53 protein-coding genes (2 of these 53 cut by a window edge) are annotated in these 57671 nt (G+C 39.5%); 34 read left to right on the top strand and 19 right to left on the bottom strand.

From position 1 onward, the window contains the following. The 3 genes in view from EHQ62_RS09240 to EHQ62_RS09230 are tightly spaced (at most 24 nt apart) and all read left to right on the top strand, a layout consistent with a single transcriptional unit that may run on beyond the window. A protein-coding gene (locus EHQ62_RS09240; RefSeq protein ID WP_135642127.1) for a PIN/TRAM domain-containing protein crosses the window boundary here: on the top strand, nt 1-782 show its 3' portion. The gene continues 256 nt to the left of window position 1, outside the view; only the last 782 of its 1038 coding nucleotides appear in the window; its start codon lies beyond the left edge, outside the window; it ends in the stop codon at nt 780-782. A gap of 24 nt (nt 783-806) precedes the next feature. Then, nucleotides 807-2576, top strand: a complete 1770-nt coding sequence (locus EHQ62_RS09235; protein WP_135642125.1) for an apolipoprotein N-acyltransferase — start codon at nt 807-809, stop codon at nt 2574-2576. Continuing rightward, nucleotides 2557-4083: a hypothetical protein gene (locus EHQ62_RS09230; RefSeq protein WP_135642123.1), complete on the top strand. Its 1527-nt coding sequence runs from the start codon at nt 2557-2559 to the stop codon at nt 4081-4083. Before EHQ62_RS09235 ends, EHQ62_RS09230 begins: the two co-directional genes overlap by 20 nt. A gap of 17 nt (nt 4084-4100) precedes the next feature. On the opposite strand, the gene EHQ62_RS09225 is transcribed toward EHQ62_RS09230, so the two are convergent. Together EHQ62_RS09225 and EHQ62_RS09220 are read right to left on the bottom strand one after the other, a co-directional pair. After that, the gene (locus EHQ62_RS09225) at nt 4101-4550 is read right to left on the bottom strand and encodes a hypothetical protein (RefSeq protein ID WP_244241715.1); all 450 of its coding nucleotides are present in this window, start codon (nt 4548-4550) and stop codon (nt 4101-4103) included. 95 nt (nt 4551-4645) lie between these two features. Continuing rightward, the gene (locus tag EHQ62_RS09220) at nt 4646-5287 is read right to left on the bottom strand and encodes a flagellar assembly protein FlaA (protein ID WP_135642118.1); all 642 of its coding nucleotides are present in this window, start codon (nt 5285-5287) and stop codon (nt 4646-4648) included. Nucleotides 5288-5351: 64 nt separating this feature from the next. Between EHQ62_RS09220 and ompL47 the strand changes: the two genes are divergently transcribed. The 5 genes from ompL47 to EHQ62_RS09195 all read left to right on the top strand — a co-directional run bounded on the left by ompL47 (nt 5352) and on the right by EHQ62_RS09195 (nt 9315). Beyond that, nucleotides 5352-6434, top strand: a complete 1083-nt coding sequence (gene ompL47, locus EHQ62_RS09215) for a multi-beta-barrel domain surface protein OmpL47 (RefSeq protein ID WP_135642116.1) — start codon at nt 5352-5354, stop codon at nt 6432-6434. A gap of 154 nt (nt 6435-6588) precedes the next feature. Beyond that, nucleotides 6589-7185 carry a ComF family protein gene (locus EHQ62_RS09210; protein WP_244241714.1) on the top strand — a complete coding sequence of 199 codons (597 nt, stop codon included), beginning with the start codon at nt 6589-6591 and terminating at the stop codon, nt 7183-7185. Further along, nucleotides 7163-7513, top strand: a complete 351-nt coding sequence (locus EHQ62_RS09205) for an STAS domain-containing protein (protein ID WP_015677637.1) — start codon at nt 7163-7165, stop codon at nt 7511-7513. Before EHQ62_RS09210 ends, EHQ62_RS09205 begins: the two co-directional genes overlap by 23 nt. Beyond that, complete coding sequence (rdgB, locus tag EHQ62_RS09200) at nt 7510-8106, top strand: RdgB/HAM1 family non-canonical purine NTP pyrophosphatase (RefSeq protein ID WP_135642112.1); 597 nt, start codon at nt 7510-7512, stop codon at nt 8104-8106. The genes EHQ62_RS09205 and rdgB overlap by 4 nt, the downstream gene beginning before the upstream one ends. Nucleotides 8107-8232: 126 nt before the next feature. Further along, the gene (locus tag EHQ62_RS09195) at nt 8233-9315 is read left to right on the top strand and encodes an Lsa36 family surface (lipo)protein (RefSeq protein WP_244241712.1); all 1083 of its coding nucleotides are present in this window, start codon (nt 8233-8235) and stop codon (nt 9313-9315) included. On the opposite strand, the gene EHQ62_RS09190 is transcribed toward EHQ62_RS09195, so the two are convergent. After that, entirely contained in the window at nt 9312-10952 is a 1641-nt protein-coding gene (locus EHQ62_RS09190; protein ID WP_135642110.1) for an ATP-binding cassette domain-containing protein, read from the bottom strand. The genes EHQ62_RS09195 and EHQ62_RS09190 overlap by 4 nt on opposite strands. 50 nt (nt 10953-11002) lie before the next feature. On the opposite strand from EHQ62_RS09190, the gene EHQ62_RS09185 reads away from it, so the two are divergent. The 3 genes from EHQ62_RS09185 to EHQ62_RS09175 are packed head-to-tail and all read left to right on the top strand — an operon-like array spanning nt 11003 to nt 14605. After that, a complete protein-coding gene (locus tag EHQ62_RS09185) occupies nt 11003-12859 on the top strand; it encodes an OmpA family protein (RefSeq protein ID WP_135642108.1) in 1857 nt (618 codons plus the stop codon). A gap of 4 nt (nt 12860-12863) precedes the next feature. Beyond that, nucleotides 12864-13592 (top strand): LIC_11485 family protein, encoded by a 729-nt coding sequence (locus tag EHQ62_RS09180; RefSeq protein ID WP_135642106.1) that lies wholly within the window; start codon nt 12864-12866, stop codon nt 13590-13592. Beyond that, nucleotides 13589-14605 (top strand): tetratricopeptide repeat protein, encoded by a 1017-nt coding sequence (locus tag EHQ62_RS09175; protein ID WP_135642104.1) that lies wholly within the window; start codon nt 13589-13591, stop codon nt 14603-14605. Before EHQ62_RS09180 ends, EHQ62_RS09175 begins: the two co-directional genes overlap by 4 nt. A 13-nt stretch (nt 14606-14618) precedes the next feature. Here EHQ62_RS09175 and EHQ62_RS09170 read toward each other — a convergent pair whose 3' ends face one another. Then, nucleotides 14619-15083 carry a chemotaxis protein CheX gene (locus tag EHQ62_RS09170; protein ID WP_135642102.1) on the bottom strand — a complete coding sequence of 155 codons (465 nt, stop codon included), beginning with the start codon at nt 15081-15083 and terminating at the stop codon, nt 14619-14621. After that, nucleotides 15083-16324 carry a hypothetical protein gene (locus tag EHQ62_RS09165; protein ID WP_135642100.1) on the bottom strand — a complete coding sequence of 414 codons (1242 nt, stop codon included), beginning with the start codon at nt 16322-16324 and terminating at the stop codon, nt 15083-15085. Before EHQ62_RS09165 ends, EHQ62_RS09170 begins: the two co-directional genes overlap by 1 nt. An 85-nt stretch (nt 16325-16409) precedes the next feature. Here EHQ62_RS09165 and EHQ62_RS09160 point away from each other — a divergent pair, with 85 nt between their 5' ends. Continuing rightward, nucleotides 16410-17057 carry an LIC_11490 family protein gene (locus EHQ62_RS09160; protein WP_135642098.1) on the top strand — a complete coding sequence of 216 codons (648 nt, stop codon included), beginning with the start codon at nt 16410-16412 and terminating at the stop codon, nt 17055-17057. A 56-nt stretch (nt 17058-17113) separates the two neighbouring features. On the opposite strand, the gene EHQ62_RS09155 is transcribed toward EHQ62_RS09160, so the two are convergent. Genes EHQ62_RS09155 through EHQ62_RS09140 form a run of 4 tightly spaced genes read right to left on the bottom strand, consistent with a single transcriptional unit; the run spans nt 17114 to nt 22667 of the window. Continuing rightward, nucleotides 17114-18427, bottom strand: coding sequence for a DUF389 domain-containing protein (locus EHQ62_RS09155; RefSeq protein ID WP_135642096.1), 1314 nt, complete (start codon nt 18425-18427; stop codon nt 17114-17116). Nucleotides 18428-18470: 43 nt separating this feature from the next. Beyond that, nucleotides 18471-19916, bottom strand: coding sequence for a gamma-aminobutyraldehyde dehydrogenase (locus tag EHQ62_RS09150; RefSeq protein ID WP_135642094.1), 1446 nt, complete (start codon nt 19914-19916; stop codon nt 18471-18473). Between the two features lie 7 nt (nt 19917-19923). Beyond that, nucleotides 19924-21213 (bottom strand): 4-aminobutyrate--2-oxoglutarate transaminase, encoded by a 1290-nt coding sequence (gabT, locus tag EHQ62_RS09145; RefSeq protein ID WP_135642092.1) that lies wholly within the window; start codon nt 21211-21213, stop codon nt 19924-19926. Next, nucleotides 21210-22667 (bottom strand): NAD-dependent succinate-semialdehyde dehydrogenase, encoded by a 1458-nt coding sequence (locus EHQ62_RS09140; RefSeq protein ID WP_135642090.1) that lies wholly within the window; start codon nt 22665-22667, stop codon nt 21210-21212. Before EHQ62_RS09140 ends, gabT begins: the two co-directional genes overlap by 4 nt. A gap of 138 nt (nt 22668-22805) precedes the next feature. Here EHQ62_RS09140 and EHQ62_RS09135 point away from each other — a divergent pair, with 138 nt between their 5' ends. From EHQ62_RS09135 to EHQ62_RS09055, 17 genes are all read left to right on the top strand, one after another. Beyond that, on the top strand, nt 22806-23975 hold the full coding sequence (locus EHQ62_RS09135; protein ID WP_135642088.1) for an ABC transporter substrate-binding protein: 1170 nt from the start codon (nt 22806-22808) through the stop codon (nt 23973-23975). Nucleotides 23976-24010: 35 nt separating this feature from the next. After that, nucleotides 24011-25036, top strand: a complete 1026-nt coding sequence (locus tag EHQ62_RS09130) for an ABC transporter ATP-binding protein (protein ID WP_135642086.1) — start codon at nt 24011-24013, stop codon at nt 25034-25036. A gap of 10 nt (nt 25037-25046) precedes the next feature. After that, entirely contained in the window at nt 25047-25964 is a 918-nt protein-coding gene (locus EHQ62_RS09125) for an ABC transporter permease (protein ID WP_135642084.1), read from the top strand. Beyond that, nucleotides 25954-26757 (top strand): ABC transporter permease, encoded by an 804-nt coding sequence (locus tag EHQ62_RS09120; protein ID WP_135642082.1) that lies wholly within the window; start codon nt 25954-25956, stop codon nt 26755-26757. Before EHQ62_RS09125 ends, EHQ62_RS09120 begins: the two co-directional genes overlap by 11 nt. A gap of 154 nt (nt 26758-26911) precedes the next feature. Further along, nucleotides 26912-27343 carry a universal stress protein gene (locus tag EHQ62_RS09115; RefSeq protein ID WP_135642079.1) on the top strand — a complete coding sequence of 144 codons (432 nt, stop codon included), beginning with the start codon at nt 26912-26914 and terminating at the stop codon, nt 27341-27343. Nucleotides 27344-27446: 103 nt separating this feature from the next. Then, nucleotides 27447-28706, top strand: a complete 1260-nt coding sequence (locus EHQ62_RS09110) for an AfsA-related hotdog domain-containing protein (protein WP_135642077.1) — start codon at nt 27447-27449, stop codon at nt 28704-28706. Continuing rightward, nucleotides 28703-29467 carry an SDR family NAD(P)-dependent oxidoreductase gene (locus EHQ62_RS09105; RefSeq protein WP_135642075.1) on the top strand — a complete coding sequence of 255 codons (765 nt, stop codon included), beginning with the start codon at nt 28703-28705 and terminating at the stop codon, nt 29465-29467. The genes EHQ62_RS09110 and EHQ62_RS09105 overlap by 4 nt, the downstream gene beginning before the upstream one ends. Nucleotides 29468-29476: 9 nt before the next feature. Continuing rightward, nucleotides 29477-35191, top strand: a complete 5715-nt coding sequence (locus EHQ62_RS09100) for a protein kinase domain-containing protein (RefSeq protein ID WP_135642073.1) — start codon at nt 29477-29479, stop codon at nt 35189-35191. An 8-nt stretch (nt 35192-35199) separates the two neighbouring features. After that, nucleotides 35200-35583 (top strand): holo-ACP synthase, encoded by a 384-nt coding sequence (gene acpS / locus EHQ62_RS09095; RefSeq protein WP_015677722.1) that lies wholly within the window; start codon nt 35200-35202, stop codon nt 35581-35583. Next, on the top strand, nt 35583-35804 hold the full coding sequence (locus tag EHQ62_RS09090; RefSeq protein WP_208720654.1) for a tetratricopeptide repeat protein: 222 nt from the start codon (nt 35583-35585) through the stop codon (nt 35802-35804). Before acpS ends, EHQ62_RS09090 begins: the two co-directional genes overlap by 1 nt. A gap of 5 nt (nt 35805-35809) precedes the next feature. Continuing rightward, a complete protein-coding gene (locus EHQ62_RS09085) occupies nt 35810-36178 on the top strand; it encodes a bactofilin family protein (protein ID WP_015677744.1) in 369 nt (122 codons plus the stop codon). A 1-nt stretch (nt 36179) separates the two neighbouring features. Beyond that, nucleotides 36180-37961, top strand: coding sequence for a sensor histidine kinase (locus tag EHQ62_RS09080; RefSeq protein WP_135642069.1), 1782 nt, complete (start codon nt 36180-36182; stop codon nt 37959-37961). Beyond that, the gene (locus tag EHQ62_RS09075; protein WP_135642067.1) at nt 37958-38815 is read left to right on the top strand and encodes an SDR family NAD(P)-dependent oxidoreductase; all 858 of its coding nucleotides are present in this window, start codon (nt 37958-37960) and stop codon (nt 38813-38815) included. Before EHQ62_RS09080 ends, EHQ62_RS09075 begins: the two co-directional genes overlap by 4 nt. Nucleotide 38816: 1 nt before the next feature. Next, nucleotides 38817-39179, top strand: a complete 363-nt coding sequence (locus EHQ62_RS09070) for a cupin domain-containing protein (protein WP_135642065.1) — start codon at nt 38817-38819, stop codon at nt 39177-39179. Between the two features lie 11 nt (nt 39180-39190). Beyond that, the gene (locus tag EHQ62_RS09065) at nt 39191-40435 is read left to right on the top strand and encodes a PP2C family protein-serine/threonine phosphatase (protein WP_135642063.1); all 1245 of its coding nucleotides are present in this window, start codon (nt 39191-39193) and stop codon (nt 40433-40435) included. A 1-nt stretch (nt 40436) separates the two neighbouring features. Continuing rightward, a complete protein-coding gene (locus tag EHQ62_RS09060) occupies nt 40437-41315 on the top strand; it encodes an acetyltransferase (RefSeq protein ID WP_135642061.1) in 879 nt (292 codons plus the stop codon). Then, nucleotides 41312-42352 carry an SMP-30/gluconolactonase/LRE family protein gene (locus tag EHQ62_RS09055; protein ID WP_135642059.1) on the top strand — a complete coding sequence of 347 codons (1041 nt, stop codon included), beginning with the start codon at nt 41312-41314 and terminating at the stop codon, nt 42350-42352. Before EHQ62_RS09060 ends, EHQ62_RS09055 begins: the two co-directional genes overlap by 4 nt. An 11-nt stretch (nt 42353-42363) precedes the next feature. Here the strand turns inward: EHQ62_RS09055 and EHQ62_RS09050 are convergent, their stop codons facing one another. Continuing rightward, nucleotides 42364-45432, bottom strand: a complete 3069-nt coding sequence (locus tag EHQ62_RS09050; RefSeq protein ID WP_135642057.1) for a hypothetical protein — start codon at nt 45430-45432, stop codon at nt 42364-42366. Nucleotides 45433-45521: 89 nt separating this feature from the next. Here EHQ62_RS09050 and EHQ62_RS09045 point away from each other — a divergent pair, with 89 nt between their 5' ends. Both EHQ62_RS09045 and EHQ62_RS09040 read left to right on the top strand, forming a co-directional pair. Next, nucleotides 45522-46145 (top strand): trimeric intracellular cation channel family protein, encoded by a 624-nt coding sequence (locus EHQ62_RS09045; protein WP_135642055.1) that lies wholly within the window; start codon nt 45522-45524, stop codon nt 46143-46145. A gap of 195 nt (nt 46146-46340) precedes the next feature. Continuing rightward, nucleotides 46341-47861 carry an HDOD domain-containing protein gene (locus EHQ62_RS09040; protein ID WP_135642053.1) on the top strand — a complete coding sequence of 507 codons (1521 nt, stop codon included), beginning with the start codon at nt 46341-46343 and terminating at the stop codon, nt 47859-47861. On the opposite strand, the gene msrA is transcribed toward EHQ62_RS09040, so the two are convergent. From msrA to EHQ62_RS09020, 4 genes are all read right to left on the bottom strand, one after another. Continuing rightward, nucleotides 47858-48535 (bottom strand): peptide-methionine (S)-S-oxide reductase MsrA, encoded by a 678-nt coding sequence (gene msrA / locus EHQ62_RS09035; protein WP_244241711.1) that lies wholly within the window; start codon nt 48533-48535, stop codon nt 47858-47860. The two genes, EHQ62_RS09040 and msrA, sit on opposite strands and share 4 nt — an antisense overlap. Before the next feature lie 54 nt (nt 48536-48589). Then, entirely contained in the window at nt 48590-49090 is a 501-nt protein-coding gene (locus tag EHQ62_RS09030) for a hypothetical protein (RefSeq protein WP_244241710.1), read from the bottom strand. An 85-nt stretch (nt 49091-49175) separates the two neighbouring features. Further along, entirely contained in the window at nt 49176-49541 is a 366-nt protein-coding gene (locus EHQ62_RS09025; RefSeq protein WP_135642051.1) for a TSUP family transporter, read from the bottom strand. After that, nucleotides 49538-50251 (bottom strand): MBL fold metallo-hydrolase, encoded by a 714-nt coding sequence (locus tag EHQ62_RS09020; RefSeq protein WP_135642049.1) that lies wholly within the window; start codon nt 50249-50251, stop codon nt 49538-49540. Before EHQ62_RS09020 ends, EHQ62_RS09025 begins: the two co-directional genes overlap by 4 nt. Before the next feature lie 158 nt (nt 50252-50409). Here EHQ62_RS09020 and EHQ62_RS09015 point away from each other — a divergent pair, with 158 nt between their 5' ends. After that, nucleotides 50410-50760, top strand: a complete 351-nt coding sequence (locus EHQ62_RS09015) for a rhodanese-like domain-containing protein (protein ID WP_135642047.1) — start codon at nt 50410-50412, stop codon at nt 50758-50760. A gap of 9 nt (nt 50761-50769) precedes the next feature. Here EHQ62_RS09015 and EHQ62_RS09010 read toward each other — a convergent pair whose 3' ends face one another. The 5 genes from EHQ62_RS09010 to EHQ62_RS08990 all read right to left on the bottom strand — a co-directional run bounded on the left by EHQ62_RS09010 (nt 50770) and on the right by EHQ62_RS08990 (nt 55926). Next, a complete protein-coding gene (locus EHQ62_RS09010) occupies nt 50770-51963 on the bottom strand; it encodes a diguanylate cyclase (RefSeq protein WP_135642045.1) in 1194 nt (397 codons plus the stop codon). Between the two features lie 114 nt (nt 51964-52077). Then, nucleotides 52078-53658: a methyl-accepting chemotaxis protein gene (locus tag EHQ62_RS09005; RefSeq protein ID WP_135642044.1), complete on the bottom strand. Its 1581-nt coding sequence runs from the start codon at nt 53656-53658 to the stop codon at nt 52078-52080. 236 nt (nt 53659-53894) lie between these two features. Further along, complete coding sequence (locus EHQ62_RS09000) at nt 53895-54755, bottom strand: AraC family transcriptional regulator (protein ID WP_135642042.1); 861 nt, start codon at nt 54753-54755, stop codon at nt 53895-53897. Nucleotides 54756-54821: 66 nt separating this feature from the next. Then, entirely contained in the window at nt 54822-55214 is a 393-nt protein-coding gene (locus EHQ62_RS08995) for a VOC family protein (protein ID WP_135642040.1), read from the bottom strand. 67 nt (nt 55215-55281) lie between these two features. Further along, nucleotides 55282-55926, bottom strand: a complete 645-nt coding sequence (locus EHQ62_RS08990; protein ID WP_135642038.1) for a TetR/AcrR family transcriptional regulator — start codon at nt 55924-55926, stop codon at nt 55282-55284. A gap of 111 nt (nt 55927-56037) precedes the next feature. On the opposite strand from EHQ62_RS08990, the gene EHQ62_RS08985 reads away from it, so the two are divergent. After that, nucleotides 56038-56649: an RND family efflux transporter gene (locus EHQ62_RS08985; protein ID WP_135642036.1), complete on the top strand. Its 612-nt coding sequence runs from the start codon at nt 56038-56040 to the stop codon at nt 56647-56649. Next, nucleotides 56646-57671, top strand: the 5' portion of a protein-coding gene (locus EHQ62_RS08980; RefSeq protein WP_135642034.1) for an efflux RND transporter permease subunit. Its footprint extends 3294 nt past the window's final position; the window shows 1026 of its 4320 coding nt (coding positions 1-1026); its start codon is at nt 56646-56648; the stop codon falls past the right edge of the window. Before EHQ62_RS08985 ends, EHQ62_RS08980 begins: the two co-directional genes overlap by 4 nt.

Raw genomic sequence — 57671 nt, 5'->3', positions numbered from 1 at the left:
GATACAAATCAATATCCATCTTTGTTGCGGTTCTCTTTTTTCTCACAGGGATCAAAGCAGGGTTGGCGTTTTCCAAAAAACCTGGTTTATCCATTTTTGGTGGTGGCAGTGCAGCTCCTGGATCTAGTTTTTCCATTCCTGGTTTAGAAGCAGGGAACACACAAATCAAAGACAAAATTTTGGACACTTCGGTTGTGATCGATGGTCGTATTTTAGACATTGCGGATACACACTTCCTTGATGGTCCCCTCATCCTTCCTAACTTCGTGTTACGCGAAATCCAATTGATCTCCGATTCTTCTGACCCTATCAAACGGGCACGTGGGCGTCGGGGCCTTGAGATGTTGAACAAATTGCAAAGAAAAGGATCCATTGAAGTCAAAATCACTTATACTGATTATTCAGACACAAGAGAAGTGGATGCAAAACTAGTCAAACTTGCCCGTGATACAGGTGGAGCCGTTGTAACCAATGACTTCAACCTAAACAAAGTGGCTGAGTTACAAGGTGTTCGTGTTCTCAATTTAAATAATCTTGCCAATGCATTAAAACCAGTGGTTTTACCTGGTGAAGAATTTCAAATTTCCGTCATCAAAGAAGGAAAGGACGAAAACCAAGGGATTGGTTACCTCGAAGATGGAACAATGGTGGTAATCGAAAACGGTGGGCATTTGGTTGGAAAAGATGTCCGAGTGGTTGTTACAAGTATCATCCAAACTGCCGCAGGAAAGATGATCTTCACAAAAGTACAAAACGGTAACAATAACTACAACAAATCGTAATTCAATTTTAGTAGTCTAACGGATATGAAACTGGCTCGTTTTTTAATTTCACGTGAAGGGTTCATATCCGTTCTTTGTTATACGGTCACGGCTGTATTTTCTTTTCTCTCTTTTGCTCCCCTTAACCTACCACTTTTTGTTTGGTTTGCGCCATTTGGACTTTTTATCATTGAAAAGAGAAACCGAGGCGAATGGAAAAAGCTAATCTACCATGGATTTGGGTTTGCGATTCTATTTTACATCGTTTCTTTCCATTGGATTTACCATATGACAACTGTTTTTGGTGGATTTGATTGGTATTTGGCTGTTCCAATATTTATAGGCTCTGCAATATTACTGAATTTTAAGTTTCCAGTTTATTTACTACTTTTCTCTTTTTTGTCGATCAAGGTAAAAAGATTTTTTCCACTCATCGCTTCATTTTCGATTCTCTTTGCTGAATTTTTCACTCCACAAGTATTCCCTTGGTACTTTGGAAACGTAGTCGCAGAAAATCATATTTTAGCACAAAACGCCGAGTATGCGAGCGCTTACGGGCTTTCTGCATTTTTATTTTTTGTATCCTATTTTCTTTTTTATCTAAGAAAACCGAAACAAATCTCTCAATTTTTGCCTTATATTTTATCAAAACATAATAATACCGCCAAACGAATCTATGGTGGTGTATTCCTTGTGGCTTCTGTAAATCTCGTGTTTTTTGGGAATGGTTATTACCTCTACGAGAAATGGGAAAATGTAAAACCAATCGCAGAAAGAGAAGTTCTCATAGTCCAACCAGATGCTCCTCTGGAGTTCCGTGATGGTCGGAATCCTTTGGAAGAAATTCGAAAATTAATGACTCGTATCGACCAAATGGTAGAACGAGAGTTAAACGAAAATCCGGTAGACCTAGTGGTACTACCAGAATCAGGAATCCCGTTTTTTACCACACACGATTCTGAAATCACTCGGGCCTTACGAATTTATTGGCACCAATTTGAAACCCTTATGGCCATCATCAGTTTACGACATGGGGCCAATTTGTATTTTAATGAATTGGATGCCGATATCCCAGCGGACAAACTGTCCAATCATGTCTCAAGGAGTGATATCCGGACTTATAATTCATCTGTGTTAATGAGTCCGAATGGGGAACGAAAAAATAGTTACCAAAAGGTATTTTTACTTATTTTTGGAGAGTACATGCCATTTGAATGGATGTATGCTCTATCGGGCCAAACAGGTCAGTTTGCACCTGGAACCAAATTGGATTTAATCCCTTATTATGAAGCAAGAAAATCTCCTGTACAAGAGGTAGTGAAGAAAGACTTACATTGGGAAGACACCTTTGTTATGAGTCCAAATTCTGTTCGTGAACATTACAAAGGAAACAGAATCGAAGAAAAAGTAATCGGTAGTTTTTTGCCTTTGATTTGTTATGAAGTGATCATTTCCGAATTTGTAAGAAAATTCGAAGGTGATCCCGATTTTATTGTCAATGTAACAAACGATAAATGGTATGGGAATTCAGTAGAATCATACCAACACCATACACTTGGTCGATTGCGTGCCATCGAATTCCGCAAGTGGATTGTGCGTTCCACAAATTCTGGAACTTCTGTTTTTACAGACCATCTGGGAAGAAATATTGATAATGAATTCACACCCATTGAGACTACAGCCACCATTCGTAAAAAAGTATCGGTAATCCCGGGAGAAATGACTTTCTATCGATTGTATGGAAATTTATTATCTTATTTATTTATGGGGATTGTAGGAATTTCATTTTTTGTTTATGTTAAAAGGAATCAGTAACATATTATTTGAGAATCGTTTTTACATTGCATTTTATTTTTCTGTCGTATCCCACATAACAATTATTATATATTCTTTTAACAATTCGGATTCTGTTTACCAAAGGGTTCTTTGTGGCCCTTCTTGGATTTATGCATTAGAAGATGAAAAACAACTTTCCTTTGAAATGAGTTTGGGCAAAAATAATGGAGAATCCGGTGCCGAATCATCTACAGAAGATCCAAATGAAGGTGAAGAGGAAGGAGAAGGTGAGGGAAAAGAAGGTTTTTCGAAGGGGAAATACAAAGGTAGCCAATGGGAGGAACTTGTCCAAAATTTGGAAGGTACTTCCAATTTAAGAAAACAATTCCGTAATGATTACGACCAAATCAATGAAAACTCTGGAGTCGCAGACTCCTACATCAAACGGCATAGAGATTTTGAAGATATCATCATCAAAGATGTGCTTCCTACGTTAAAAAATATTAGAGATCCATTTAAGGTGGATATTGAATCTGCAGAAGACAATTTGTTCCTTCACAAAGAACGGAATCGTATCATCGAAGAATTTAGAAAAGGGGAGGAGTCTACCCAACCCATCACGATGAAACTATCGAAAGAAGGAGATTTGCCACCACGATCTCCACTTTCGATGCCAAAAGAAGACCGAACAAAATACCTTGATCGCACCTTAAAACAAAAAAAAGAAAAACAATTGGATGAATTCATTTCAAAGTTTATGGGTTATGATCCAAATAAAGGGGATCTCAATTTATTTGTAAGGGATTTGTATTACGAAAACTTACAACGATTGGCTTATCCATTTAGTAACGACATGAGTTACTTTGCGATTGATTACTTCCAAGAGAACTTAAACAAGGAAGATTTTTTACGCCAAATGATGGCGGCACTTTCCTCTCAACTAGGAACCAATACAGGAACAGAAATTTTATTTACGATAGAGAATATCTATTATATCCAAGGGAAAGCTCTCGAACAATACTTTCGTGTCCGAGAGTATCTGAAACACAGCACACCAGAACAAAAACAAACCTTACGTTATGAGACCCTTCGCCAAGTAGAAGCTAAATACAAAAAACTTTTATTAGAAAAAAAGATCACAAACGTGATCGAGGCTGAAGAAGCCTATGCAAAAAAACGACTCGATATCCTAGACACACTGATCAAAAATACACCCAACCATTACCGAGAAAGAGATGGCCTTTTTGAAAAAGCAAAACTGCTTTGGGAATTTGGACAATGGAAACAAGATCCAGAATTACAATCAGATGCTCTTAAGTATTTTTATAAAATTCCAAAGGTTCCAAAAAATGGAGATTTTTTGAACCAAAACGCATTTGATTCCATTGAACTTCTGTTACGTGAAGCAGGTGACCCTATCGACGTTTCCTCTTTGTCTGAACAAACGAAAAACCAAATTGAATACATTTTACGTACGAGATTGGAAGAAGCCATGACAAAGAAAAAACAAAGAGAAGATCGTTTGCTTTGGCCAAAAAATAAGTAAGAATTGTGATTGGTGGTCTAAGTTTTTAAATTTTCCAATCCATTTTCATGGAATTCATTGGACCATTTGTCGTGAAATGGAGTTTCTTTTTCGATCCTTTCTTCGATGGCCATTTGGGAAATCGCGGTTTCGCCGAAGTGGCGTAGAAAATCACGGTGCGCCAATCGTTCGATGAGGGCCTGCCAAAACACTTCGTCTTCATAATCTTCCAAAATATCCACAAGACCACTTTCTTCCTCAAACTCGCGCGTGAGGTAGGGTTCTCCGTTGTTTTGGTCGATTTGAACGATATTGCCGAGGCCTGCATGTTCTGCTTGGGAGAAAACATGACGGACGACATCAGCATATCTGGAATCAGAATCTGGTTCGTCTTCTGACCTGTCTTTGGCTTGTAATGTGGAAATGACCCAATCTCCCATATAAACTAATTTGAGAAGGGTTTCGTATTGTTCTAAGGAGAGTTCCATTTCCATTTAGGATCAGGTTTGGCCATGAGGTTGGGAAGAAAAGAGTTTTTTTCAGAACCTTCCGAAGAGAAAACCTCGGAAAAAACCATAAAATGTCAATCCTCCAGAAGGATTTCTTTGTTTCGCAGGGGTCGATATTTGTCCCGCACAATGGCAGTTATATCATCGATTGCAATTAACACTTCTTGGTTAGGATCATTGTTTTCGTAAGGCAAATAAAAGAATCCTAAAATACGAATGGAACTCTTTTGTAAAAATACCCGATCGTTTTGGTCGAAGTTTTTTGAGATAGAAACGGTTATGGTATTCCATCCACGATAATTAAGGGAAGTAAGGTTCAGTTGTTTTACTTCTGCATCTTGCGTTTCTATGATGAGTGTTAGGTTTCCACTAGACCTTGACGAATAAATGGGAATGGAGATTTCTTTAATGAAGGCATTCACTTCAATGGGTTTTGGAAAGTATAAGGAAAATGGAAAATTTGCTTCTTTTGGAATTCGTAATACAAGTGCTTGTTTTGAACCAGGGATGGGTGCTGTGAAATTTGAAGAAAGGGAAATTTCCGGAAGTTTTGTACCTTTTTCTAATTTCGTACGCAAATTGTTTGCATCAAAATTCGAAAGTTCAAAATTTTCGAGTAAGATTTCCCTCCAAATGCCACTCTCGGCGTGGATTTCTGTCCCATTGGTCAAAAACAGAAAAAGTATCAGGATTATTGAGTTTCTGAAAGCAATCATGTTGACAATATTTCCTTAGAAAGAGGATATATATGTTTTATCTGTAAAAAGGAGACATATCATAATGCAGGCGCACAAATACCTTTTGGCCATCTTAACAATTTTTTTCGCAGGCCAAATCACAGCACAGGTTGCTGACCCTAAAGCCACTACTTCCACAAAAGACAAGGCGATTCAAAAAACGGAATCTACCTCTACACAAGCCAAAGACGGTGTCGACAAAGCAGAGACAACTGTAAAAGACCTTTTGGGTGACAAAAAAGAAGCAGGGGCTTCTACAACTGACGCACCAGCTCTTTTCATCACAAGTAAAACTTCCTTTTCATTAGACGCAAAAGATGATTCTTCTATGATCGATTTCATTGAATGGAAACCAAAAAACGGAGAATACAGAAGGTTCACACAACCAATTCGTATTTCTGAAGAAGGCCTCACTGAAATCTATTACCGATCTGTTGACAAAGCAGGAAACGCTGAAACACCAAAAATCCTTGTTGTGAATGTAGACAACACTGCACCAAGAGTGAGCCTTGTTCCACAAGAGCAACTTTTCGTGTTAGATGGTGTACCATTTGCATCTAAAAACAATACATACACAATTGTTGCGGAAGACCGCCAAACAGGTGTAGAAAAAGTACAATTTAGCATCAACCAAGAAGCTGCCAAAACCTATGCAGATCCTATCAAATTAGAAGTTGGTGGTTCAAACGTAATTAAGTATTCTGCAACTGATAAATCTGGGAACTCATCTCCTGAATCTTCGATGATCATCACTGTTGACGATGTAAAACCAACTATTGAAATCGTTCCTTCTTATCCACTTGTGGAAATCAATGGAAAAAATTTCCAAAGAAAAGGAAATGTTTTTTATGTGAATGCAACTGACAAAGAATCTGGTGTGAAAAAAATCTTAGTTAAAATTGACGAAGAAGAATTCAAACCTTATGTAGAAGCAATTGCAATCGAAACACAAGGAGATCACGTAATCAAGGCTATGGCTGTTGATAATGTTGGAAACCAATCAGATGTGGTGGAAGTAAAACTTTCTGTAGACTTAACACCTCCTACATCTACCATCCAAAAATCCACTGAAGAACCAAAAGTGGAAGCGGCACCAGCCACACAACCAACAACACCTGCTAAATAAAAAGTAAGACCAAACCCTTACGTCAAAAACCCCTTTCATCATGAGAGGGGTTTTTTTTGCCATCTTGGCCTTCCTGTTTCCGAAATACTGTATCTCTTGCGGGAGAAATGATCTGTTTTCGGAACAACTTGGTTTGTGTAAATCATGCACCCGCGTGGGGTATTCCAAACGAAGGCATGCCAATCTTCCTGATCCGATTCCAAGTCCGAATGACAGGTTTTTATTTTACGAAACCGCTTACGCTCTCTCTAGTAGGGATTTCGTTTCAAGGGACCTTTTCCTGTCTTTAAAATTTCAAAATGAAAAACTATTGGGTCGTTACTTCATATTGGGTTGGAAACGGCTTTTGCAAGTTTGGAAAACAGATCCTCCCGATTGTTTTGTTATGGTTCCTTCTCGCGCCAAAGTTGGTCCAAAACCCTATCATGCCGCCTGGGCTCTTCGTGATTGCCTGAAATATGGGCAAAATATGAGGGAAGATACGAGTTTACGTAAGATTTCAAAGGACAAACAGTCGGAGAAACGATTCGAGGATCGATTTTTTCATGCAAAAAAGGCGTTTGGATTCATAAAAAGTGATAGAATCATAGAAGGACTTCATGTTCTACTCGTAGATGATATCTTTACGACAGGTGCTTCTTTGAACGAAATTGCTCGGTTGTACAAACTGAGAGGGGTCAGGAAGGTTACTTGCGTAGTTTGTTTGTTAAGTGGGGTGATTGAATCGAATGGATGTTCAAGTCAAGGATGACATAAGAATTATCAAATTTTCGGGAGCCATTTTAAAAGTGGATTCTGATGAAATTGAAAAAGAACTATCAAAACTCACCCAAGGTTCCGTTAAAAAAATCATTTTAGACCTAACCAAAGTACATCATATTTGTTCGACTGCTTTAGGAATTTTTGTAGCCACCAAACGTAAGTTAAAGCCTATGAATGGTGATATCAAAGTGATTGTTGTGGATGAAGATTTGATCCAACTCTTTGAAATCACAATGTTAGATAAGGTATTTGAAATTTTTCCAGACCTTTCTTCTGCTATGGAAGGATTCCAATTAGATGAGGAAGATTCCCGCTGACCAAAAAAACTTTAGCATTTGCCTCTGGTAGCGAACACAAACGTAAAGAAATGCAAATGTTGCTTTCACCTTTCGGGGTTGAGGTAGTCACACCTAAAACCCTTGGGATTTCTTTCCAACCGGAAGAAACTGAATCCACCTTTCTTGGAAATTCATTTATCAAATCCAGAGAACTCTTCCGACTTACCGGTTTGCCTTCCTTTGCAGATGATTCTGGGATCTCTGTGAATGCACTTGGTGGGGAACCGGGGGTGCATTCGGCTAGGTTTGGGGGGCCTGGGCTTTCGGACCAAGAACGTGCACTGCTTTTGCTGACAAAACTCGGAGATTCTCCTAATCGAAATGCACATTACAGCTGTGTTGTGACATATGTGGATGCTAATTTTCAAAAATCCTTCGAAGGCACGGTAGAAGGACAAATTACCATGGATTATGATGGGATTGGGCCTTATGGGTTTGGTTACGATCCGATATTTTATTTTCCTGAATTTGGGAAACGATTTTCACAAGTCCCTGAGGAAGAAAAAAACAAGGTTTCCCACCGTAAAAAGGCGATGGCGGGTTTTTTGGATTGGTTCCAAACGATCCAATAACGAAAGTTACTCTTATCACAATAGATTCTGTATACAATATTCCAAAGTTGGGAATGGAAACAAAATGTTTCACATACAAACAAAAAAACGGATTTTTGTTTAGAATCTAACGAGAGATAAAACTTGATGAAACTACATTTCGCCAATTTAATATTCTTTTCCCCAAAAAAAACCATTCGGTTTTATTTAGTTTTATTTCTGTTTTATATTTTGTTCCCTATTTTTTTGCCAAAAACATTTCCGTTAGAGGCCCAAGTGTTGTGTTTGGGAGGAGAGTGTTCCAATATCCCCACCGAATACCAGTTAATCGGTAATTTTGCGGAACCTGTTTTGAATCGTATTTATACTAATGGTTTTTTACGTTCTATGGGTGAAAATGCTGTGTTACAAAATATCAATTCGAACCAATCAGGTGGGCAAAATGTGCCTACTTACCGAATGGGACTGGGATACACCGTTTCACAAGGGCAGGAAAAGGCTCGGGACTTTTATTATGAAAATTCAGAACTCAGAACCCTTCCGAAACAAGGTGCCGCCGCTTCACCTGCACTCAGTATGACAGTCAATTTGAGTGAGTGGTTTTCGAATGAATCTGCAAAGAGGTGGAACGTTACCACTCATTTTTTCCCGTATGAATTTAACGAAGCCAATATCCCTTTTGTGAAAATTCGAAATACGGAGGTTAGAGGTAAAATCGTGAATTACGGAGTTTTGTTTCGCTATTTCCCCGAATCCACTGGGTTTTCATTTGGATTTGGTGCCTTCCAAACCAATCAGGATTTGTATTTAAGTTCCTATGACAGACGTCCTACTCAGTTTCGCATCGATGGTGACAAAAGACGTTGGCTTGGAATCAATGATTTGTTTTACCAATCAAGGATCACTTCGTTATCTGCAGATATAAAATACAATTGGACATTTGGTTTTTTATCCATCACACCGGGTATTGGTATTAGCTATAATCATGGTTATACGGCGATCCAAGTGAGTCGTTATGCTTTGATCAGTAAGGAAGCAAATCCAGATGATTTTGCTTCCGAGCCAAGTGCCATTGGCATTCGGCTTGCGACTCGTTATGACCAGAGGTCTAGTTTTGGGTATGGGAGTTTGGGATTTGGAGTAGGGATTGGGAATGTAAATGTAACCACTGAACTTATGGTTGGAAGAGAAATGCAGTCCGCAAATCTCTCCCTGAACTATCAATTTTAAGTGGCGAGGATTGCTCCACCAGTAAGGCGTTTGTAAAAATCGTTTCCTTCTCGTTCCAAAAATTCTTCGTAGTTCCCTTTAAAATCTTTGATCCCTTCTGGAGTTACTTCGATGATCCTTGTACAAAGTGAGGAAATGAACTCCCTATCGTGAGAAACCAAAACCACAGTTCCATCAAACAAAGATAAGGCGTAGTTCAATGCTTCAATGGTTTCTAAGTCTAAGTGGTTTGTCGGTTCATCGAGTGCAATTACGTTGTCACAAGCAAGGATCATTTTCCCGATGATCATTCTGGATTTTTCTCCACCCGATAAAACAGTTGTGGATTTATTTGCCATATCACCTGAGAACAACATCCTTCCGAGGATGGCACGAATCTCTTGCACCTCTGTTCCTTGTGGAGAATTACGTAATAACCATTCAACAAGTGTATCGGCATCTGGTTCCATCGCTTCCCTATGGTCCTGAGGGAAAAAAGAAGTTTCGACTGAGTCTCCCCATTTCACCTGGCCAGAATCTGGTTCCAGTTTTTTCAGTAACATTTTGAGTAAAGTTGTTTTACCAACTCCATTTGTTCCAACGATACCTACTTTTTCACCTTTGGTAATAGAGATGCTAAAGTCTTTGATGACTGGTTTACCATCATAAGACTTTGAAATGTTAACTGCTTCGAATACATCTTTTCCTAAAACACGTTTTGCCTTGAAACGAATGTATGGTGCCACTCGTGAAGAAGGTTTCACTTCTACCATATCTGCTTTGATTTTTTCGATCATCTTTTGGCGAGAAGTGGCTTGTTTGGATTTACTTGCGTTTGCGGAAAATCTGGAAACAAACTCTTGTAAGTCGGCAATTTTTTCTTTGGCACGTTTGCTATCATTCACTAGTTGTTCACGAGTTTGCTCCGCAGCGATCATAAAGTCGTCGTAGTTTCCAGGGAAAACTCGAATGGTATTATAATCGAGGTCGGCAATATGAGTGGCAACTGAATTGATAAAGTGACGGTCGTGGGAGATCACGATGACCACTCCTTCGTAATTTGTGAGGAGTTCTTCTAACCAGTGGATGGTTTTGATATCCAAGTGGTTTGTTGGTTCGTCGAGGAGGAGGACATCTGGTTTCAAAAATAAAACTTGGGCAAGGAGGACCCGTAATTTGAACCCACCCGTTAAAAAATTGAGGGGTCGGTTGTGTGCTGTGGTGGGAATTCCAAGTCCCTCCAAAAGTTCCCCTGCTACGGATTCGGCTTCATAACCACCCATATCGGCAAACTGTTCTTCGATTTCGGAGATGCGGATCCCTTCTTCATCGGTCATGTCTTCTTTGGCATAAATGGCGTCACGTTCTGCCATGAGGCTCCAAAGTTCAGGATTCCCTCGTAAAACGGTGCCGAGAACGGTTTCGTTTTCGTATTCGTAGTGGTCCTGCTTCAAATAACCCACTTTGATGTCCTTGTCGAGGACCACAGAGCCCGCTGTGGGCTGTAAAATGCCCGCAAGGACCTTCATAAAGGTCGATTTGCCTGAACCATTGGCCCCAATCAGCCCATAACGGCACTCCGGTTTGAACTTGATGGAGACGTTTTCGAAAAGGGGTTTTTTCCCGAAGGAGACTGTAATGCCGCTAGCTTGGATCATAGGTCAATTTTCTAAGGGAATCGGAGGTTTCAACCGACATTTCGTATGGTATGGCACGGATTCTACTCATCATTCTCTTCCTTTTTGGGAGCGGACTCACCAGTTCGCAAAGTGTTAAAAATGGAATCCAGGTTTTGGAGGGAGACCTCATCAACACAGGCCACCTTTTCCGAACAGATAAACAAGTATTCCGCATTTCGAGTACGGTTTTACAAGAAGAACTCGCCTATTTGAGTGGAAAGAAATTACGTATGTTATGCGATGTGCAAGGAGAAGTTTGTTCTCCCATTCGCTATGAATTAGAACCGTTTGAGTCGGGAAAAACTCCAGACTGGACCTTAAAAAAAATCCCTAGGTATGTAACACAAGGATACTTTTCCTTTAACCCACAATGTACGCCGGATGGGAAAGTCCTATTTTGGACTGCCCTTGTCCGTGAAGGGGGGCGTTCCACCCAAAAGATTTGGGCTTCGAAACGTGACCAATATGGGTTTTGGATGGCAGGGGAACAATTGCCTACACCTTTAAACAATCGTTATCCGTCAGCAGTCATCTCTGCTTTACCTGGTGGGAATGAACTATTTGTTTTTGGGAATTTCGGAGAAGATGAATTACTTGACAATCTCAAACGTGAGATGACCCAAAAATCGCAAATGGCAACACGGGAAGCAGCAAACGCAAAAGAGTTCCATATTGTTCTCACAAAATTAGAAAACGAATACAAAGAACGATCTGAAAAAATCCAAAACCGTGCACCACTTTACAAAACGAGGAAAACTGAAACTGGTTGGTCTCTTCCAAGTCCAATTTCATTCCCAAGTTTTTATAACTGGTATAAAAAAGCAGACAATCCCAACCAACAAGTATTTGGTGGAAGTGCACTTTCTTCAAGTGGTCGCACATTATTGTATTCAGCCCAACAAAAGAAAAATTTTGGGAAATTGGATTTATACGTGAGTTTACAAAATGAAGTTGGAATTTTTGAAGAAGGCATCAATTTAGGATATACATTGAACACAGGAGAAGAAGAGATGGCACCTTTTCTTGCCCCTGATGACCGCACTTTGTATTTTTCTTCTTCCGGACGAAAAGAGGGAATTTCCATTTTCATTTCAAGAAGGAATGGTGATTCATGGACTTCTTGGTCAGAACCACAAGAGTTATCTCCAAACCTAAGAGGTGTTAACTTTTTTAGTATCCCAGCCGTTGGGAATTGGGCTTATGTTTCGAGGGATGGAGAACTTTATATGGCTGCCATTCCCAATCAATTCCAACCAGATCCGGTAGTGGTGATCAAAGGGAAAGTTGTGGACGAAGAAGGAAAAGCACTTTCAGCCTTTGTCCAATACGAATCCCTACATAAGAAAAAAACCATTGGTTCCACAATCAGTGATCCTACAACCGGTGAGTTTAGCATCATATTGCCATATGAAGAAAATTATGGATTTTATGGGGAAAAAGAAGGATACCTTCCTGTTTCACAAAACCTCAATTTGGTGGGAAAAGAAAAGGAAGACAAAGAAAAAACGGTTCTACTTGTGTTACCCAAATTAAAAAAAGGAAACCAAATTGTGATGAACAATTTGTTTTTTGCCTTCCGTTCTTCTGAGTTTGCCAAAGAATCAGAGCCAGAACTTGACAGATTGGCAGGAATCTTAAAGAAAACTGGGAATTTAAAGGTACTCATCGAAGGGCATACGGATAATGTTGGTACAAAGGCGGCCAATCAAAAGTTATCCTTGGAACGTGCAAATTCGGTTGCATTGTATTTGAAGTCTAAACATAAAATAGAAGATACAAGGATATCGGTGGTTGGACTTGGGCCAACGGTTCCGATTGCTGACAATGGATCGGATGAAGGCCGAGCCGTAAACCGACGGGTTGTATTTAAAATTTTGGAAGAGTAAAACTGTGGATATCAAAAATATCAATATACCCAAAGTCAATGTAGACACAGAAAAAATGATGGGGGCAGTGGATGGCCTTGTGGATAAAATCCCCCCTCAAGTCCAAGATTTACTCAAAAAAATCGCCATTGCACTTTTTGTTTTTTTTCTTATCATGGCGATTTACATTGGTTGGTCGCATGGCTGGGAAAATGCCAAACCACAAGGCCAACAATTGGCACAAGACACAAGAAGTTTGTTCATAACAGAAATTGAAAGGGATTACAATCGGAAACGGAAAGACGTGCGAATGTCAGATCCTGAAGATTTGAAATATGAATCCAACCGTCGTATGCAATTTGATTTCTTAAGTGAACGAGAATCGAATGGTTACTCACACGATACAATCCCCGAAGAACAAGAATTTTTGGGAAAAGAATATGATTTTCGTAACCGAAAATCGGAAGATACTTCTGTGCCTCCCATCTACACTCCGTCAGGTGATGGACTGATCCCTGCTCCGATTGACGTACAACCAGTTTCTCCAAAGGAAACGATTGAACCTTCTAATGCCTCTGATGACGAACTTCGGATGCAAAGGATGTTAACTCGTGTTTCAGAATTGGAAAAAAAAGTAAAAGAAAAAAACGAAGAAAAAAATTTGGAAACCTTAAAATTACCAAAACCTCCTGAGTCCAAAGAAACACTTGGAAAACCTAGAAGTTTGGAACGGATTCCAAAAGAACAAAGATGAATTTTAATTTTTTTGGATTTTCCAAATCTCGCAAACAGAACCTGACACTTAGGTTACTTGTATGTTTTTTGCTTTTGCCCTCCTTTCGGTTAGGTGCTGAATCCACAGAAATTTTTTTGCCATTCCCAGAAACTTGGGCTGAAACCCATGAAACGGATGCGCTCGAAACAAAGAGTTCCAAACCTTCCAATCCTGTTTCAAATCAAAAAAATATGGGTTCGGATACTAAAATGGATCATTCTTCCAACCCACCACTCGTAGGGAATTTAAATCCAACCTCATCCAAGGAAGGCTATGTAGCGGGGAATGAAAGCACATCCACACCAGTGAGTGTTCCCAATCCTTCCAAATCGGATTCTAAAAAGAAAAAAAAGAAAGAAGTCATCGATCCTTCCCAAGCATCCTTCCAAAAGGGAAAAGCGTATTTAGCAAGGGATCAAAAAAAGTCCGCAGAACAAGAGTTTGCTTCCTCGTATGCAAAGGAAGGAGATGCTGCCAAATTCTCTCGTGTTGAAAATACAAATTTATTTGGATTGGATGGGAAAGAAAAAGAATCGTCTGGACTTATTGAAAAACAAGAGGATCCAGATCTTAAAATCAAATCTCAGTTTGAACTCGCAAGGTCACTTGATCGGATTGGAAATCCAGAGTCGGAAGAAAAGGCTTACAAAGAGTATTTAAAATTAGTGACTGAGTTTCCAAAACACCCTGAACTTACACCTAGATCGCATTATGCGATGGCAGTACTCCTCATTCGTAAAAAAGAATACCGCTCGGCAGCACACCAACTCGTCAATATCATCAAAAATTTCAAAGAATCAGAAGAATTTTTGCCCGCACACCATTACTTAGGAAAAATTTATGAAAGCAGTTGGGACGAACGCGATTTAGAACGTTCCCTGAAATACTACCAACTGTATTTAAATGGTGTGGAAGGGAAAAATCCAAAACCAGGTCTTGACTTCCGAAAAGAAACTCGTGATCGATTGCGGGTCCTTGGTTCTGCCATTTAAAAGGAAAACGCCATCAAGCGATGGCGACATTCACTTCAATCCTTCCAAACTTAGAGTATAAGTTGATGGAAAGGGTTGGCTTTTTATTGAAACGTACGGAAGTGCTTTGTGTTTCTTGGATGTTGGGTGTGGTGATCTCTACTGACTGGCCTGCCGATGTAAAAATATTCATCGCATTACCCGTAGTCATGTTGGCAATCTCACCTAAGATGTCTTTGTATTCATTTTTCACATCTTCATCAGACAAACCTGGAACGAGGGTACGTGAAATTTTATACGCTGCATCGTAGTTCATGCTATAAACAACTTCACCACTAAAAGAACCCACAACTCCAATCACGATGGCAATCTCATGGCTTGGAGCAGGTGAATCTTTGATCCCAATTTTCCCGCGGATCAGGTCCTGTTGTAATACATCGCGAAACACGATGGTGGCTGCTTCCAGGAAGGGGTTGATGAAGTCGGCTTTGATTTGCATTATTCTAAAGAGAGAAGGCCTTTTTTCTCTACGTTGTATTCTGCTGCTAAGGACTGGTTTATTTCAAGAAAAAAGCTGTAAAGTTGTCTTTGTTTCAAAAAATCTGAAGCTTGGTCTTGTGGTTTTGAATTTGTGGGTTGTCCGTAAGATAATTCCCCAAATTCTACATAAACTTGTTTGTCATTGTCAGAGAAAGGACCCACCACTGTTTTTTTACCAAAAGGGTCGTTTGCGAGGGATTCCCAGAATTGGCTCGAATTGGCCAATCGGTAACTGTTGCCTTTATTAGAAGTCACAAGTTTCAAATCAGAGAGTGAGACCCCAGAAACGGTTTCAATGGTTTGTCCTGATTCTTTGGCAATTGCATCCAAGGCATTTGGTTCAGAAATTTTTTGACTGATGCGGCCTTTCCAAACTTCTACTTCTTTTCGTTTTCGGTCAAATTTGAGTTTGGAGAGGAGGAGGGGTTTTCGCACTTCGAAACTAACAAAGTTGCCAGCTGGGTCTTTCGAGAGAGTGCCTTCTTGTTTTTCCTTTTCGTATTCCTTTTGGAGCTCTGCATCGGTGATATTGATTTTGGCTTCCACTGCATTGAGTAAGTTGACTTCACTGATGGCGACCAAACGGAAAGAAATTTTTGCACGTTTGGCTTCACTTTCTAATTCCACTTCGTTCTCTGTCGGTTTGAAGTTTTGTTCGAGGAAGTTAGGGAAAAGGGCATACCGAGTGGCAGAATCGATGCGGTAGTTCATCGGGGCCGAACGGTAAATTTGTTGGTAAATTTCCGAAAGGGATCTGGAATCTTCTTCCCCATAACCTGCTTGGCTCACGGATTCTTTGTGGATCTCACGAGCTTGTTTTGACATCTCCCGTTTGATGCTGATTTCTGATACTTGGAATCCTACAGAAGAGGCAATGTCATTGGCAATGTACAATTCACGGACGGCGGAGTAGGCGCAGGAATTCAAAACCTCTGGGTTTTGTGCGGCATCCCGACCATATTGTTGGTATGCGTAATAACAATCACGTTTGGCAGCATTGAAATAGTCCACAGGGATGCTCCTCCCCGCTACAGAACCTGCTTTAGTCGAATTTTGACCAGTGATAGCACCGATGAGACTTTGTTCCGCGTCTCCTGGCAAAAAGGTAATGATTAAGGTTCCTACCAATATGAATAAAAAGAGAGCAATGATGGTACGATAAATTTTTTCTTTGAGGGTAGAGGGTTCATCTTCGAACATAAAGGAAAGGTTTCCGTTTCCAAACCCCTTGTAAAGAAAAAATGTAATCAAGGGATTTGTACTTTGGCCAGATAATATAGGTAGTATGTTGTTTGCCGCATTCGCAATGATCCTCGTGGGAGTTTTATGCTTCATTTACGTGGCACTTTCCCCGCAGAAACCAAAACAAACAGCTTACCAATCCCGAAAAGTCCCAAACCAAAGCCCATTCCGAATGCCCCAAGCGCCACCTGTTTCGCCCCAGCTGGATGAAAGGATTCGCAGGGAACGTTCGATACCCGATGACCGCCACCTTTCCTATTCCTACCCAGAAGAACAAACTCCCTCTGTTGTTCAAAAATCAGAAGTGCTTAGGCCAACCGAATCTGGGAATTTGGAATTAGAACCAGTACCTCCTAAGGAAAGTCATTTTACGATTGATGGGACCTTGTATTTGGACCATGGCGGGAAACTTCCGTTTGGTGAAGGTTCAGAGGATTTAGACCTTTTGGAAGATGGACTTCGTAATTTCAAACGTGTGGGCAGTGGCACGTTAAAGGAAGACAACGGAAGGTTTTTGTTCCACTCGGGGAATGTGACCTACACCTACACACCTGATGAACTCGACCAAGTGGTCCTCCACAACCAAGGCATTGTGTTTTTATTAAAGGATTTGAAATCTCCAAAACCTGTTTTTTTCACCAAAGAAATCGATACCTTCAAAGAGTTTCTGAAACAAGCCGCCCTCACATAACGAAACAAATGTGCTTAGTCTGTGAGCTGCATTTCAGTTCACAAGCACGCAAGGCCCTAAGGTTTTGGATTGGCCTTTAGTCTCGTGACCAGTTCAATGTCTCTTTCACCAGATCGCAATTGGATGTATGCTTCCAACTTATCCATGTCATCCTTGGATGGAAGTTTTTTCCATTCTGAATCAAACAAATTGGTGTCCTTGTAAAGATTCTCATTCATATCAAACTTTTTTGTTTTGGCAAAACTAGCAGACACCAAGTTTGGAAAAAATATTCTCAATTCTTTGGCGATGAGTTCTGTATTCAGTTTCCCTAAATCCATTTGGTTTTGGTAGATCTCCGAAAGGATTTCAAATTTTAATTTGTCCAAACCCGTAGTGGAAAGGTCTTGGTGTAAAACCAGTTCGGTTCCTTCCATTGCATAGTATTTCATTTTATTTTTTATCTCTTCTTCCTGGGTGGGATCAATTTTTGTGCCGAGAAGTGTGATTTCCAGTTTTGGTTTTGTACCGTACACAATGTTCTTTTCGAGTACCCTTCGGCCTTCCGTGATGATTTCTTTTCGAATGAATTCTTCTGCTTTCCCTTTAAAAAAAGAAGAACGTACAATTTGATAAGCAGTAAATACGGAAGGAATGATGACGATGAAAGCAAAAAGAGATAAATAGAGTTTTACCTTGTTTTCTCTTTCTTTATATAGTCCCCAGTCCACTTTCGGAAAGTCCATATAACGAACAAAAATGAAAGTAGCAATTGCAATGAAGATCGAGTTGATGAGGTATAAATAAATTGCTCCAAAAAAGAATTGTAAGTTCCCTTGTGAAAGTCCAAATCCTGCGGTGCAAAGTGGAGGCATAAGGGCCGTTGCAATGGCAACCCCCGCGATGGCAGTCCCTTTTTCTTTTCTTGTGTTGGCTATGATCCCAGTTGCTCCCCCGAAAAGAGCGATCAGGGCATCATAGATGGTAGGTGTTGTGCGTGCTAAGAGTTCGGATTGTGCTTCACTGATGGGTGAAAGTGAAAAATAAATAAACGAGGTGATGATACTCACAATCGTGGCTACAGATAGTGTGCGTAAAAAACGTTTGAGTTGGTCAAAGTCATTGGTTGCTGCTGCAAATCCAATCCCAACGATGGGACCCATGAGGGGAGAGATGAGCATGGCTCCAATGATGACGGCAGTGGAATTGACATTGAGGCCTATGCTTGCGATGAAGATCGCAAAGATAAGTGTCCAAAGATTGGAACCAACGAGTTCTCCTCCTTTTTGGACAGATTCTATCGTGCCTGGTTTGTCTAGGTCATCAAGTAAGTGGAAACGTGGGGTTAACCATTGGAAAAAAGAGACAATAGAATTTTCTTTGGATGCCATGGAGTATTAGACATCCAAAGAATTCTAAAATGTAAATGAGATTTTAAACCCCTCCGACCATCACATGTTTTGTGATGAGGTAATCTCCCACGGATTCAATCGATAGATCCTTTCCAAATCCCGATTGTTTGAAACCACCGTGTGGTGTCTCGGATGCAAGTGGAAGGTGGTCATTCACCCACACTGTTCCAAACTCCAATTGTTTTGCAACTCGCATAGCGCGCGCTACATCCTTTGTCCAAATGGAAGATGCAAGTCCGTAGTTGACATCATTGGCAAGTTTCACCGCTTCTTCTTCTTTGTCATAGGATTGGATGGTGAGAACAGGACCAAAAATTTCGTTTTGTACAATGTCGAAGTTTTGTTTGACATCAGTCACAACGGTTGGTTCAAAAAAATATCCTTTGTCCAAACCTTTGGGAATGCCACCACCTGTGAGGATTTTGGCACCTTGTTTTTTAGCTCGGTCCATAAATCCCATCACTCGTTCTCTATGGATTTGGGAGATGAGTGGCCCCATTTCGGTTTTATCTTGGAATGGGTCTCCTACCTTAACTGCTTTCATGGCATCCACCACGGCATCGGTGATCTTTTTTTGTAAAGTCTTAGGTACGATGATCCTAGTAGCCGCGGTACAGTCTTGGCCTGAATTGCATGTGGCACCAAACGTCGCTTTTGCGGCAAATAAATTGATATCAACATCATCAAACACAACAAGTGGTGCTTTCCCTCCGAGTTCTAAGTGAACCCGTTTCAAAGAATCCGATGCGGACTTCATGATATTCTTTCCAGTGCCTGTGGATCCAGTGAGGGAAACCATACGAACCAAAGGGTGGTCCACTATGGCCTGTCCTGTGGCATTCCCACCTGTGACTATATTGATCACTCCATCCGGGATGCCTGCTTTTTTGGTGAGTTCCGCTAACATGAGTGTGGTGATAGGTGTCCCTGGTGCTGGCTTTAAGATCACAGTACAACCTGCGGCCAGTGCTGGGCCAAATTTCCAAACCGCCATAAGCAGGGGGTAGTTCCAAGGGGCAATTTGTCCAACAACACCTACAGGTTCTCTTCGTAAGATGGAAGTGTATCCTGGTTGGTATTCGTTGGCTCGGCTACCATGGACATCCCGTGCAGCAGTTGCAAAAAAACGAATGTTATCAATCGCAAAGGGAATGTCTCCCGCCAAACTTAAGTTTTTGTATGGTTTCCCTGCATTCAGAGATTCCCATTTTGCAAATTCTTTGGTTTTTTCTTCGAGTAAGTCTGCTAATTTCCAAATGGCTTTGGAACGTTCGCTTGGTGTGAGTCCGGACCACCGGCCATCATAAAAGGCTTTGTGTGCGGCTCTTGCTGCTTTGTCAACATCTGCGGCACTGGCATCAATCACCTTTGCAATTTGTTTGCCAGTTGCTGGGTCTTCGATGCCCATGGTTTTCCCGCCGGAAGAGTTAGTCCATTTCCCATCAATCCAAAGTTTATACTGTTTCATACTTGGGTTAGATTTCCTTTAATGATTTTGCTATGATACTTAGGCCTTCTTTTACGATGTTTTCTTCCGCTGTAATGGGAACTAAAATTCTAATTACGTTTCCATACACACCACAAGAAAGTAAAACAAGTCCATGTTCTAATGCTTTTGCCGTTAATTTTTTTGCCATGTCGGCAGAAGGTTTGTGTGGGTCTCCATTTTCTACGAGTTCAAAGGCAACCATTCCACCTAATCCGCGTATTTCGCCGATATTGGAATTGGTTTTTTTCATTTCGTTTAGTTCTTGGATGAGAAGTTTTCCGAGGTTCACTGATTTTTGAAGGATCCCTTCTTCTTCGATGAGGTCCATCACTGCAATGCCAGCAGCACAAGCAACAGGGTTCCCTGCATACGTTCCCCCAAGTCCACCTGGTTCCACAGAATCCATAATCGATGTTTTTCCAATCACAGCAGAGAGTGGCATTCCAGCTGCTAAAGATTTTGCCGTGGTGATGAGGTCTGGTTTCACACCAGAGTGTTCGATGGCAAAAAGTTTTCCAGTCCTTGCAAAACCAGACTGTACTTCATCAGCAATAAGCAAAATCCCATGTTCATCACAAATGGCTCTTAGTTTTTTTAAGAAACTGGGAGAAGCAATGTAGAAACCACCTTCACCTTGCACGGGTTCGATGGCGATTGCTGCCACTCGGGTTGGATCAATATCTGCTTTGAATAAATTGTTAAGAGCTTTTAAGGAATCTTCTTCTGTCACACCATGGTATTCCATTGGGAAAGGGATGTGGTAGACATCACTGGAAAACGGACCAAATCCCTTTTTGTAAGGAATGACCTTTCCCGTTAACGCAAGTGCCATCATGGTACGGCCATGGAACCCACCGAGGAAACTGATGATCCCAGGCCTTCCTGTTGCTGCCCTCGCAATTTTCACTGCATTCTCAAGTGCTTCCGCGCCAGAAGAAAATAAAATGGTTTTTGCTTCTCCATCTATCGGTGCTTTGGCATTTAATTTTTCACAAAGATCAATGTATGGCTCGTAAGGCATGATTTGGAAAGCGGTGTGTAACACTTTGTCCACTTGTTTGTGGATGGCAGCGACCACCTTCGGATGGCAATGGCCAGTGTTTTGTACACCAATCCCACCACCAAAGTCGATGAATCGTTTTCCTTCTATGTCCCAAATTTCTGCATTGGTTGCTTTTTCAGCAAACACAGGGTAGGCGGTCGTCACTCCTCTCGGAACATTTTTTAATCTTCTTTCCCATAGAGTTTTGTTGGTTTGTTTTTGATTGCCCGTCATTTGATTCCTCCGAGGCAGAGATATTTGGTTACCGTATAATCATCGAGACCGTATTTGGAGCCTTCTCGTCCCATTCCTGAAAATTTGACTCCACCAAAAGGGACTTGTTCAGAAGAAATTATCCCTTCATTAATGCCTACCATCCCATATTCCAGCTGTTCGGCGACTCTAAAAATGCGAGCCATGTCCTTCGTGTAAAAATAGGAGGCAAGTCCAAAGTCGGTATCATTGGCAAGTTTGATGGCTTCTTCTTCTGTTTGGAAGGTTTGGATGCAAGAGACAGGACCAAAGGTTTCTTCCTTGGTCACGATCATAGATGAATTCACTGGATACAAAACGGTTGGTTCAAAGAAATTTCCACCTAATTGGTGTGTGTTGCCACCGATTAAAACTTTCGCTCCTTTTCCAACTGCATCTTGGATATGGGATTTGACTTTTTCTACTGCAGCTTCATTGATCAATGGACCTTGGCTAGCACTCGGTTCCATTCCATTGGCTACTACAAGTTCCTTTGTTTTTTCTGCGAGTTTTTTGGCAAAGGACTCTGCCACAGATGTGTGCACGAGGAACCGATTCACACAAACACAAGTTTGCCCAGTATTTCTGTATTTCGATAACATGGCACCTTTGACGGCTTCGTCTAAATCAGCATCTTCGAATACGATAAACGGTGCATTGCCACCAAGCTCAAGGGAAAGTTTTTTCAAAGTAGGGGCTGATTTTTCCATCAGATACATCCCTGTTTTTGTAGAACCGGTGAAACTGAGTTTCCGAACATCTTTACTTTCTAACATTGCTTTCCCGATAGAGATTGGATCGCCAACTAACACGTTCCAAACGCCCTTTGGAAGCCCTGCCCGTTCTGCAAGGACTGCCATCGCAAGCGCTGAATAGGGGGTGAGTTCTGCCGGTTTGGAAACCACAGTGCAACCTGCGGCAAGTGCCGGTGCCACTTTCCGTGCAAGCATAGCGGCAGGAAAATTCCAGGGAGTGATGGTTCCGACAACACCCACAGGTTCTTTTAAAACAAGGATCCTTGTATCTTTTCTATGGGAAGGAATGACATCTCCATAATGGCGTTTTGCTTCTTCTCCAAACCATTCAATGTAAGAAGCGGCGTATGCTATCTCTCCCCTAGCTTCTGTTAGTGGCTTACCTTGTTCTTGTGTCATGATGAGAGCAAGGTCTTCTTGGTTTTCCATCATGAGTTGGAACCATTTGCGAAGGATTCCTGCTCGTTCTTTGGCAGGTCGAGACTTCCAGTCCTCCATTGCACCCTTCGCTGAACGAATGGCGATCAATGTATCTTTTTCAGTGGAATGGGGAATGTTCCCTATGGTTTCACCCGTGGCAGGGTTTTGTACTAAGATTTCTTTTTTGTTTTCGGCAGGGCACCAAACCCCACCAATGAAATTTTCCTGACGAAAAAGGTCTTTGTCTTTGATGTATTTCATACCAAACCTGTGCTTTCACAGAAACCTTGCCTCCTAAAAATTCCTACCTTTTTTTTGAAAACTCCAGAATTGGTTGCTTAATTTTATATTTTTGGTATCTAATGCCTGACATAAGTAAAACCAGGAGCACATAGGTTTATGAAATTCGATTCATACAAACGAGTGGTTTTTTTTACAGCAGTAGCCTCAATCGCATTCGCGGTTGCCTGCGGTAAAAAAGAAACAAAGGTTTCCGAAATTGGACAAGGCGAGGGAGAAGTTTCCATCGTTGCTTGGCCAGGTTACATTGAACGTGGTGAAACAGACAAAGGGTATGACTGGGTCACTGAATTTGAAAAAAATACAGGTTGTAAAGTAAATGTAAAAACTGCCGCTACATCAGATGAGATGGTAGCACTTATGAACGAAGGAGGTTTTGACCTTGTCACTGCATCAGGTGATGCTTCCCTTCGATTGGTTGCAGGTGGCAAAGTCCAAGAGATCAACACGGATCTTATCCCTAGTTGGAAAAATGTAGACTCTCGTTTGCAAAATGCTCCTTGGCATACAGTAGATGGAAAACATTACGGAGTTCCATACCAATGGGGTCCAAACGTACTTATGTACAACACAAAAGTTTTTAAAAAAGCACCAACTAGTTGGAGTGTTGTGTTTGAAGAACAAGTACTCCCAGATGGAAAATCAAACAAAGGAAGAGTGCAAGCGTTTGACGGACCAATTTACATTGCCGATGCTGCTTTGTATCTCAAAGTCGCAAAACCTGAGTTAGGGATCCAAGATCCATACGAACTTGATGAAAAACAATACAATGCTGTGATCGAAGTATTAAAGAAACAAAGACAACTTGTTCCAAAATACTGGCATGATGCGATGGTACAAGTGGACGACTTTAAAAAAGAAGGTTTAGTTGCTTCTTCCACTTGGCCATTCCAAGTAAACTTACTTGTGAGCGAAAAACAACCTGTGGCTTCTATTGTTCCTGTGGAAGGAGCAACTGGTTGGGCGGATAGCACTATGTTACACAAAGATTCTAAACACGTGAACTGTGCTTACAAATGGATGGAACACTCTCTTTCTCCAAAAGTGCAAGGTGACTTAGCTTCTTGGTTTGGATCGGTTCCATCAGTTCCTTCTGCTTGTAAAGGGAATGCTTTACTAGGGGACACTGGTTGTGCGGTAAACGGATTCAACAACTTTGAAAAAATCTCTTTTTGGAGAACTCCAAAAGAAGATTGTTCCGGTGGAAGAAAATGTGTGCCTTATAAAAAATGGGCAGAAGATTATATTTCCATTATTGGAAGCAAATAAAATCCTAACATCATAAGAGTTCTAAAGGAGATAGAATGGACCAAATTTACGATGTTGAATTTCAAAATGTAACAAGGAAATTCGACCAATTTATAGCGGTGGATGATGTCTCCTTTGGGATAAAAAAAGGTGAGTTTTTTTCGATGTTAGGCCCTTCCGGGTCTGGTAAAACTACCTGCCTCCGTATGGTGGCAGGTTTCCAAGATACAAGTTCAGGAAGGGTTCTTTTGGAAGGAGTTGATGTCACTGGCATTCCTCCTTATAAAAGAAATGTAAACACAGTTTTCCAAGATTATGCCCTTTTCCCCCATATGTCCGTTGCAGAAAATGTGGGTTATGGGTTAAAAATCAAAAAACTTCCAAGTGCAGAGATTGCCAAACGTGTTTCAGAGATGCTTTCTATGGTGCGTCTCCCCGATGTGGGGAACCGAAAGCCATCAGAATTGTCTGGAGGACAAAGGCAAAGGATTGCGCTTGCAAGGGCATTAATCAATCGTCCCGGCGTACTTCTGTTAGATGAGCCATTGGGTGCTCTCGATTTAAAACTGAGAGAAGAGATGCAATTGGAACTTAAGGCCATCCAAAAAGAAGTTGGGATCACGTTTATTTTTGTGACCCATGACCAAGAAGAGGCACTTTCCATGTCTGATCGGATTGCTGTTTTTAATAAAGGGAAAGTCGAACAAATTGCAACTCCAGAAGAATTGTACAACCGTCCCAAAACAGAGTTTGTTGCCAACTTTGTTGGAACATCCAATATCCTAAGCGTAGAAGAAACCAAACGCCTTACCGGTAAAGATGGCAAACTAATGGTTCGTCCAGAAAGGGTACATGTTTTTGCCAATGCCAAAGAAGACAACCATTCAACCGGATATAGAACCTTTAAGGCAATTTTGAAAAGCCAAGTGTATTCTGGTGCTACTTCCAAAATGCATTTTGAAACACCAAATGGCTCTCGAATCATTGCATCCACTCAAAACTTAAAAATATCAGCAGATCATATTGCTGTTGGATCTGAAGTCCTTGTCGGTTGGAAAGATGCCGACGTACACTTGTTATAAGGCAAAAATAATGACGAGTACCTTTGATAAGTTTTTTACCTTTTTGTTTTATAGAAAGAGTTTGGCTCTTTTTTTGCTTTTGGCACCACTTCTCATTTGGCTTGGTGTTGTTTACTTAGGATCTTTGTTTACACTGCTCATCCAAAGTTTTTTCTCCATTGATTCTTTTTCTGGCGTCATCAAACGTGAGTTTACATTCGAATCCTATTATGATTTGTTCCGACAAAGTACAAATTGGGATATCATCATCCGCACAACAACGATGGCATTCACAGTGACAGTGGTCAGTGCGATCATTGCCTTCCCAATCGCATATTACATGGCTATGAACGCGGGCCCCAAATTAAAACCCATTTTGTATTTGGGTGTGATGTTGCCGCTCTGGTCCAGTTACTTGGTAAAAGTGTATTCTTGGAAACTGATCATGGCAAAGGAAGGGATCCTCACCTGGTGTTTGGAGCGACTTGGTCTCTTGCACGTGTTAGATGTGATTCTTTCCATCCCTGTGATTGGTGGTAGCTCCTTGTCTTTCTCATACATTGGGATGTTTTTGGTATTTGTTTACATTTGGCTTCCTTATATGATTTTACCGATCCAAGCATCATTGGAAAGAATTCCAAAATCTTTACTCGAAGCATCCTCTGACTTAGGGGGAGGGCCTTCGCAAACCTTTCGTAAAGTGATATTGCCTTTGGCTTTCCCTGGGGTAGTCGCAGGTTCCATTTTCACTTTTTCCTTAACACTTGGTGATTATATCATCCCTACCATCATTGGAAATTCGAGTTATTTTATTGGTATGGCGGTTTATACACACCAAGGAACAGCAGGGAACATTCCACTTGCTGCAGCTTTTTCCGTAGTCCCCATCATCATCATGATGGTATACCTATCGATTGCGAAACGATTAGGAGCTTTCGATGCACTCTAAATGGAACTTAGGATCAATTGGATTAAAAACGGCCACCTTACTCGGTTTTTTATTCATTCACATTCCGATTCTTATCATCATCATGTATGCGTTTTCGACTGATGAAAAAACATTCCAATTCCCCCTACCTGGTTTTACAACCAAATGGTTTGGAGTGGCTTGGGATAGGAATGATATTTGGGAAGCCATCATCTTGTCTTCACAAGTGGCATTGGTATCAACCTTCATTGCAATTTTTCTTGGAACACTCGCTTGCCTTGCTGTTTATCGCAGCCAGTTTTTTGGAAAGGAAGTTATTTCCTTTCTCGTGATTTTACCGATTGCACTTCCGGGGATTGTAACAGGGATTTCACTTCGCTCGGCCATGTCTTTATTTGGAATTCCTTTTAGCACTTGGACCATTGTCATTGCACACGCAACGTTTTGTATTGTTACTGTTTACAATAATGTTTTGGCTAGGTTACGTAGGAGTTCCCATTCCATGGTGGAAGCTTCTATGGATTTGGGAGCCAATCCTTGGCAAACCTTTCGTTTTGTGATTTTGCCAAATATCGCTACAGCATTGTTAGCTGGCGGAATGTTGTCTTTTGCTTTGTCTTTCGATGAAGTAATTGTCACAACGTTTACAGCAGGGCAACAATCTACGGTTCCGATTTGGATGTTAACCGAGTTCATTCGTCCAAGACAAAGGCCTGTGACAAATGTGGTGGCAGTATTTGTGATCCTTGTGACAACGATACCCATCCTTGTCGCATACTACCTCACAAAAGAAGACGATGGTCGAAAGAAATAAAACGGTTCCGATTCTGAAATAGATTTGTCAGGAACACACCACAGGTTTCTTTCCGAACTTTAAAAACAGGATTTGGAATGATTGTTAGATTCGTTTGACAATTATCAAAGGAAATTCACTTTCCTATACCCTTTGGATATGGTAGGATCTTTGCATGGAAGAATTGATTCAAAAACTCATCATCCCCATTGATGGTTCCCCCAGTTCTGCAAAAGCTTTAGAATTTGGGCTTGCAATTGCCAAAGCCAGTAATGCCGTCTGTTACGTTGTAGAAGTCATTGAAGACTTTGGTCCCTTACCAGGATACTATGATGCAGCGCCACCAGGAGCTGACCGTGTGAAGTGGATCTCTGAACAAAGGTTTGAAAAAATCCATCCTATTTTAGATGAGACCTCTGTGAAATGGAACCGAGTGGTATTGGAAGGGTATCCTGCTGAAGAAATATGCAAATTGGCTGAAAGAGAAAAAGCAGATTTGATTGTGATTGGAAGCCGAGGCCACGGAATCTTGGGTCGATTCATCATGGGGAGTGTTTCTGATCGTGTTGTACATTATGCACCTTGCTCAGTAACTGTTGTTAGGTGAATTTGGCTTAATTTTGTCAAATCGATGTTAAATTACTTGCACTGAAATGTATCCCATTGGAATCTACGGACTAATCCTAGAGTAGATTCCTGGTTGATACAAAATGAAGGTTTCCGAAAAAGAAGAGATCCCCGAAAGTTTACCTCTCGACAAACGATTCACAAGGACATATTTCCAAGACGATAGTTTTGTAGCCAATATCAGAAGGGCATTGCCTAGAATGATTGAGGCTGATGTTTTTTCCAATTCTGTTTTATCGAACCTAAACCAAAAAGACAAAGACTTCCTCCTCCAATACTACCGAGAGAGAAACGATGCGACTGGAAGTTATTTCCAACTAAAAACAATTCCATTTCGGATTTCAAAAGTATCTGCTGAACGAATTTTAAACGAAGCTAATATTGATAATGCTGGTCGCGATTTTTTAAGTCAGTTCTATCATTATGACGAAGAGACGGAACAATTTGTTTTAAATGATACAGTGACTGAAGCAGACGAAATCCGCATTTTGCAAATGATCAAACGTAGAGATTATTATATTGGCAATGTGGAAAAATCCATGATCTCAGAAATCTTTGAACGTTTCCCTGAGATTACAAAAAAAGATACTTTTTTCGCAAACCTATACATCCCACCAAATCATAAGTATTATTCTCCACCCAACTTAAAACATATTTCTGGAATGCAAATTGTAGAAGCATCTAGACAATTTGGAATCGCGTGCAATCATATGTATGGCAAAGTTCCATTTGAAGATGTTACTTTTTTATTATTATATCTCAACTCAGAGTTTTTGCAGTACGCAAAAATGAATATGCCCATCAAAATGAGAGCAAAAGCAAAAGAAGTAAAATTCAGTAAAGCAGGTTATTGGAACTACTCAAAATTAGAAATCACTGCATACCAGGAAAATCAAGAAATCACTCGTATCGAAATGGCAGCAAGTATCCTTCCTCTCAAAGTGTACAAACGCCTAAAAAGCACACAGGAAGAAGTTTATGAAATCGATCCTAGGTTCCGAATTTTGGATCGATTTAAGAACAATATCTCCATTCGTGAAAATGGAAGGAATATCGTTTCGACCATTGAAAATATATCCAATTCTGGGTTTATGGTGCGGTGCTCAGGGGCTCATCCAGGCAGTATTTTTGCAGCGCAACGATTAGAATTTTTTATGCATTTTGATATTGTTGGTTTCGTACATGGAACTTGTACTTTATTATGGATAAAAGAAGACGATAATAATGAAGATACCTTCTTCGCTGGATTCCGATTTGATGAAATTTCGGATTTGGACAAAGCAAATGTGAAGGAAGCCATCAATCGTTATGGAAGATTGATCGAAGATAGGGAAATCCAATGAAAGAGAAAAAAGTAGCATTAGTCACTGGAGGAACATCGGGATTAGGTAGATCCATTGTTTTAGAATTTGCAAACGCAGGTTATGTGGTTGGATTTTGTGGACGACGTAAACAAGAAGGGGAAGATACACTTTCTCTTCTTCAAAATCAAGGTGGGAAGGGTCTCTTTTATAAATGTGATGTCACACAATCGGAAGCGGTTCGTAATTTTGTTGAAGCAGTTGCAGGAGAATATGGCAAAATAGATGTCGCTGTGAACAATGCAGGTATCTCAGGTGTTCTAAAAACTACAGCAGAATATCCATTAGATATTTTTGATTCAGTGATGGATGTGAATTTAAAAGGAACTTTTCTTTCGATGCAATTTGAACTAAAACAATTTTTAAAACAAGGGAATGGTGGTGCCATCATCAATGTTTCCTCTGCTCTTGGACTTCGAGGAAAAGAAAAGGCAGGTCCTTACTCCATGACAAAACATGGGATCATTGGTCTTACGAAATCAGCTGCATTGGAATATGGAGCTAATGGAATTCGAGTGATTGCACTTTGTCCAGGTGGCATTCAAACAGACATGGATGATGTTTTTTATGCAAACGTTCCCAATCCTGAAGAAGTTAAAAAGGAAAGAATGAAATCGTATGCATTGGGAAGGATGGCAACACCTGAGGAAGTTGCTAAAACCTGTGTTTGGTTATGCGGGGAAGGCGCTGCTTTTATTACAGGTGCAGTGATCCCTGTTGATGGTGGGAAAACGGCTAAGTAAGGATTTTATTTGTTCTCTATAGGAAAATATAACATCACAAAAGAACTTCACTTAGGTAAGAGGAGTTCTGTATACATAGGATCTGACGAAAAATCGAATCCAATTGTTGTGAAATTATTAAACCGAGACTATCCGGACAACCATGAAATCACAAGATTTAAAAACGAATATGAAATATTAAAATCATTAGATTCTGCATATACATTAAAACCAATCAGTTTTGAATCTTATCAAAATACAGTCGCAATTGTTTTCCCATATGTAAATTATACCGATCTATCCAAACTCCAACTGAGTGGAAAAAATGGGAGTTTGCATAGTTTTTTAAATATCTCCATAGAAATTTGTAAGGCACTCGTAGACATCCATAAAGCAAAAATCGTTCACAACGATATCAAAGCACAAAATGTGATTTACCAACCAGAATCAGGAAAAATCAAAATTATTGATTTTGGATCAGCAACACTACTTACCCATCGAAGTTTTTATCTTCCATTAAATCAAAATTTAACTGGTACACTTGCACACATTTCACCGGAACAAACAGGTCGGATGAACCGAACTGTGGATTACCGAACCGACTTTTATTCGTTAGGTGTGACATTGTACCAACTCATAACAGGTGAGCTGCCATTTTTGTATACTGATAGTTTGGAAATGGTGCATGCACATCTAGCAAGGACTCCACTCCCGCCGAAAGAAAGGAGTTTTGCTCCTAAAATCATATCTGATTTGATTATGAAACTTTTGGAAAAAAATCCAGAAGATCGTTACCAAACAGCATCAGGATTATTGTCTGACCTAATCACAATCCAATCTATATTTTTAGAAAGTGGAAAAGATGAATTGGACTCGTTCCAGATGGAACTTGCTAAAAACGATAAATCCTCTCGTTTCCAAATTCCGAAAAAATTATATGGAAGGGAATCTCAGTTACAAACGTTTCAAGAAAAGTTTTTGAATTCCACAGAAGGAAAAATTGAAACGTTTTTAATTTCAGGACGATCTGGAATCGGGAAGTCTGCTCTCATCAATGAAATACAAAAACCTGTCACCATTGAAAGGGCTTATTTTACTTCAGGGAAATATGATTTATACAAAAAATCAATTCCTTACCGTGCAATTAACTTGGCACTCCAAAGTTTGGTAAAACAACTTTTAGCCGAAAATGAAACTGCGGTTACAATTTGGAAAAAAACATTAACGGATGCATTAGGTTCCAATGCAAAGTTGATTGTGGATGTGGTTCCGGAATTGTCTCAACTATTAGGTGATGTGACCCAACCTCCGGAACTTGACACCCAAGAAACTGAAAATCGATTTCATATTGTGTTCCGAAAGTTTTTACGAACAATTTGTACAAAAGAACATCCAGTGGTAATGTTTTTGGATGATTTGCAATGGGCAGATTCTTCCAGTATCCTACTCCTGAAGGAAGTGATCACTGACCCTGAAATTTCATATTTTTTTATCATCTTATCATACAGAGATAATGAAGTATACCCAACAGATCCATTTTTTAGACTATTAGAAGAGTTAAGGGAATCCAAAACCGCGATCACTGAAATTAAGTTAGAACCTCTCAGTGAAAAAGATATTTCGGTTTTGGTTTCTGAAACATTGTCATTATCTGAGACCGAAATAGCAAACATCGCCGAAATCATTTGGAAAAAAACCAAGGGAAACCCTTTTCACGTCAACGAGATGTTTAAAAATCTCTATGAAAGGTCCTATATTCGTTTTTCTGAAAATCGATGGGTTTGGGATAAAGAAAAAATCAATACCGTAAACATTTCAGAAAATGTGATCGATTTGATTGTTGATAAAATTAATTCTTTGCCTCCCAATCTAATTGAAACTTTAAAGTTAACTGCTTGTATCGGGAACTGGTTTCGGCATGATATTTATGCAACAATCGCAGAACGGCCGTTTCATTTGGCTTCGCTCGATTTGGTAGCTCTCGCGAACGAAGAATTTTTGATTCTTGGATTGGAAGATGCAAATTTCACTCATGATAAAATACGAGAGGCAATTTATAAAATCATCTCACCTGAAGAAAAATCCAAACTCCACTACAAAATTGGCAAAACATACTTATCCATACTTTATAAGTACAAACTTGATGACCATCTGTTTACCATAGTCAACCAACTTAACTTAGGTGCGTCCGAAATTAAAGTGGACCAAGAATTGGTGCAACTCCGGACATTAAATGAAAAGGCGGGCTTTAAAGCTTTAAACTCATCAGCATATGATGCCGCTTTTAGTTTTTTTGAACGGATGGTTCGGTATATGGAGGATTCCGAATGGGATTCTCAGTATGAAAACACGTTAAGACTCCATTTGGCACATGCAAGATCTGCCTATTTATCCAAAAATTTTGAAACTGCTGAAACAAGTTTTAACTACATTTTAAAACATGTAAGAACGGATTTAGATAAAATTTTGGTGTATGAGTTACAATCTTCGATGCTTGTCACTCAAAACAAAATGAAAGAAGTCCTTGTTACATTAAAACAGGCCTTGCGACTTTTAGGTGTTAGGTTGCCAAAAAATGCGACTACACTGTCTCCTTTACGTGAAATCTTCAAGTTTAAGTTAAAGTTAGGGCGTAGATCAATTCAGGAATTAGAGCATTTACCACTAGCAACTGACCCTAAGTATTTGGCCATCATGCGATTACTCAATGCATGCATTGCACCATCTTTTTTGGCAGAACCAAATTTATTTCCAGTGATCGTTTTAAAAATGGTCAATTATAGTTTGGTTTATGGTTTGTGTGAACTCAGTGCCTTTGGATTTTGTGCCATGGGAATCATCCAAGGATCTGGACTTGGGAATTATGAGTTAGGTTTGGATTTTGGATCGTTAGGTGTTAAATTAGTCGATGTTTTGAATGCGGCCACATTCAAATGTAGAACACTTTTTATGTATGCATGTATGATTTCCCCATGGAAAAACCACGCCAAAGAAGGTAAGCCGATCTTCTGGGATAGTTTTCTTGCAGGTATGGAAACGGGAGATTTACAATATGCTTCTTATTCTCTCAACAATATCCATTTTCAAGGATTGTTGTACAGGGAAAATTTAGATGATTTGTACAAGAGCCAACTTCGTTACGATGCATCCCTTTTGAGTTTACGCCAGCACCACGCCTACCAAGTGCATCGATTGAATATGCAAATGGTGGAAAATATGCGGAGTGAGTCTGCAAACCCGTTGAGTTTAGATGGAAGGTATTTTTCAGAATCAGAAATTGTAAAAGAATGGCAAGTCACGGGCAATGCGAATGCATTATTCGATTATTATTTGTGTACACTTCGTTTGGAATACTTTTTAGGTGATATTGAAAAAGCCTTTGAAGCTTCTATCAAACTGGATTCTTTGGAAGGTGCAATGTTTGGGATGATGTTTGTGCCTGAACATGTTTTTTTTGGGGCACTGGTTGTGTATGAATTATTAACCAATCAAATCCAACCAAAATCATATTCTAAAAAATTTTTGGAAAAACGATTAAAATCATTTGGAAATCGTTTGAAGGTATGGGCTAAAAGTTCGCCAGATAATTTTGGACATAAATATGAAATTATTTCTGCGATCCAACTTTATTTGAATCACCAGAAATCAGAAGCAGTTGTGACTTGTAAGGCGGCCATCACTTCTGCAAGAGAATCAAATTATATTTTGGAAGAAGCGATTGCAAATGAAATATTGGTTCGGATGTGGAAAGAAACTGGATTTGACCAATATAGTAACTTACACCTAGTGGAAGCACATTACCGTTATGGAAAGTATGGCTTTATCGCTAAAGTCAAACAATTAGAAGCAAAACATATTTCTCTCAAAAAATACATAGGTAGGAATTTTAGAACTGATTCCACAGATAACCTTTCTCTATTTAGCACAACAAAAGATATCTTCGGTGATGTAGGATCCACTCTTGATATCAATACTGTCATCAAGGCTTCCCAAACCATATCAGGAGAAATCCAACTCAATCGATTATTAGAAAAAATGATGAAAATCATTTTAGAAAATGCAGGGGCAGAAAGAGGGTATTTTATACTCAATTTGGAATCGAAATGGCAGGTGATCGCGGAATCCAATTTAGAAACAGAGTCTGTTTCTGTTTATTCGGAATCTCCGTTTGAATTGGATTTTAATCAACCAGTTGCATCAATCAACCAAGGGAAAATTCCTTCACAAATCATCAGTTATGTGGTAAGGACTGGTGTTGTTGTGATCTGTGGAGATGCAGCAAAAGAAGGTGAATTTAAAAACGATCCATATGTAAAATCATTTTGCCCTAAGTCGTTATTGTGTTATCCAATATTTAGCCATGGCACGGTGGTAGGGATTGTGTATTTGGAAAACAATTTGACGACGGATGCATTTACACCAGGTAGAGTCGAAATTCTCAAAATATTATCCTCACAAATTGCTGTTTCCATCGAAAACTCGTTACTCTATAGCAATTTGGAACAAAAAGTGGATGAACGAACCAAAGAATTAAATTCAGCACTTACTGAAGTGAAAGGGCTAAAAGAACAACAGGACGGTGATTATTTTTTAGCATCACTTCTCATAGAGCCTCTCACACAAAATCATGCAAATTCATCCAACATGAATATCCAATTCCTTACGGAACAAAAAAAGAAGTTCACCTATAAACATTGGAATTCCGAAATTGGTGGAGATTTATGTGTATCATCTTCCATTCAATTACAAAATAAAAAATACATAGTCGTACTCAATGGTGATGCTATGGGTAAGTCCATGCAAGGAGCAAGTGGTGCTCTTGTGATTGGTTCTGTATTTGAAGCCATCATCAAACGGAATGGCCAATCCGAAGAAATGAGAGATATCACACCAGAAAAATGGGTGAGCAATGCTTATTCTGAATTGCATAATACATTGGTTACCTTTGATGGCTCGATGCTTATATCGATGTTCCTATGTTTGATTGATGATGAAACGGGATTTTTTTACTTTTTAAATGCTGAACATCCAAGACCAGTCATCTACCGAGAAGGGAAAACATTTTTTCTCCCACATAACTATGTTTGTGCGAAACTAGGACTACTTGCTTCCAAAAAAAATCTACAAATCAATACATTCCAAATGGAAAAAGGTGATGTCCTTTTGATTGGATCTGATGGGCGAGATGATATTTTGATTGGATCCGAAGAAGAGATGGAAGTGAATGAAGATGATGAATTGTTTTTAAAAACATCCTTAGAAGGAATGGGTGATTTAAATTTAATTCGAGATGCAATCAAAAAACATGGAGACCTCATCGATGATTTATCCCTAATCCGTGTGGAATACACCGGAATTGGTTCAGAGATCATCATTCCAAAATCCCATCCAAAACACATCGTGTATTTAAGGGCATTAACCTTATACAAACAAAAACAATGGGTTGAGGTTGAAAAAATGATTTCCTCCCATTTTTCTGATATCACCGCCGCACCCTTGTCCTTTCAAAAAATCTATTTGTATACGGAACACAGAGTCAAAGCCTTCCCTCTTCAATTTGCAGTTTCTTATGTACAAAAAAATCCTTCGGATAGTTTGACACTATTTTATATTGCAGAAGCTTTGTTTGCGAATGGTGACTACAGTGCAGCCTTTGATTATTCGGAACGAGTAAAGCTACGGAGACCTTACCACAAGGAAAACAACCGATTATTTGCTCGACTCACAGAACTTCGGCGTAAATAAATTCAGATATGATATCAGTCGGGAACGACATCGTCGAAAATGAACGAATTCGAGATTTATTACAAAAACATGGCGACAGGTTTTTGAAACGAGTTTTCACCGATGACGAAGTGGAATACTGCCATAAACACAAAGACCCCGTTCCATTTTTAGCCGGTCGATTCGCTTGCAAAGAGGCAGTCATCAAAGCACTGAATTTGGAACCCGGGGAAGTTGCTGACATGCGCGAGATTGAACTTGCGGGCACCAATTTCGGGAAAAAAACGCTAGTCATCCATGGGAAAACTGAGAAGTTTTTCCGAGAGAAAGGATTTAAAGGTAGTTCAGTGTCCATAAGCCATGCGGACCACTATTCTACTGCTGTGGTCGTATTCTATAAGGAGCTCCAATGATCGTAAGTGATAAAATGAAGTCAGTTTTGGTCCATTACAACCAAGGCCTTACGTTGTACAAATCGCGTAAATTTGTAGAAGCAAAAGAAGAATTCAAAAAAGCATTGGCAATCCATCCAGAAGACGGCCCGTCCAAACTTTACATTGAACGTTGTGATGATTACATCGCAGATCCCCCTCCAGAAGACTGGGACGGGGTGTACAACATGAAAACGAAATAGGGACTATGTCAAAAAAAGAAATGCAACCAACCATCACAGAACATGGTGTAATCGCCACCATCCTTGGAAAAGAGACTGCCTTTAGTGGAACCTTAGCGTTTAAAAAACCACTCCAAATCTCTGGAGATTTCACTGGTGAAATTATATCAGATGGATATTTGGTCATCAGTGAAGGGGCAAGGGTCAAAGCAAACATCAAAGCGGGAACCGTAGTTGTTGGTGGAACCATCATTGGTAATGTCACGGCAACCCAAAGATTAGAAATGTTATCCACAGGCAAAGTCCAAGGCAACATTCGTACTGCAAAATTACAAATCGCAGATGGTGTTATTTTTGATGGTAACTGCGAAATGCTAAGTAGCGACGAGACTTAGTTTGTGGCAATTCCATCCCTATAGCGTACTTTTACTTTTAGCATTTAGCTTCAATCTTGGATTGGGGCTATTTGTCATCAAATCCTTCCGACTCAACCTAGTTAAATATTTATTGATTTTAGTTTTGGGATCCATGGTTTGGACCGGATTCTATGCTATCGATTTTCTTTATATTAGCACAAGCCTTCATCGAACATTCATTAGTTTTTTATACATTGGTGTTGCGTTTGCCAATATGGGCATGGTGCTTGTATCCATTGAATTCACAAACAATCGGCATTTGTTAACAAAACGATTTTGGGTTTTGTTATCAGTCCAACCACTTTTAACTTTGGCTGTTTGTGTTTTGGATCCAATTTTCAAAACCTTAACCCTCGACACTTATTTAATCAATGTGGAAGGTAGAATCCAATGGATCCAAGAAACCAATATTGGTGGTTTCATTGTATCGTATTTCATTTCTTTTTTTTGGTCAATCTTTGTAGCGATTTTGTTAATACGAGGAATCATCAAATCAAATCAAACAGAAAGAAATCGGTATTTACTTATATTAATTTCTTATCTATTCATTTGGGTGACAGCCATTTTACACAAAATAGGAATTAGGCCACTACCTGGGATAAACATAACGGCTGTTATGAGCACAATCCAGGTGATTCTAATTTTTTTTGCAATTGGATATTACCGAATGTTCGATTTGGTTCCTCTTGTGAGAGGTGAAATTGTAGACGAATTGGACGAAGCGGTCGTAATCTTAGATTTTAATCATAGGGTTGTAGATTGGAATAGTACCGCAGAAAATCTATTTTCGATTAAAACTAAAAATGTAACCTTGTTGCCTCATACTAATTTTTTCCAACATGCACCAGAGTTGGTAACAAAATTAGATCTTTTATCTGAAAAACGGACCATTTCGAAATGGATTTGGGAAAAAAATCATAAATATTGGGAAGTTACCGCAAAACAAGTGCGAGATGCCAATCGTAAAAAAATTGGAATGGTTTTAGTATTTCGAGATAATACAGAACAGCGAAATTTAGAGAAACAGATGGCAAATGTGAACCGCGAACTTCTATTGGCCAATGCAACGAAAGATCGATTTTTATCCATCATTTCCCATGATTTACGTGGTCCCCTCGCTGGGATCAAAATGTTACTCAAAGTATTAAATGAAGATATGAAAAAAAAGGAAGATGCATTGGCTGGTATGACACAATCCCTAGTTGATGCAACAGAATCTGTTTTTTCATTATTGGAAAACTTATTAGAATGGTCAAAACTACAAAGAGGCCAAGAAGAATTTCGTCCCAATTACTGCCGGTTAGACGCCATTGTTTTGGAATGTGTGGAATTGTTTTCCTTAAGTGCAAATAACAAAGGAATCCGATTTGAATTAAATATTCCGAATCATGCGATGGTGTATTGCGATGACCGGATGATCATCACAGTCATGAGGAATTTAATTTCAAACGCTCTCAAATTTAGCCATCAAAATAGCAAAATTGAAATCCAGGCAATTGACACAGGGTTACATTGGTTAATTTCTGTAAAAGATTTTGGTGTTGGGATGTCTAAATCAACAATGAATAAACTATTCAAAGCTGGAGAAGTGATTAAGTCAGTGGGAACGCTTGGTGAAACTGGGAACGGGATAGGGTTACTAATGTGTTCTGAATTTGTCACAGTAAATGGCGGTACGTTAACGGGTGATAGTGATGGTGTGAATGGTTCGTTATTTCAATTTAGTCTGCCCAAAAAACAAAAAGAGGAAGTATTTGTATGAGCCAAATCATTTTAGTCACTGGAGCCACTGATGGAATCGGAAGAGTCTGTGTCCAGTCCTTTGCTAAGTCAAAACACGAGTTGATTTTAGTGGGAAGGAATAGGGATAAACTTTCAGCATTGGTTTCTAGTTTGCAAGTCCAAGGAGTGAAAGTGCATTCCTATGTTGCAGATCTTTCACTTGTTAAGGATACGTTTGCCCTTGCCGAAACGATTCGGAACCAACATCCAAAAATTGATGTTCTCTTGAATAATGCTGGCGCCTATTTTGATAAACGGACAGTCACAAACGAAGGTTTGGAATCAACATTTGCATTAAACCATTTAAATTATTTTATTTTGGCACTTGGCCTATTGCCTACCTTAAAGGCGGCAGAACAAGGTCGTATCATCAATGTTGCCTCCAGAGCACACGAAGGAGTGGAATTGGATTTCAATGACCTTTTAGCGGAGAAACAATACTCCGGTTGGAAACAATACCAAAGGTCCAAATTGATGAATTTATATTTTAGTTATGAATTAGCAGAGAGACTAAACCAAACAAAGATTACAGTCAATTGTTTACACCCTGGTTTTGTAAAAACGAAGTTTGGTCAGAACAACGAGGGTTTAGCCAAGATTATTTTAACCTTCGCGCAGAACATTTTTGCCATTTCAGAAGATAAGGGTGCTGAAACATCAATCTTCCTTGCAACAGATCCAAATCTTTCTTCTACTTCAGGAAAGTATTTTGTAAAAAAGAAAGAATCAAAAAGTTCCCCTGTTTCTTATGATAAAACAGCAAGAAGGAATTTATGGACTTACACGGAAGACCTTCTCAAACATAAGTTTTCATTAAAGTTTCCAGGTGCTTGATATGGGCTATATCCATCAAAAAAACCCTTCAATCATCCCTGTTCCTGGAAACAAAACAATAGAAGAACATTTTGGTTTGGCCTCAACCAATACAAAAGAAGTTTCGATTGCCCATATGGTAGCACCACCAGGTTGGGGAGAGCCCTTTCAAACACCTAACTTTGATGAGTGGACGCTGATGGTCCGTGGTAAAAAACAAATTGAAGTGGATGGAGAAATATTAGTCCTTTCCGCAGGAGAATCGATTTTAATCCAAAAAGGTTCAAGGGTAAGGTATTCCAATCCTTTCAAAGAAGACGCCGAGTATTGGTCTTTATGTAAACCAGCATTTACCATTGAATCGGTAAACCGAGAAGAAGAGTAACCTTAGGCCTTATGGGTTTAGACGAAAAACCAACTTTAGATTTAAGTTTCTTAAAAAAAGAAATGAAGAAAGTTGAGTTTGGTTCTGGATCACTTGTGATCGAGCAATATACGTTAGGTGATTCCTTCTATTATATAGAATCGGGTTGTGTCGAGGTTTGGAAATACTTAGATGAGTCCAAACAAGATGTATTGGTGATTGGCGATTTGCACGCAGGGGAGTACTTTGGAGAAATTTCGCTGATTGATTCTGCACCTCGAACGGTAAATATCACTACGAAAGAAAATTCCATCCTATACAAACTCACCAGGGAAGATTTCCATCGATTGGTCCAAACAAATCCAGATATGACGTTAACGGTTTTAAAATTGTTAACCGCAAGGATTCGTAATGCTGAGCAGAGGGAAAACCAAGTTTTAATTCAAAAAAACAAAGAGTTACGTTTGCAAAACGAAACCTTAGAAATGATGGTAAAAGAAAGGACAGCCAAACTCACTCAATCCTTAAAAATCATTCAAGAGGATTTGGAGACTGCCAAAACCATCCAACGGAATATTTTACCACTTGGTCTCAAACACATAGCTCATCTGGATTTTGCTTCTAAATTTGAACCTATGGCTGAAGTTGGTGGTGATATCTTTGATGTGATACGCCTTGAGAAATCAAAAATCCGTCTTTTTTTGGCTGATGCCATAGGCCACGGTGTCCAAGCAGCGCTGATCACTATGGCAATCAAAGCGGAATACGATCATATCAAACACATCGCACCCAATCCATCTGATGTTTTATACGCATTGAACCAAATTTTTATTGATCGTTATGGTAAAAAATCCAATCAATTTACTGCTGTGATTGTTGATTTGAAAATGGAAGAGAACTTACTTGTGTATTCTTCCGCTGGCCATAATGACCCGTATGTGTTGACAAATTCGCAAATTTTGCCTTTAGGTGAGTCCGGTTTGATGCTTGGGCTTGAAAAAGATGTCGAGTATCTTGATACAAGTTTGTCATTTGGTTTGGGAGATCGATTATTTATGATTTCCGATGGGTATTTGGAACAAGAAAATCAGGAAGGCTTTTTACTTGGTGAATCCAAATTGCTTTCCAGTTTTTTGTCTGCCAGGAGTTTGGGATTAAGTTTATCTGATACTGTAAATTACCTAATGGAAGAGTTTCATTCCTTTCGGGGGCAAACCCCAATGATGGATGATGTCACCATTTTGGGTATCGGCACATCGTTTGATTTAGGAGTTTAATTTGGGATTAATCATCGCTTATCTATTATTTCTTTTGAACTTAGTTTGGATCATACCAACTATGTATCCATTGTACATCTGGAAATTAGTCACCTCAGGATCTTGGAGAAGATTTGGTGACAAATTACTTGTGAAAGTGGGTGAAGTTTGGATTCAAAATAATTATAGGATTTCAAGATTTTTATATGGTGTTCAATTTGAAGTGTTTGGTGAAAATTTCCAGCAATTAAAGCCAAATGGAAGTTATATGATCATCAGTAACCACCAATCCTGGTCCGACATTTACATCATCCAATCAGTTTTGAATCGAAAAATCCCTCTGATTCGTTTTTTTATTAAGGATTCCTTGAAGTATGTTCCAATCCTTGGGCATGCATGGCTTGCTTTAGATTTCCCTTTTGTCAAACGAAGTAGTCGTGAACAATTGAAAAAAAATCCTGAGCTTGCGACCAAGGATTTGGAAAATGTCAAAAAAGTTTGTGAGAAGTTTAATGGAATGCCTTTTTCCATTCTAAATTTTTTGGAGGGGCACAGGCGCACTCCAGAGCGAATGAAAAAATTACTCAAAAAAAATCCTTACAAACATTTGCTTAGGCCACATAGTGGTGGGATATCAGTGGTTTCCACTTCGCTAAGAAATTCGCTTGATGCTTTTATTGATTTAACGATTGTTTATCCAACAGAAAATCCAAGTTTTTTAGATTTGATGTCTGGTAAAATTCGCAAACTCAAAGTATTTGTGGATGTGATTCCGAGGAATGAGGTTCCCATCGAGGAAAACGAACAATTTGCACCCATGTCTAAAAAAATGAAACGTTGGGTCGATGAAAGATGGGCTTTAAAAGATGCATTGATCGAAAAGGAGATAACCCCCAAATGAAACGACTAACGATTTTTATCCTAATTTCTTTAATTCTAGTTTCCTGTCGTACCTTTGAACCTCTAGCGTATGAACCACCCATCAAACCCGAACCTGTGGGTATTTATGAACCAAACACAGAATTACAAAAAGCGATCTTACTTGCCATTGGGAAAGTAAAAGGTCTCGAATCACTTGATGTTGACAGTGATGGGAATATTTATGGTGGAGACAAGGATGGACGAATCATCCGCATCACACTTAAGGGTGAAATCAAAGCCATAGCCAAAACATCTGGCAGGCCACTAGGAGTTCAGTTCGATAAAGCTGGTAATCTCATCATCGCCGATGCGTACAAAGGCCTTCTATCTATGGACAAGTCTGGCAAAATCACAACCTTGGTATCCGAATATAAGGGAGTTCCTTTCCAATTCACAGATGATTTAGATATCGCCCAAGATGGGAAAATTTATTTTACTGATGCTTCTATTTATGAACAAAAAGAATACCTCTATGATTTATTAGAAGCAAGACCTTACGGTAGAGTGTTTGTGTTTGATCCTAAAACAAAAGAAACACAACTTTTGCTCGATCATTTGTATTTTGCCAATGGAATTGCACTTTCCAAAAATGAAGATTTCCTTTTGGTGAATGAAACCTATCGGTATCGTATCACAAAACTCTGGTTAAAAGGTCCGAAAAAAGGGACATCAGAGGTAGTAATTGAAAACTTACCTGGTTTCCCAGACAATATCACTCGCAATGAAAATGGAGACTTCTGGGTTGCCTTGTTCACTGTTAGAAATGACAGGATGGATAGTATGCACCCATCCCCCGTTGTGAAGAAGATGATTTACTTTATGCCAAAGTTTCTATGGCCTAAAGCACAGCCGTACGGTTACGCACTGAAAATGGATGGGAATGGAAAAGTTCTAATGACAGTGCAAGATCCAACAGGTGAGCATTTAAAAGATATCACGAGTGTCATTGAAAAGAGACGCCAACTCTACATTGGAAGTTTGTACAATGATCGAATTGGAATCTACGTAATACCTTAATTGAAAACGGATTAAGGGGTGCAAGGTAAGTCGTATTCGATGGCTCCAATCGATACGGCTCCATCTCCACCGGGCCTTGTTCCGATCCCATTAAAACTATCAGCCAAGATATTGTTAGTTGCTCTCGTAATTTGGCAAGAAGTGGCCGCTGTCGGGATGTACGAGGCCACAACTCCAAAGGGAGAAACTAAGTTGGGATTTAAGTTCAAATTTTCACCAAAGTTGGGAGCAAGACCTAATGGAGTGATACAACCTAAACTTCCAGGGACTCCTCCTGCGCAAATATCGGTGTAGTAAACCAAGGATTGGAATACTAAATTATTACAGTTATGAAAGACATTGGAGCGTATGGAACCTTGAGCCAATCCAACGTTGCGCAAACAAACGTTGTTTCCGGCATTTGTATTGAGAAGTAGGATATTGTTTTCGAAGAGCATTCCGGATCCAGAATCAATGTGGATCGCAGATTCATTTCCGACAACACTCGATACACCACTATTCACTGTATTGTGAAAGATCCGAAGGGGATTAAATGCTCCTGAGATAAAGATCCCTCTCGCATAGACACTACTGGAACCATTTTGGATTAGGTTGTTTGATACAAGGAGTGATAGTGGAGAAATTAGGTGGATGCCAGTGACTGATGTGGAAGCGAGGCCAGTTGCAGTACCCATCCTGATATAATTTCTTGAGATCGAAGATGTGGCATTTAATCCAGAGGCTTGGATGCCAATCAGCGAAGCGGTAACACTGGAGGAGATTGCACTTCCACCCGTGATCGCATTGTATTCAATGGTCGCTGTTCCACCACTTTGAATCAAAATTCCATAAGTAAAAGCCGTAAAGCCACTGGTGTTCTCGGTTCTGCCAATACTGATCGAATTCCCTCTTACGATGGTACCAGAAATCAAACGAATCCCAGCGCTTTCGGTTGTGGCATTAGAATTCCCGGTGATCACATTCCCGGAGACCAAGGAACCAATTTGGATCGTATTGGCTGCTTGGAAGCGAATCCCATACGATCGGTTTGCATTCCCTTGGACAAAAAGATTCCCCGCTAATACTCCAGTGGATGCAGTTCCTGCAACGTCAAACGTAATATTCCAATTGGTAGTTCCTACGGTTGGTAAATCGAAACCTCGGAATTCGTTCTGACGAATGTTTGAAACATTCATTCCCGAGGTCCCTGTATAATCAAAGGCTTTTGAAGAAGCATCCGATATCGAAGTATCCCCTGCTGTGATCACATTTCCAATGAGGATTGGAGAGACCATGACTGTGGAAGATAATGATACAGCAGAAGTGATGCAACCAGAATTCGTACAACCTCCGCCCGTGATTTGATTGAGAACTAAGTAAGGGCTGCTATTGATGGCAAGGACTCCATAGGAACGATCTATGCCAGTGCCTGCGACGATTTGATTGTCGATCAAGCGGACATTACTAGTTCCGTTCAAAAAGACGTTCGCCATATAAGGAGCAGAAACTCCATTTTGCAAACGAAATCCTGATACCACGGTAGGAGCCGTAACCGTAACATCTGCTGCGATAGAAGTACATGGATTAGTAACTGTTGAGCCAGCGCAGTAGGCTGGTGCTGTATCCATTAAAATTGTGGAATCCTTATCTTGTGGCCTCCACTCGGTAAATCCAGGTTCATAACTGCCGAAAATTGACACACCAGATTCCAATTGGATGAGACCTCCAGCGTAAGCGGGGTCATAAGAACCTTGTGCCACAAGGACTGCACAGTCTCCGCTAGGGCATCCTCCAAAACTATTGATCCCTTCTTGGATATTTCGTTTTGGTGTTAAAGCCGTTAAACCATCATTCCAATCATCCCCTCCGACATCTGCCACATAGCGGATATTTGATGGGATGAGGTAAAGTAAAGTGGTGGTTGTCGAAAGTGGAACAGCTCCTAAATTGGTGAGACAATTGAGAGTTAGGCTTCTATGCCCGGATTGCCAACTATCGGTTGGCGCAGGGGTCACAACCAAAGTATCATTGGTAAAATTGGTAGTGGCAAGTGCAAATTGTACGGGTAAGGCAAGGGAGGTACTCGCTAAGGTCCCTGTCGAACCCACACAGCTACTAGCGTTCACCTCCGCAGTAAAGACCAATCGTAAAGATTCGGTGGGTAATAGAATCCCCCCATTCCGAGGAGTCGAATCTTGTAAGATGACAGTAAAACAATTCGCTTGGATGGAAACGGTTCCCGCAATTGTGCCGGAAGTGGAACTCAATACACATTGGTGGTCTAAAGGCGCCGAAACAATTTGAACATTGTATGTACTCGAAGGAGCTAAATTGGTAGGGAAACGATGTAACCCATCCGATGAGATGACAAGTGTTTCGCTTCCATTATTGCTAAGTGTCAAACTTCCAGATGCAATCCCTATGGCTGTGATTTCAATAGGGAATGCAGTCGATGTACAATTGATCGCGATCGTTGTCACATTGTTGGCAGGGAAAGTATTGGACCCATTGGTAATGATACAGTTTTGCACAGGGTGGTTTGGTTGTGTGGCAACAGTGACGTTATATGGAGTGCCCGCTTCGTAGGTTTGTGTAAAAGCAAATGTTCCAGAAGCGACTGCCACTGGTAAAGTGGATCCATCATAAGAGTTTGTGAGAGTGAATCCAATTCCATCAAGTCCTATGATAGTTCCACCTAACGTATAACGAAGCGGGTCACAGTTGACAATGATCGTATTGATATTTCCATACCCAACAACTCCAGTGCCACCGCTCACCGAACATGTCTGATTTGGCAAAATGGGTTGGGTTTGGATGGCCAAATTAAAATCCTGGCCTGTGGTAAAGGGTGTGCTAAATTGGAAAGTCCCATCGGCATTGACTGTGATGGTTTCCCTTCCCGAATTCAGATTGAGGACTAAACCCGAACCGAGTAGTCCAGACACTCGCACAGAGATTTGGAAGGGTCCAGTGTTCAAAAGGCTTCGCAATTGTAAAAAATCGGAAACCGATTGCATGAAACTTTTGGAAATTTTGGGAATGCATGCCTCTGTGAGTAAAATGATAAAGAATGTTGCGATTCTAATATATTTTGCTAACATAGGGAGAACTCTCTACTTATGATAACAAGGGAAGGGGGACTTTCTTGTCAGTTTCTTTCCAATGAATCGGAGAAAATCAGAAAAAACACATGGAATTTAGCTTTTCTTACTACATTGGCCTTGCCGGGATCATGGTATTTACCATCTCAGGAGCAACAGCCGCCCTCGAACACAAGGAACACCACCACGATGTATTTAGTGTCTTTTTTACGGGGTTCATCACAGCCATCGGTGGGGGTACACTCCGGGACATCACTCTTGGCAATTACCCCGTTTCTTGGGTAAAAGATGAAAACATTTTATGGGCTATCTTTGTGGGTTTTTTACTCGTGATTTTATTGCCTAAGGTTGTTACAAAACTACGGAACGAACTCTTCTTATTTGATACTTTGGGGATTGGAATTTATACCGTACTTGGCACAAGGATCGCACTTGACCATGGAGTGAATGCATTTGCATCCGCATTACTTGGTATGATCTCAGCGATTTTTGGTGGAGTCATCCGAGATACACTTATGAATGAAGTGCCATTTATCTTTCGGAAAGAGATATACGCTACTGCGTGTTTGGCGGGATCTGTTTTGTATCTGGTTTTAAATGAATGGGAATGCCAAGCGAATTTAAATTTAATTGTATCAGCGAGTCTTGTTGTCTGCATCCGATTGGTCGCAGTTCGATTCAACTTAGGATTACCAAAACTTAAAATCTTCTAAAATCTTGTACAAATTTGTGGCGAATTTAGTGAAAAACCGAATGATTTTTTCAGTACTTGTCACAAAATTTCTTCCCCCATCTTTTTCCTGTTAAACGCTTGCAATTCTTAAATCATGGCATTGGATGGTGCCTTGAGAGGAACCATCCAATAAAATTGATTAGGGATTTCCCCTCAGATGAATCAATGAGGTTTTATGGCGAGTCCAAAAGCAGTTGCATTAGAATTCAAACGGGAACTTGGTCTTCACACCAATATCGAAGACATCAACCATCCCATTGTGGAGAATGCGCCATTTCACTTTAAATTTTTTCAAATCACGGATGAAGTTGAAAATACATTATTCCAAATCTTAGATCGATTTTTATTGCAATTGGATTTAATCATTGTTAGAGATTCAGTTCTCGCTGCAATGAAAGAGACGGTAACCAATGCAATAAAGGCAAATGCAAAACGAGTATTTTTTAAAAACAATGCAACTGATATCGCAAATGAAAAAGAATACGAATCGATCATCAATGAATTTAAATCTACCTATCTTGCCAACCGTGATGAGATAGAAGAGTCCTTACAAAAAAATAATTACGGAGTCTTTGTTTCTTTCATACATAATAGAAGTTTGATGCGAATTCGTATCATGAATAATGTGCAACTCACTGAGATCGAAGCGGATCGAATCAAAGAAAGGATTTCAAAAGCAAAAACGTATAATGATTTGGCAGATGCCTTTATGGACATGTCGAATGAACAAGAAGGTGCAGGTTTAGGCCTTATCATGACTCTCATGATGTTACGAAATGACGGTTTAGGGGATTCTGCGTTTAAATTTGAATCGGGTGAAAACAAAACCGTTTTTATGATCGATATACCCGCAAAAGTTTCAAAAGAAAACATCCAATTAGAAAAAATTGATCATATTGTTTCTCAAATAGACCACCTACCTACATTCCCTAAATCTATTAAAGATATCCAAGACGCCATCGACAAACCAAACTCCAGTATTGGTACCATTGCCGAAATGATCAAACGTGATATCGCCCTATCTGCCAACATATTAAAACTTTCCAATTCGGCTGCCTTCCGAAGGGGAGGAAAGGTAGAAAGTTTGGACCGTGCAATCCAACTCATTGGTTTAAAAGAACTCCAAACATTATTATACAGTCTTGCTACAAAGCAAATGTTAGAAGATAAATTCCCTGCATTTACCGCAATTTGGGAAAAGTCCAACGAATCGGCTTTTTATTGTAAATCAATTGGACAAAGAATGGGTATGAATAAGTCAGACCTAAGCAATTTGATCGCTGCTTCTTTGTTACATGATATTGGTGAAATTCTGTTATTGTCTTTTGATAAAGATCATATGAATAAAATTAAAACCTTTTCTACTACAAGAGAAATTGCTTCTACCATCAGTATGGAAGAGTCTGCGATAGGTATCACGCATTCAAAGTTAGGTGCTATGGTTGGAGAAAAATGGGGATTCCCAATCCTTTATACAAAAGCAATGGAATACCATCACAGGCCATTACTTGTTGACGAAGTTTATACTGATATCATCTACCCGATTTACTTAAGTGATATGATGATCGCCATCAATTCAAAAGAAGCAAAATCATCCGAGATTCCATCGGAAGTATTGAAGGTTTGTAAATTCCAATCGAAATCGGAGTTTGATTCCTTCCGAACGAAAATCAAAGAACAATTTTCTTCTTATTAGTTTCGTTTGTATTTTTCATAACGTTTTTGGAATTCAAAGTACCTTGGAAGTGATACGGCTTGCACATAGGACTGGTTGGGGTTGTGTTTGATAAAGTCCTGATGGTATCCTTCCGCTTGGTAAAACTTAGCAATTGGTTTGATTTCAGTAACAATGGGAGCATCCCAAATTTTTTTGGACTCAATTTCTATTTTGATTCGTTTCGCAATTTGGAATTCTTCCTCTGTTTGGTAAAACAAGATGGAGCGATACGAAGAACCAACATCCGGACCTTGCCGGTCTATGGTTGTTGGATCATGTGATAAAAAGAAAACCCTACACAGTTCTTCATAATTGATTTTGGTGGGATCATACACCACAAGTACAGATTCCGCATGGCCCGTTGTCTCTGTGTTCACAGAATCATAGGTTGGATTTTCTGTATGCCCACCTGCATAACCAGAAACCACATCAAGTACACCTGGAATGGATTCAAAAATATGTTCCGAACACCAAAAACAACCCTCTGCAAACACTGCCATTTTTTGACCTGATTTGGGAACGAGGGGGATTTGTTTTGTTTCCGCATTCCCTTTGGCACCAAATCCACAATTCCCAAATAGAGAAACATAAAACAAAATGAAGGCAAAGAGGAATTGGGTTTTGGTTTGTTTGGTGGATTTTCGCGTCATCATATTCCTTAGATAAAACTGATCTAAGGATTGGATGTTTTTTCTTTCTGTTGGACTTTATTTTTTGTCCCCATGAGGGGTGACATCTTTTTCAGTAGGTATCTCTTCTCTACCAATTCCAGAGGATCGCATCCCGCTGTGGTATACAAACATTTTGTTGTTACCAGAAAATTGAACCATTGGTTTGTGAAACCTTTGTTTGATCCAATAGCCAAGCAAAACAGCGGTTACACATAAAAATAAGACTTGGTTTTCCCTGTTGGGGTGATAGGTAAAAAAGTAAGTTCCACACAAAATCAAAGTTTGACTTGTTAACCAAACTAAGGTTCGGTTTTTGAAAAAAGAAAACCAACCCACCTCTGCCACTTGGTTTCTGATCCCTTGTAAAAAAATGCCCAATACGGGAATGCGGAGTAAGACTCCAAGAAAACCCACAACAACCACGAGGATGAGAAATAACCAAAGGGAAGTGAAAACCAAATTCCACCAAAATAAAAATTGCAGTGGGGGAGTGAGAACCTCAGGCCATTGGATTCCATAAGCCAACAAACGAGTCAAAAACCATAGCAGTGCAAAATAAAAACCGAACACGATTGAATGGAAAAAGAAACTCTATCCTTCTGCAAACATATTTTTCGGGAATTTATTTAGGGAAAAAAACCATTTTTAAACCGACGATCACGGTAAAAATTCCAAAAAATCGAGAGAGTAAAGTGGTGTCAATTTTAGAGGCGGCCCCTGCACCAAAAATACTTCCTAAAATAAAACCAACACTGATAAGGGCAGCAGCAAATAAATTTGTTTCTCCTCTCGTATAATAAATGTAAGCTGCTACAATCCCAATAGGTGGAACCATGGCCGCAAGTGTTGTGCCTTGTGCTAATTTTTGGTTAAAATCAAAAAAATATACCAGTGCAGGAACAAGTAAAATCCCTCCACCGATCCCAACAAGTCCACCTAAGATCCCAGCGCCAACTCCTAAAATTAAAAACAAAATTCCTAAACTCATACAACCTTCCCACAGGCACGATTGGCAGGCACTGCTTCATGAATTTTTTTTGGTTCAGGTAGGTTTAGGTTATCCATGATGGACTTAAACTCTTCTAAGGTTTTGTTTGCGATCCGAGGGTTCCATTTTTTTTCTTCACCTATCGTTGAATAAACGAAACCTCTATAGTCATGACCAGGGAAAACAATTGTTTCTTCTGGCAATTGGAATAACTTTTTGGTTATGGATTCATAAAGAGAATCTGAACTCCCACCTTGGAAGTCGGTCCGACCGCAACCTCGAACAAATAAAGCATCTCCTGTAAACACATACGTTTCATTGAGAACGAGTGAAATGGAACAAGGTGTATGCCCTGGGGTATGAATGGTCTTTAGTTGGAGTTTACCAATTTGGATGGTATCACCATCTTGCAAAAAATGGGTCGCACAAATGGCTCCAGATGATTCAGGTGCATAGGAATCACAACCTGTTTTGTCTCTTAATTCCCCTGCCGCAGTGATGTGGTCTGCATGCATATGAGTTTCTATGGTGGCCGCTAGTTCGTATCCCATACCTTGGATGTAGGAAAGGTCACGTTCTAATTTTTCTAACACGGGGTCGATCAGGACCGATTGTTTCGATTCCTTGTCTAGGAGTAGGTATGTCCAAGTCCCCGACTCAGTATCATACAGTGGTTTGATTTCGATATCATTCGTTTTCTGAATCACCATAATACTCTTTTACCTCAGCTTTTTTTGGAATTCAACCTGGATTTTTAAGCATTCGAGTTCCAAAGTTTAGTGTTTCGGGTAGTATACTATACCCCCTATGGTATATAGTTTTCTTGACGTAATTTAAGGCAAGGAGAAATTGGAAAAAAGAGGTAATTATGAAAACATGGATCATCGTGGGAGTCATCGTAGGATTCCTCTTTGTTTTTGTGAAACGAATTCAATCCAAAGGAGATAAACAAATGGTGTCAGAATGGATCAAAGAAGGTGCGGTTGTTGTGGATGTAAGGACTAAATCGGAATATGCTGAGGGCCATTTCCCTGGAGCAATCAACATTCCTGTGGATGTTTTACCTTCGGAACTTTCACAATTGAAAAACAAACAATCTAAAATTATTGTATATTGTCGTTCTGGTGCACGCAGTGAACGTGCAAAACAAATTTTGAATTATAGCGGTTACTCAGCTGTGGTGAATGCGGGTGGTCTCGTGGATATGCCTACACCATAATCAAAAGTATCATACTACGCCAATGGGAGCTTTCGCTTTAAATTGGTGTAGTAAGTAAAGATCAGAAAGTTTGCCTTGGGATTCACTGGAAAGTTCAACAAACTCTGCACCTACACTAAATATTTTACCACTCAGTTTTTGTTTCCGCACCACTTTGATTTTAGCATTGATTTCATGTTGGGAATCAACTTCCTTTAAGACAACGGGAATGGAATCATTTAAATTCAAATCATCTTCTGTTTCAAATGCAATCCCCGTGATGGAGATATTTTTCGAAATGGAACGGATTGTTTTGTCAGGCAAAACGCAATACAATTCTAAATTGGCATCAAAACGTAAACTGCTTCGTTTTTCATTGGAAAAAGCCACAATTTGATTTTTCCCAGAATCCTTTGCTGAATACAAAGCTCGGTCTGCTAAATCATACATCTCTTCACATCGTTTTGCCTTATCGGGATAGGAAACAAGCCCACCACTGATGGTCACGGGTTTCCCACTGATTTGAATGGTTCTACATGCTTGTAATAATTTTTCTCCAGCCTTCATCGCCTGTTCTTCGTTAGACTGCGGAAAGATAATGGCAAATTCTTCTCCACCGATTCGGCATGCAGTGTCTTCCATTCGTAAACTTGTGGATATTTTGCCGGCAACTTGTTTCAGAATTTCATCACCCATCAAGTGGCCATAGGTATCATTGATTTTTTTGAAATCATCAATGTCGATGACAAGTAAGGATAGGTTTTGGTTGTATCTTGAGGCTTGTTTGAATTCTCTCACTAAGGCAGTTTCAAAATGCCTGCGATTGTACAATCTTGTGAGTTCATCCACCAAAATCAGTTTTTCCGTTTCTGCAAATAAGCGGATTTCAATGATTTTTGGGTTTTCAATTTTTTGGTTATGATTGATGAAATAGTCGAGTAAGGCCACTCGGAATCCAACCTCACGTCCCAAGCAATTCGAAAGTTTGGTCTGATTGGCACTCACTTCATCCCAAATTTCTTTCGCTTCTGATTCAGGTATGTCAAGCGAGGTGAGGACTTTGAGAAGGTTTGCATAAATGTGTGATTCATCATGAGCATGATGTGATTGGATTTTTTGAAGCAGGATTCCTTCGTTTGTAGGATCCTCTTCTAAAAGGTCCATGATCGTATCTTCGATACGGCGGCCATTCATCGGCCCGTTAGAGGTTTTGGATGTTAACATTGCCTGAATACACTAGTGTAAGAAATTTATTGCCAATTACCCAAAATTCTAGTGGGATTCAGAATTGTAAAGACAGGTTTTAAGATAGAACTGAATTCAATTTCATCTAAATCCCTAATTGAGATGCAGTTGTTTGGCTTGGGTATGAATTTCGCCTATCTCTTCATAGAGAAGTTGTACGGAATCTGCTAATTTTTGAGTGGTTTCATCGATGACAGTTATGGCATGGTTGATTTCTTTACTGCCAGACATTTGTTCTTGTGCAATCACACCAATTTGTTCGGAAAGTACATGGAGTTCGGAAAAAGTATCTCTCAATTTTAAATTGAGTACTTCTTGTTCGTTCACATGCCCTTCCAAGCTCAAGATTTCACTTTCGATTCGTAACAATTCACCATTTTGGTTTTCAACTTGGGCCTTAACTTCCTTTGAATATCGTGTCCCTTCGTTGATTTTTAAGCCTGCCTCTTTCACAATTTTTGCAATGGTTCCGGCATTGGATTGGGACCTTTCTGCAAGTTTGGCAACTTCTTGGGCGACAACTGCAAATCCTCGTCCATGTTCACCCGCACGTGCCGCTTCGATGGATGCATTTAATGCAAGCAAATTGGTTTGGTCCGCAATTTCCGACATCATTTGGTTGATCTCTTCTACTTTTGAGAATGCTTGGTTGAGCTCTGAATAAATAGAATTTAGTTCTTCTGAAGAGGTTTTTACTTTTTTGCTAAAATCAGCTGAATGGCTCACGTCTTTTGCAATTTGTACAGTTTTTGCTTTTACACTTTCACTTAAGTTTTGGAGTGATAAAAAGTTTTGGTCGACTATTTTAACTCGTGTTACTTGGTCTTCCACTAGGTTGGCTGAACTAACTGCGGATGAGGATAACTCTTCCACGGATGCGGAAATTTCTTCGACAGATGCTGCTTGGTTTTGGGACTGGTTGTGCAATTCATCAGACATGGATTGTAATTTTTCGACTGATTGTGCAAGAGTGTTGGCTGATTTCTCCAATTGGCTCGATTTCTTGGAAATAAAAAATTGTTTTTCCAAACTTTCTTGTAGTTTAGACTTTAAATCATTTTGCATATCGCGCATTAGAGAAACAACATATCGTAAGCTAAATACCACTCCAAAATAAAAAATCACCTTTTGGATTTCGGTAGTTACGATAATGTGATTGGCTCGAATCATTTCAGGGAAAGGTTTTGGGATGAACTGAGCTCCCAACTTATGAGATAAAAAGATCCCTCCGATGTAAACAATCGTGGAAATGATCCCAACACTTAGGATGAGTTTGATATCAAATAAGAAACTTGCATAAATCGAAATGAAAACAAAGATAATGTAAAAAATTCCCGTACTCAACGTGTTACTGGCATCACCTTTCGTGTAGTTATTATAAATGTCCAGATAGAAAAAACATAAAATGATGAGTAAGTCGATGAGAATGATGGAGCGGGCATATAATTTTGAAATATCTTTTTCTTTTTTTAGAAAATAACCTGCGACGACTGCATTTAGAATGAAGATCAATGAACCGATTAAATTTGGGATAAAACTCTTTGTCGAATAATTCGAGGCAACACCTAAGAGGAAAATGACTCCCAAACCATACTTCGTCAGAACAATTAGGGAGATACCACGTCGGAACATGGTCCTTTCAAATTTGCTAATTTCCGTATTTTCTTGGGACATTTCCTAGTCTCCTTTTCTCACCCATCTCACTAGGTTAGGTGTGAAGGGCCTTTGTATACCTTACATTGAGAATTTGACGAACCAATTTTCAAAATTCCGAACGAAAAGAATCATTCACCATTGGTCTTTTTGAAAGTTCACTTGGATTCTTATTCTTTCGAATCAAATTGATTCTCGTTGATTCATTTTCACACGTAACTCGATATGAGTTTCGATGGTACCAATGAGAGTCGATGTCATTGGATAGGAAGGTAGATATCGGTGATCCGTTTCCCTTCACTCATTTCAAATGGGTTTAAGTAACATTCCCATGGAGGTAGATTCCGTAACTGAATTGCGTTCTTTGTACAATATTCATTCAAAATCCAATCATAAATCTTCGGCAAGGTTTCATATTTCCCTTGGTAACGGATTTGTAAATACCTACCACCTGTTATGGTTTGCAGGCCAAATCCAATTGGTAAAGGTTGTGGGCTTGGAGCCATGGTAATACCCAAATCAAACCGGATTTTTCCTTTTGGAGAAATTTCTGGATCGTCTTGGCAAATCCCAATCCATTTGTGTTTTGGCCAAGTGGATTTCCATTTGCCAAGAAGGCTTTGGATCTCTTTCACTTCTTTTGCTTCTGGAATTGGTCCAGGTAATTCTTCGTAGTTTCCGATGTGGCGAATATAGACAATGGGAAATGACGTGATTGTTTTGATCTGAAAACCATGTTTTGAAACACCGTCTGGCATAGTTAGATGATTTGATTTAGTTTTCTTTTTATGGTTTTGGTATCGTTTGCGAAAATCGGAAGGTGTGAAACCAATCACCCGTTTAAATGCCTTTGTAAAGGCTTCCTGTGATAAATAACCCGCTTCCAAGGCAATTTCTATGACTGGGTATTCTGTAATTTTTAATTCATAAGCAGCTTTCTCTAATCGTAACCTTCTGATGTACTGTTTTAGATTTTCACCTTGGATGGATTTAAAGACTCTATGAAAATGCCAGTCACTATAACCTGTAAAAAAAGCAATTTGGTTTAACCCAACTGGATTTTCCAGTTTTGATTCCAATTGGTTCCAAATTGGGTATAAGTTTGGTTTCTTCGGCACAAAAGACTTTCCTATTTGTAATCATACAAATATAGGAAAGCCTTAGGTTCCTTGTCTTTCTATTTTTTAGGAAAGGTTTCTTTCTTGGACGATGTCAATTCCAATTCCATTTGGGTCAATCAATGTGAAATGGACATCCCCCCATTCTTCTTCGATTAGCTCTAGGTCGATAGGGGCATTTTTTCTTTTCATATCTAAATAAAGATTTTGGATATCTTTTGTCTCAAAGATAAACCAGATTCCAGATTTTTGATAGGGTTTTTGGAAATATGGTTTTCGTACTTGCGGTTGGTTAGGTGCCATAATCGCAACTTCAATTTCCTTACGATTCGGCAAACATAATAATACAAACCAATCGGTTTCAAATTTCACATCTAATCCCAACCAAGTTTGGTAGAATTCTTTGGTTTCGTTTATTTGATCAGTGATGATCCCAGTTTGGATATTTTGGAATTTCATTTTTTCTCCTTTCTATTGTACATTATACAGAAGGAGCAGAATGAATATTGGATCGTTTTTGCGATTTTTACGTTAAAAGTCCGAGTCCCATATGGTTCATCATATTTTCAAAAAGGGTAGCTTCATAACCTTTTGTCATTGGTTGTTTCTGTTTTGATTCAATGCCACTGAGTCTCTTATCCAGTTGTAGCATCACATAACCATGGGTAAATGACCATATTAAGTACGATATCTCTTTTGGGTCCCCTTTTTTGATGATCCCTTTTTCTTGTAGGAGGATCACAGTTGATAATAAAACTTCGAATGCCTCAAAACCAGCTTTTTCACAAGCGGGATAAGCTGAAATGTCATCGATATGATTGGAAAACATCAAACGATAAATTTCGGGATTTTCATTGGCAAACTTTACATAAGCAATCCCCATTCCGATAAACGCCTCTTTTGGGTTTTTGATAATGTCCTTTTTCCCTTCGATAAGGGCTTGTTTGAACTGTTCAAATCCCATTTCAATCAAACTCGCAAGTAAGGTTTCCTTTTTCGCAAAATGTTTGTTGGGTGCAGAATGGGTCACACCAATTTTTTTCGCTATTTCTCGTAGGCTAAGTGATTCTACACCTTTTTTCCGAATCCATAAAATGGATTCATTTAGTATGGCTTCCCTCAAATTTCCGTGGTGGTAACCTTTTTTTACCTTTCGCCTTTCTTGGATCATGTGATTAGAAAATTCCAAATATAGATATTGTCTACTTTTTTCTGTTGACAAAACTCCAGAAAGTAGACGTAGTCTACATTTATGTAGTCTCTGCCTACATAAAGAGGTTTTATGATGCCCTGGTCTGCTATTTTGATGATCCTTTTCATTGGTAATTTGCTATTTTTTTGTGGGCCATCCCAAAGGGAATCGAAATCCGAATTACAAACAAAAGGTTATGAGCTAAAATCTCAGTTCCCCATAAGGGAGATTTCGGTTAGGGGTAGGGTAGTAAAAAATAAAGAAAAAAATTTATACCATTTGGAATTTGAACCTAACTCGATCCATTTGATCCAACTTCATAAACCAAGTAAAATCCAACTCAAACTACCGTATGTGAATGCCCAAACATTTGTGGTAAATCTTCATTACAAAAATGATTCATTCACCAGTAATTTTACATTTCCTGAAGGTTGGATTGATTCTTCGCAACTGGAAGCTGTTTTTTATACCAAACAAAGTTTTGGATATAAAATCCCTCTCAATACCATTTATTCTCCATTTGGAAAATATCAATCTGTATACCGAGTCGTAGATGGTAAAGCCATTCGACTAAATGTCGAAGTAATAGGAATCAAAGAGAACCAAGCGCTTGTTGTTGGCGATTTAATGTTAGGTGATATTCTCGTCATTTCAAGATTAGGTGAATTGGTGGATGGAATGTCTGTGAAGGTGAATTTATGAACTTTGCAAATTTTGTGATCCAACGTAAAAGTTTATTACTGACTATTTTTACATTTTTGTTTTTCCTAGGGATCCTTGAATTTTTAATCATGCCACGTGAAGAAGACCCTAGATTAAAAGAGCGATTTGGTGTTCTGAAAATGATTTACCCTGGAGCTTCCGTTGAGACCATTCATCGACTTGTGATCTTACCAACTGAGGAGGCATTGGCTGAAGTTCCTTCTATTGCAAACTTAGAAATTCGGGTTCGGCCTGAAGTGATGATCGCAGAAATTCGTTTGAACGATCAAATGGGAACTGAACAAGAAATTAATGATGCTTGGAAAAGAATAGAAGATACAATCAAACGTACAGAATCGAAATACCCAAATGGTTTGTTGCCTTGGGATTTAAATCGAAGGGTGACAGAACAAGAAGCCATTTTGATTTCTATAACAGGTTCGGAGGACATTCTTTTTCTTAAATCAGAAACTGAATCACTGAAAACAGATTTAATGAAAATTAACTCGGTTTCAAAAATCAACCGTTTGGCAGATCCAGAAGAAGAAATTGAAATTTTAATCACAAAACAAAGATTAGAAGAGAAAGGCATTTCGCTCAGATTGATGATGGATTGGATCCAATCCAATAATCATAATATTGCGCCTGGAGCTTTGGCGATAGATGGTAAAAAGGTAATGGTGCAATCGGACGGCTGGTTTCGCGATCTCTCAACGTTTTCTTTGTTTCCAATCCCACTGCCGGGAGGACAAATCATCAATTTTTCAGAGTTGGCCAATGTCTCAAAAAAACCAAAATTTCCTGTCACCGAAATCATGAGGGCAAATGGAAAAAATGCTCTTGGACTTGGCATCATTGCCAAAAAGGATATCAATCTAATTTCATTTGGGGAATCAATTGGTAATAAGATTGATGAATGGCAAAAGAATCATCCAAAGGTAACTGTAAAGATTATCAATTCACAACCGAATTATGTGAAAACTAGACTCCGTGAATTGGGTTTTAATTTAGTTTCAGGTATC

Origin of the sequence: Leptospira jelokensis (genome assembly GCF_004769635.1) — a bacterium.
Taxonomy (GTDB): domain Bacteria; phylum Spirochaetota; class Leptospiria; order Leptospirales; family Leptospiraceae; genus Leptospira_A; species Leptospira_A jelokensis.
This window is presented reverse-complemented; position numbering and strand designations above follow the sequence as displayed.

What these genes read in the sequence shown, in the direction of transcription:
- acpS (WP_015677722.1), top strand. Translation starts at nt 35,200, where the DNA reads ATGATATCAGTCGGGAACGACATCGTCGAAAATGAACGAATTCGAGAT.
- EHQ62_RS09230 (WP_135642123.1), top strand. Translation starts at nt 2,557, where the DNA reads ATGTTAAAAGGAATCAGTAACATATTATTTGAGAATCGTTTTTACATT.
- EHQ62_RS09040 (WP_135642053.1), top strand. Translation starts at nt 46,341, where the DNA reads ATGGCGAGTCCAAAAGCAGTTGCATTAGAATTCAAACGGGAACTTGGT.
- EHQ62_RS09065 (WP_135642063.1), top strand. Translation starts at nt 39,191, where the DNA reads ATGGGTTTAGACGAAAAACCAACTTTAGATTTAAGTTTCTTAAAAAAA.
- EHQ62_RS09205 (WP_015677637.1), top strand. Translation starts at nt 7,163, where the DNA reads ATGGATGTTCAAGTCAAGGATGACATAAGAATTATCAAATTTTCGGGA.
- EHQ62_RS09005 (WP_135642044.1), bottom strand. Translation starts at nt 53,658, where the DNA reads ATGTCCCAAGAAAATACGGAAATTAGCAAATTTGAAAGGACCATGTTC.
- msrA (WP_244241711.1), bottom strand. Translation starts at nt 48,535, where the DNA reads ATGATGACGCGAAAATCCACCAAACAAACCAAAACCCAATTCCTCTTT.
- EHQ62_RS09150 (WP_135642094.1), bottom strand. Translation starts at nt 19,916, where the DNA reads ATGAAACAGTATAAACTTTGGATTGATGGGAAATGGACTAACTCTTCC.
- EHQ62_RS08995 (WP_135642040.1), bottom strand. Translation starts at nt 55,214, where the DNA reads ATGAAATTCCAAAATATCCAAACTGGGATCATCACTGATCAAATAAAC.
- gabT (WP_135642092.1), bottom strand. Translation starts at nt 21,213, where the DNA reads ATGACGGGCAATCAAAAACAAACCAACAAAACTCTATGGGAAAGAAGA.
- EHQ62_RS09125 (WP_135642084.1), top strand. Translation starts at nt 25,047, where the DNA reads ATGACGAGTACCTTTGATAAGTTTTTTACCTTTTTGTTTTATAGAAAG.
- EHQ62_RS09105 (WP_135642075.1), top strand. Translation starts at nt 28,703, where the DNA reads ATGAAAGAGAAAAAAGTAGCATTAGTCACTGGAGGAACATCGGGATTA.
- EHQ62_RS09110 (WP_135642077.1), top strand. Translation starts at nt 27,447, where the DNA reads ATGAAGGTTTCCGAAAAAGAAGAGATCCCCGAAAGTTTACCTCTCGAC.
- EHQ62_RS09025 (WP_135642051.1), bottom strand. Translation starts at nt 49,541, where the DNA reads ATGAGTTTAGGAATTTTGTTTTTAATTTTAGGAGTTGGCGCTGGGATC.
- EHQ62_RS08990 (WP_135642038.1), bottom strand. Translation starts at nt 55,926, where the DNA reads ATGATCCAAGAAAGGCGAAAGGTAAAAAAAGGTTACCACCACGGAAAT.
- EHQ62_RS09045 (WP_135642055.1), top strand. Translation starts at nt 45,522, where the DNA reads ATGGAATTTAGCTTTTCTTACTACATTGGCCTTGCCGGGATCATGGTA.
- EHQ62_RS09020 (WP_135642049.1), bottom strand. Translation starts at nt 50,251, where the DNA reads ATGGTGATTCAGAAAACGAATGATATCGAAATCAAACCACTGTATGAT.
- EHQ62_RS09075 (WP_135642067.1), top strand. Translation starts at nt 37,958, where the DNA reads ATGAGCCAAATCATTTTAGTCACTGGAGCCACTGATGGAATCGGAAGA.
- EHQ62_RS09175 (WP_135642104.1), top strand. Translation starts at nt 13,589, where the DNA reads ATGAATTTTAATTTTTTTGGATTTTCCAAATCTCGCAAACAGAACCTG.
- EHQ62_RS09010 (WP_135642045.1), bottom strand. Translation starts at nt 51,963, where the DNA reads ATGTTAACATCCAAAACCTCTAACGGGCCGATGAATGGCCGCCGTATC.
- ompL47 (WP_135642116.1), top strand. Translation starts at nt 5,352, where the DNA reads ATGCAGGCGCACAAATACCTTTTGGCCATCTTAACAATTTTTTTCGCA.
- EHQ62_RS09165 (WP_135642100.1), bottom strand. Translation starts at nt 16,324, where the DNA reads ATGTTCGAAGATGAACCCTCTACCCTCAAAGAAAAAATTTATCGTACC.
- EHQ62_RS09120 (WP_135642082.1), top strand. Translation starts at nt 25,954, where the DNA reads ATGCACTCTAAATGGAACTTAGGATCAATTGGATTAAAAACGGCCACC.
- EHQ62_RS09225 (WP_244241715.1), bottom strand. Translation starts at nt 4,550, where the DNA reads ATGGAACTCTCCTTAGAACAATACGAAACCCTTCTCAAATTAGTTTAT.
- EHQ62_RS09195 (WP_244241712.1), top strand. Translation starts at nt 8,233, where the DNA reads ATGAAACTACATTTCGCCAATTTAATATTCTTTTCCCCAAAAAAAACC.
- EHQ62_RS09220 (WP_135642118.1), bottom strand. Translation starts at nt 5,287, where the DNA reads ATGATTGCTTTCAGAAACTCAATAATCCTGATACTTTTTCTGTTTTTG.
- EHQ62_RS09140 (WP_135642090.1), bottom strand. Translation starts at nt 22,667, where the DNA reads ATGAAATACATCAAAGACAAAGACCTTTTTCGTCAGGAAAATTTCATT.
- EHQ62_RS09015 (WP_135642047.1), top strand. Translation starts at nt 50,410, where the DNA reads ATGAAAACATGGATCATCGTGGGAGTCATCGTAGGATTCCTCTTTGTT.
- EHQ62_RS09130 (WP_135642086.1), top strand. Translation starts at nt 24,011, where the DNA reads ATGGACCAAATTTACGATGTTGAATTTCAAAATGTAACAAGGAAATTC.
- EHQ62_RS09190 (WP_135642110.1), bottom strand. Translation starts at nt 10,952, where the DNA reads ATGATCCAAGCTAGCGGCATTACAGTCTCCTTCGGGAAAAAACCCCTT.
- EHQ62_RS09135 (WP_135642088.1), top strand. Translation starts at nt 22,806, where the DNA reads ATGAAATTCGATTCATACAAACGAGTGGTTTTTTTTACAGCAGTAGCC.
- EHQ62_RS09155 (WP_135642096.1), bottom strand. Translation starts at nt 18,427, where the DNA reads ATGGCATCCAAAGAAAATTCTATTGTCTCTTTTTTCCAATGGTTAACC.
- EHQ62_RS09160 (WP_135642098.1), top strand. Translation starts at nt 16,410, where the DNA reads ATGTTGTTTGCCGCATTCGCAATGATCCTCGTGGGAGTTTTATGCTTC.
- EHQ62_RS09235 (WP_135642125.1), top strand. Translation starts at nt 807, where the DNA reads ATGAAACTGGCTCGTTTTTTAATTTCACGTGAAGGGTTCATATCCGTT.
- EHQ62_RS08985 (WP_135642036.1), top strand. Translation starts at nt 56,038, where the DNA reads ATGATGCCCTGGTCTGCTATTTTGATGATCCTTTTCATTGGTAATTTG.
- EHQ62_RS09085 (WP_015677744.1), top strand. Translation starts at nt 35,810, where the DNA reads ATGTCAAAAAAAGAAATGCAACCAACCATCACAGAACATGGTGTAATC.
- EHQ62_RS09070 (WP_135642065.1), top strand. Translation starts at nt 38,817, where the DNA reads ATGGGCTATATCCATCAAAAAAACCCTTCAATCATCCCTGTTCCTGGA.
- EHQ62_RS09170 (WP_135642102.1), bottom strand. Translation starts at nt 15,083, where the DNA reads ATGCAAATCAAAGCCGACTTCATCAACCCCTTCCTGGAAGCAGCCACC.
- EHQ62_RS09115 (WP_135642079.1), top strand. Translation starts at nt 26,912, where the DNA reads ATGGAAGAATTGATTCAAAAACTCATCATCCCCATTGATGGTTCCCCC.
- EHQ62_RS09055 (WP_135642059.1), top strand. Translation starts at nt 41,312, where the DNA reads ATGAAACGACTAACGATTTTTATCCTAATTTCTTTAATTCTAGTTTCC.
- EHQ62_RS09185 (WP_135642108.1), top strand. Translation starts at nt 11,003, where the DNA reads ATGGCACGGATTCTACTCATCATTCTCTTCCTTTTTGGGAGCGGACTC.
- EHQ62_RS09050 (WP_135642057.1), bottom strand. Translation starts at nt 45,432, where the DNA reads ATGTTAGCAAAATATATTAGAATCGCAACATTCTTTATCATTTTACTC.